The organism is Catellatospora chokoriensis (assembly GCF_011297315.1).
Lineage (GTDB): Bacteria > Actinomycetota > Actinomycetes > Mycobacteriales > Micromonosporaceae > Catellatospora > Catellatospora citrea.
This window is the reverse complement of record NZ_JAAOTI010000014.1, coordinates 230,687-272,054: the sequence shown is the minus strand read 5'-3', so window position 1 is coordinate 272,054 and position 41,368 is coordinate 230,687. Positions and strand designations below refer to the sequence as shown.

Sequence of the window (41,368 nt, the reverse complement as noted above, 5' to 3'; positions counted from 1 at the left end):
TGACGCCGTGGCTCATCTCGTGGCCCGCGACGTCCAGCGACACGAGCGGGCGGCTGTTGCCCGAGCCGTCGCCGTAGGTCATCTGCGCGCCGTCCCAGAACGCGTTGACGTACGCGTTGCCGTAGTGGACCCGGCTGGGCACGCCCGAGCCGTTGCCGAAGATGCCGTTGCGGCCGTGGATGTTCTTGAAGTAGTCGAACGTCTTGGCCGCGCCGAAGTGCGCGTCCACACCGGCGGACTGCCGGTTGGAGTTGGCCCCGGTGCCCCACGCGTTGTCCGCGTCGGTGAACGTCGTACAGGTCGACGTGCCGTTGTTCATGTCGCAGGTGCGGCCGTTGCCGCGCACCGGGTCGATCATCTGGTACGTCGAGCCCGACAGCGTCGTGTCGATGCTGACGTTGCCCGTGTAGATGCCGTTGCCGGTGCCGGTGACCGTCTCGATCTCGTCGAACGAGCCGATGAGCGCACCGGTCTGCGCGTCGGTGACGACGTGCAGCTTGGACGGGGTCTGGCCGTCGGCCAGCCACCCGTGCAGCGTGGTCTCCCAGGCCAGGCGGCCCTGACCGGTGCTGGCGTCGACGAACAGCTCCGAGCCGCGCTCGGCGGTGATGGTCCCGGAGAAGTTGGCCTTGGCCGTCTCCAGCGCCTTCGCCGCGGTGACCTTCGGGGTGGTCGCCACGGAGATGGGCGCGATCAGGCCGTTGGACACGCCGGCGTAGGCGCCGCCGGCCTTGGTGTGCACCACGAAGTCGCCGCCGTACACCCGCAGACCCTGGTAGGTGCGGACGTACTTGGTGTGGGTGGCGCCGCTGGCGTCCTGGCGGACGCGGTCGACGGTGTAACCGTCCGACGCCGACGAGCGGATGTCCGCGGCATTGGCGCCGACGGACGCGGCGCGCGCTGCCGCGGCCGTGTCGGGCGCTGCCGCGCCCGAGGTTGCTGACACTGCCACGAACGCGACCGCGGTGACGGCCACGCCGGCAGTGGCGAGGATCTTCCTCACGAGTCCTCCCCGACTCTCCACAAAGTTCTCGTGGCGGTAGCCACGAGTTCCCTATGGATACCCTGTTACCCCCTTACATAGAAAGACTTGAGTATGCGGATTCATGTGTGACATACTCGCGCGCGCTTGCCGCCCCAGCCGTCACACATTCGACCCGTCCGGTCACTCCGGAATGTTCTGTGTGCCGATGCGCTTGCGGAACACCCAGTAGGTCCAGCCCTGGTAGAGCACCACGATCGGCGCGAACACCACGGCCACCCAGGACATGATCTTCAGGGTGTACGCCGACGACGCCGCGTTGAGCACGGTCAGACTGTTGACGGCGGGCTCGACGGTCGACGGCAGCACGAACGGGTGCAACCCCGCGAAGAGCGACGCCACGGCCAGCGCGATCGCCGCCGCGGTGCCCGCGAACGCCCAGCCCTCGCGGCGGCCGTCCGGCTCGGTGCGCGACCGCATCCGGTTCGCGACCAGGCCTCCGACCAGGCACAGCGCCGCGAGCACGGACAGCGTCACCGCCGCCGTGCCGCCCCGGTGGGCCAGCGTCAGTCCGAGGAACAGCACCGCCAGCGCGGCCGCGCCCAGCCCGGCCCGGCCCGCCAGCCGGTTCGCCCGCTGCCGGATGTCACCGCTGGTCTTCAGCGCGATGAAGATCGCGCCGTGGGTGAGGAACAGGGCGACCATGGTCGCCCCGCCCAGCAGCGCGTACGGGTTCAGCAGGTCGAGCACGCTGCCGACGTGGTCGTGCCCGGCATTCAAGGGGATGCCGCGCACCACGTTGGCGAACACGAGACCCCACACGAACGCGGGCACCGCCGAGCCGAACACGATGCACCAGTCCCAGCGCCGCCGCCAGGCCGCCTCCGGGCGCTTGCCGCGGAAGTCGAAGGCCACCCCGCGCAGGATCAGCGCCAGCAGGATCAGCAGCAGCGGCAGGTAGAACCCGGAGAACAGGGTGGCGTACCACTCGGGGAAGGCGGCGAACATCGCCCCGCCCGCGGTGATCAGCCACACCTCGTTGCCGTCCCACAGGGGGCCGATCGTGTTGATCACCACGCGGCGCTCGCGGTCGTCGCGGCCGAGCACGGGCACCAGCATGCCGACGCCGAAGTCGAAGCCCTCCAGCACGAAGTAGCCGACGAACAGTCCCGCGATCAGCAGGAACCACAGGGTGGACAGTTCCATGGCGCACCTCTCCTAGTACGCGAAGGCCAGCGGGCGGTCCTCTTCGGACTCGCTCACGGGTGGCGGGGTCACGTCGGGCAGCCCGGCGCGGGCGTACTTCAGCAGCAGCCGCACCTCGATGAAGGCCAGCGCCCCGTAGAGCAGGGTGAAGACCGCCAGCGAGGTGATCAGCTCGGCCGCGCCGACGTTGGGCGAGTTGGCGGCGGCCGTCTTCATCTCGCCGAACACCACCCACGGCTGGCGGCCCATCTCGGTGAAGATCCAGCCCGTCGAGTTCGCCACCAGTGGCAGCAGCGGCAGCAGGGGCAGCGCCCGCACCAGCCACTTCGAGCTGGGCGTACGCCCGCGCCGGATGGCCCACAGCGCCCACAGCGCCAGCAGCGCGGCGGCCGAACCCAGGCCGATCATGAGGCGGAACGTCCAGTAGGTGAGCGGGATGTTCGGCTTGTAGTCACCCGGCCCGTACCTCTGCTCGTACTCGGCCTGCAGGTCGTTGATGCCCTCGACGCGGCCGTCGAAGCTGCCGGTGCCCAGGAACGACAGCAGGCCGGGGATCTCCACCGACCAGACCGGCCGGCTGCCGTCGAGCGTGCCGACGGTGAACGCGGAGAACGGCGCGGGCTGCTCGGATTCGTACAGCGCCTCGGCGGCGGCCATCTTCATCGGCTGCACCTCGGTCATGATCTTGCCCTGGATGTCGCCGGTGAGCAGCATCGCGCCCATCGCCACCAGGGTGGTCCACGCGCCGATCTTCACGGCGCTGCGGTACGCGCCGGTGTCGCTCCCCGGGCGGCGCACCAGGTGCCACACCGCGACCGCGGTGACCAGTCCGCCCGCGACCAGGAAGCAACCCGCGACGGTGTGCGGCACGGTGATCAGCGCGACCTTGTTGGTCAGCACGGCCACGATGTCGGTCAGCTCGGCGCGCCCGGTGTCCGGGTTGATCCGGTAGCCGACCGGGTTCTGCATCCAGGAGTTCGCGGCCAGGATGAAGTACGCGCTGAGCACGGTGCCGACCGCGACGACCCAGATGCAGGCGGCGTGGATGCGCTTCGGCAACCGGTCCCAGCCGAAGATCCACAGGCCGAGGAACGTCGACTCCAGGAAGAACGCGACCAGCGCCTCCATGGCCAGTGGCGCGCCGAACACGTCGCCGACGAACCGCGAGTACTCGCTCCAGTTCATGCCGAACTGGAATTCCTGCACGATGCCCGTGACGAGGCCCATCGCGAAATTGATCAGGAACAGCTTGCCGTAGAACTTGGTGAGCTTCAGCCACTTCTCGTTGCCGGTGCGTACCCAGGCCGTCTCGAAGGCGGCCACCATGAACACCAGGCCGATGGTGAGCGGCACGAAAAGGAAGTGGTAGACGGTGGTGACACCGAACTGCCAGCGGGCCAGATCAGTCACGTCCATGCCGGGACTCCTGCCTGTGCGAGGCTACTGACAGCAGCGTGCTCCCTGTATATGAGCTGAATGACGCCGTCTCCCCCCAATGCGAGCTGTGTCACGCTCGTACGTCACTGTCCGGCTCGCTCCGCCGGACAAGCCATTTCGAGACGTCTGTGCCGGAGCCGTCGGCCATTGATTCCCGGTGCTCTGAAAGCGGCCCTGCCGGCGCGCTCGCCGCGGCCTTCTCCTGGCTCCCCCATACGCTCCTGGGATGCGCGCAGTGTTGAAGGTGGGCGCCTGTCAGACGCCAGAACTGCTGGGCGACGTCGACGCCGCGATCGCCTGCATGGCCGGATTCGCCGCGCGGGACGAGGCCCACGACCTCGACCTGCTGCTGTTCCCCGAGGGCTTCCTGCAGGGCTACCTGGTGGAGCCCGCGCACCTGAACGCCCACGCGCTGAGCCTCGGCTCGGCCGGGTTCGCCGCGGTGCTGCGACGGCTGCGCCCTATCCGGCAGACACTGGTCTTCGGCATGATCGAGGCCGACGGCGACGACCTGTACAACTCGGCGGTCGTGGTCACCGGCGGCGAATTGACCGGGATCTACCGCAAGACGCACCTGACCGGCGGCGAGCATTACTTCACGTCCGGCGGCTCGTGTCCGACGTTCGTCCGCAACGGCGTCCGGTTCGGCATCAACATCTGCTACGACACCCGGTTCCCCGAGGCCGCCGCGGCGGTCGCCGGGCAGGGCGCGCGGGTGCTGCTGGTGCCCGCGCAGAACATGATGCGACGGCCCGCCGCCGACGAGTGGCGCGACCGCCACCACCGGATCAGGGCCGAGCGGGCGCGGGAGACGAGGATGTGGCTGGTCTCCGCCGACGTCACCGGCGAGCGCGACGAGCAGCGGGTCGGCTACGGCCCGACGAGCGTGCTGAGCCCGGCCGGCGAGGTGCTCGCGCAGGTCCCGCTCGGCACGACGGGCATGGTGACGGCCACGATCCGATGATCCGTCCGGCGTCGGTCAGCCGGTGCGGTCAGCGCGCGCAGCGCGCGGGTGATCGACATGCGCGAGAACGTACCAACGGGTGGCCGCGGTGAACAGGGGCGCACGACGGCTGTTGCGTTCGGACGGTCGGCGGTATTTCATGGCGTCGGCGATCGAAAGATCGGCATGGTCACCCCGGGAGGACGCGATGCTCGCACGGCTCGGTCGGATCGCCGCCCGGGGGCGGTACGCCGTCATCGCGGGCTGGGCCGGGATCGCCCTGTGCGGGGCGGTCTTCGGCGGCACGGTCTACGACCGGACCCAGCCCCTGGACGACCTGCGCCCGGACGCGCCGTCGACCGCCGCGCAGGCGCGCCTCGACGCGTTGACGCCGACCGGCGAGCAGCTGGTCGCGGTGCTGTCCGGGCGGAACTTCTTCGCCACCGACCTCGTCAACCAGGCCACCCAGATCATGTTCGAGATCCGGGCGATCCCCGGCGTCGTCAAGGTCACCGACCCGTGGACCGCGGGCTCGGCGCAGATCACGGCCGACAGCGAGAGCTCGCTGGTCGTCGTCGAGCTGTCACCGCGGTTGAGCGACGACGACGCGCTCGCCGTCGCCGACCGGGTCAGCGCGGCGCTGCACCGGGTGGCCGTGCCGCAGGTGCTGGTCGGCGGGAAACTGCTGGCCGAACGCGACTTCGGCGACCAGGCCGTCGCGGACGCCGCCCTCGGCGAGTCAGTCGCGCTGATCGTGCTGTGCGGTGCGCTGGTGGTGATGCTGGGCGGGCTGGCCGCGGGCAGCCTGCCGATCGGCGCGGCGCTGGCCACGGTCGCCGGCACCCTGCTGGCACTGACCGGACTGGCGGGCGCGATCGGCGTCAGCGACTACACCGTCAACGTGGTCACCCTGCTCGGTCTGGGCCTGGCCGTCGACTACAGCCTGCTGATCGTCGCCCGCTTCCGTGAGGAACGCGCCGCCGACCCCCGCGCGCCGATCCCGGACCTGCTGGCCCGGACGGTGGCCACCGCCGGGCGGGCGGTGCTGGTCTCCGGGCTGGCCGTGGGCGCCGCGCTGTCCGGCCTGTTCGTCTTCGCCGACCCGCTGCTGGCCGCGATGGCGCTGGGCGGCGCGCTGGTGGTCCTGCTGGCCACGGCGACCGGCCTGACCCTGGTGCCCGCGCTGATCGCGGTCGCGCACCGGCGCATCCCCGCGCCGGGGACCCGGACCTGGGTCTGGCGGCGTCCCGTGCGGCGCGGCCCCGGGATGCTGGCCCGGTCGGCGGCGTTCGCGCAGCGCCGACCCGCCGCGGTGGCGCTCGCGGTGACCGCGGCCCTGCTCACCCTGAGCGTGCCGCTGCTGCACGTCAACCTCGCCGACTCCGACGCCCGCGCGCTGCCCGCGAGCAGCGAGGCCCGGCAGGCGTACGAGGCGTACGAGCACCACTTCGCCGCGAAGTACCCGCAGCCGGTGCCCGTGGTGATCGAGGCGGCGGCCGGGGACGCGGCGGTGCAGTCGCTGTTGGCCAGGATTCGCGCCCTGCCGGGGGTGACCGATGTGGACCTGCGTGAGAACGTGCCGCCGCAGGCCGTCATCGCCGAGGTGGAGCGACCGGGCCCGGCCGCGGACGAGCACGCCCAGCAGTTCGTCCGCGACCTGCGTGCGCTGGAGACCTCGGTCCCGGTGCTGGTGGCGGGACCCGCCGCGCAGCTCGTCGACGCGAAGGACGCCACCGCCGACCGGCTGCCCGTCGCGCTGGCCGTCGTCGTGGTCGCGACGGCGCTGCTGCTGTTCCTGCTCACCGGCTCGCTGGTGGTGCCGGTGAAGGCGCTGCTGATGAACCTGCTGACCATGCTGGCCACGCTCGGCGTGCTGGTGGCGGTGTTCCAGTGGGGCTGGGGCTCGGGTCTGCTCGGCTTCACCCCGTGGGGCGCGCTGGACCTGACCACACCGCTGCTGCTGTTCGTGTTCGTCTTCGGCCTGTCCATGGACTACGAGGTGTTCCTGCTCGCCCGGATCCGGGAGGAGTGGGCCCGCCGCACCGGCGACGACCGCGCCGCCAACGACCGCGCCGTGCTGGCCGGGATCACCACCACCGGCCCGGTGGTCACCGCCGCGGCGGTGTCGATCGGCATCGTCTTCCTCGGCTTCGCGCTGGGTGAGCTGGTCGCGGTCAAGGAGATCGGCGTCGGCATGGCCGTCGCGGTCCTGCTCGACGTCACCGTGGTCCGCGGCCTGCTCCTGCCCGCCGCGATGTCCCTGCTCGGCCGCGCCAACTGGTGGCCCGCCCGAGGCACCGCGCTGCCGCCCGCACCCGCACCGGCCCCGCCGGACCTGCCACGCCCGCGCCGCGAACGCCCCGCGAAGGCGTCATCGGCCGCCGCCGTGCGCACACCACGCCCCTGATAGACGCTGGCCTATCTGATCGATTATTTATAGATCAAAGTCGACCAGATAGGCCAGCGTCTATGCAAATCGCCTCCGCCGGGGAGGCGCGAACGGGCGCGTTAGGGTGCCGTGTGCCGATCCCCCATCCCGATGCCGTGCTGCTGCGTGCCCTGCTGGTCCACCACGAGGACGCCTCGGGCAGCATGCCCGCGCTGCTGTGGCGGGCCGGTGACGGCTGGCAGATGATCTCCAGCGCCGTCCTCGGCGGCGGCCTGGGACCGCGGGCCTGGGTGCTCAATGCCCAGGTTGGACACGGGTACACCCGGCTGGACCCGGACCGGCACCTGGCCGAGATCGCACAGCGGCACGGCATGACCGGGCGCGGCGTCGGCCTGATGACCGCCGCCCGCGTGGCCGAGGGGGCCTTCGCCGTCGACGGCGGCGTCGAGGCGCTGGTCACGGCGGGAATCGGCGTGTGCGGCTGGGCCGCAGACCCCGCCGCACCCGCACGAGGCGCGGCCTGGACCACGGCGGCGGATACCGCGCTCGCGACCGACCCCGCGGCTGCGGTGACCGGGCCCGAGGCCGGTCCGGCGGCGGCGGTCCCTGCGAAAGCCGCGCCGGGACGGGCCGCCCCGGTGCCGGGCACGGTCAACATCGTCATCGCGTTGCCGGTGGCGCTGTCGCCCGGCGCGATGGTCAACGCGGTGGCCACCGCCACCGAGGCGAAGGTGCAGGCGCTGCTGGACGCCGGCTTCGACGCCTCGGGCACCCCCACCGACGCGGTGTGCGTCGCCGCCCGGGACGCGGGCCAGGAGGTCCTGTTCGCCGGGCCGCGTTCGGAATGGGGGTCGCGCCTGGCCCGAGCAGTGCATACGGCCACATGGGAGGCGGCGCTGCGCTACCGCGCCCGCCGACTTTCGTAGAGACGGCAAGAACTTTTGGAGCATTGATCGAAAGATATGGACAGCGCGATCGAAAGCGTCTAATGTCTCGATCCACCCTCCGATGTAACGGGCGTGTTAATCGTCGGCGTCGATGACCACCCGTGCACGGCCACCTCCCCTCTCCCAGGAGCAACGATGGGCAGACGACTGCTACGCCGAATGCGCGGTCCCGTGCTGGTCTCCCTGGCGCTCGCCCTCGCGGGCGGGGTGTGGGCCGCGCCCGCCGCCGCGATCCCCACCCAGGAACCCGGCGTCACCCTGCGCGTGTTCGACCTCCAGGTGCCGCTCAACGAGATCTGCGTCCTCAAGCCGGGCCAGACGCCCAACGTCGACAAGCTGATGCCGACGGTCAACTGGACCGCCGCCGCCGACTTCGGGTTCGAGGACCTGTTCCTCGCCCAGGTGCTCGGCAACGTCAACATCACCACCGCCGGCTCGTACACCTTCCGGCTCACCAGCGACGACGGCTCCGAGCTGATGATCGACGGCGCGATGGTGGTCAACCACGACGGCCTGCACGGCGCGACCGCCATGGAAGGCACGGTCAGCCTCACCACGGGCTACCACGCGCTGCGCATCGACTACTTCGAGCGCACCGGCGGCCAGCAGCTCACCCTGGAGTGGCGCACCCCCGGCTCGTCGGCGTTCACGCTGGTGCCGAACTCGGCGCTGAGCACCGACGCGGGCGTGGTGCGGGTGACCGCGCCGGGCCGCAAGGAGTGCGAGGGCGTGGCCGACTCCCCGGGCGACGGCCTGCCGCTGACCGGCGTGCACCCCGGATACACGCTGACCAACCTGCGGCCGGGCACGTTCCAGCCGAAGGTGACCGGCATGGACTGGCTGCCCGACGGCCGCCTGGTGATCTGCACCTGGGGCGGCGACGACCAGTCCGGCACGTCCCAGGCCGGTGAGGTCTACGTGCTGGGCAACACCGGCGGGGCGACCAGCCCCGGCAACGTGACCACGAAGAAGATCGCCGGCAATCTCAAGGAGCCGATGGGCCTCAAGGTGGTCGACGGGGTCGTCTACGTCACCGAGAAGCAGCGGCTGACGCAGCTGCTCGACACCAACGGCGACGACGTCGCCGACCAGTACAACACGATCGCGACCTGGCCCTGGGGCGGGAACTTCCACGAGTTCGCGTTCGGCCTGCTGTACCAGGACGGCTTCTTCTACCTGAACCTGTCGGTGTCCATCAACTACGGCGGCGCGACCACCGTCCCGCAGCCCGCGAGCAACCGGGGCACCGCGATCAAGGTGAACCGGACGACCGGTGCGGTGTCCTACATCGCCGGTGGTCTGCGCACCCCGCACGGCATCGGCTGGGGTCCGGAGAACGGCATCTTCGTCACCGACAACCAGGGCGGCTGGCTGCCCTCGTCGAAGCTGCTGCACATCAAGCAGGGCCGGTTCTTCAACCACTACACCACCCCGGCGGGCCCCTTCGACACCGCGCCGGTGACCCCGCCGGTGCTGTGGATGCCGCAGAACGAGATCGCCAACTCGCCGAGCACCCCGATCCTGCTGCCCAGCGGCACGTACGCCGGGCAGTTCGTGATCGGCGACGTGACCTACGGCGGTCTGCAGCGCGCGTTCGTGGAGAAGGTCAACGGGGAGTACCAGGGCGCGCTGTTCCGGATGACGCAGGGCCTGGAGGCGGGTGTCTCCGAGGTCAACATCGGGCCGGACGGGGCGATCTACCTCGGCGGGCTCGGCGCGGGCGGCAACTGGGGCCAGTCCGGCAAGCTGACCTACGGCCTGCAGAAGCTCACCCCGAACGGCACGTCGGTGTTCGACATCCTGGCCGTGCGGGCCACCGGGGCCGGATTCGAGATCGAGTACACCCAGCCCCTGTCGGCGGCGACGGCGGCGAGCCTGGCCTCGGCGTACAAGCTCAAGCAGTGGCGCTACCAGGCCACCGCCGACTACGGCGGCCCGAAGCTCGACGAGCAGAACCTGACCGTCACCTCGGCCACCATGTCCGCCGACGGCAGGAAGGTGACCCTGGCGGTCGACGGCCGGCTGGCCGGGCGCGTGGTGCACATCCGCTCGCCGCGCCCGTTCACCTCCAGCACCGGCGCGTCGCTGTGGAGCACCGAGGCCTGGTACACCCTCAACGCCATCCCCGGCCAGACCCCGCCCCCGTCGGACGGGATCTACCAGGCCGAGTCGGCGGCCCGCAGCGGCGGCGCGACGGTGGCCACCGACCACACCGGCTACACGGGCACCGGCTTCGTCGCCGGATACGACACGCTGGGCGCGGCCACCACCTTCACGGTCACCGCGGGCACGGCCGGGACCTACCAGGCGGCGCTGCGCTTCAGCAACGGCCCGAACCCGTTCGTGGGCCCGAAGACGGTCAGCCTGTATGTCAACGGCGTCAAGCAGCGGCAGGTCACCCTGGGCAACACCGGCAACTGGGACACCTGGTCGACGATCACCGAGAGCGTCGTGCTCAACGCGGGCGCCAACACCATCGCGTTCAAATACGACAGCGGCGACACCGGGCACGTCAACCTCGACGCGCTGACGCTGACCGGCGGGGCCGGGGCGATCGTCGGCATCGGCGGCAAGTGCGTCGACGTGGACAACGCGGGCACCGCCAACGGCACGAAGATCCAGCTGTGGACCTGCAACGGCAGCAACGCGCAGCGCTGGAGCCGGGTCGGCAGCACCTACCAGGCGCTCGGCAAGTGCCTGGACGTCGACAACGCGGGCACCGCCAACGGCACCAAGGTGCAGCTGTGGACCTGCAACGGCACCGGCTCGCAGGTCTGGCAGCCGCAGCCGGACGGCACGATCCTCAACCCGCAGTCGGGCAAGGTGCTCGACGCGCTGTCCGGCAGCTCCGCCGACGGCACCCAGCTGCACATCTGGCAGGCTGCCGGGGTGCTCAGCCAGCGCTGGGCGGCGGCCGGCAGCGGGCAGCGCATCCAGCTGTTCGACGGCGACGACGTGGCCTCGTGGCAGAACTCCAGCGGCGGCGCGGCGACGTGGCCGTTCTCCGGCGGCTCGCTGGAGTCGCTGGGCGGCGACATCCGCTCCCGGCAGGCGTTCGGCGACTTCAAGCTGCACGTGGAGTGGTACGAGCCGCTCTACCCGGCCGACGTCACCGGGCAGCAGCGCGGCAACAGCGGCATCTACCTGCAGGACCGGTACGAGCTCCAGGTGCTGGACTCCTACGGCGACACGGCGCTCGACAACACCGAGGCGGGCTCGATCTACACCAAGGCCGCCGCCACGGTGAACGCGGCGGGCGCGCCGGAGACCTGGCAGTCCTACGACGTGGTGTTCAAGGCGGCCCGTTTCGACGGTTCCGGCAACAAGACGGCCGACGCCCGGGTCACCATCGTGTGGAACGGGTTCGTGGTGCACAACGACATCACGATCAACGGGCCGACCGGGGCCGGTGCGCCGGAAGGCGCGGCGGGCGGACCGCTCCGGTTGCAGGACCACGGGGACGCGGGCGCGAACCCGCGGTTCCGCAACATCTGGCTCGAACCGCTGTAGCCACACCCCGCAAATCGAACGAATGCTGCGCCCCTGCTGCTACAACAGCAGGGGCGCAGCCTTGTGACCAGGCAGGAAATCTAATCTCGACTAATCCTACCGGTCTTGTATAGAATCGACGGCGTCGCCACCTCCCGCCCCGAAAGGCGTACGCCATGAGTGACCCGACCCCGCCGCCGACCGCCGCCGAACCCCCCACCGTCGCCCGCGCGCAGCGCTTCGCCCTGAACGAGGACTGGCTGGCCACCGCCGTCGGCCTGCTCCTGGTCGCCCTCGTGCTGACCGGCGTCATCCCGACGGGCCTGGTGCCGTGATGGTCGCCACCGAAGAGGACCTCGTCGCGCCGCCCGCGCAGCGCCCCGCCCGCACCTGGCCGTGGCTCGTGGCCGGCGTGCTCATCGTGCTCGTCCTCGGTTCCGTGGCCCGGTTCCTCGAGGACACCGTCCCCGCCGCGGCCAAGGGCACCAGCCTGGAGAAGTTCGCCGCCGCCGTCGAATACCCGATCTACGCGATCACGCTCGGCCTCATCGGCAACGTCATCGTCTACTACGCGGGCCTGCGCGAGCGCATCGCCGACGCGGTGCGCACCGAGTTCTTCATCAAGACCGGCCTGGTGCTGCTCGGCGCGTCCATCAACCTCAGCCTGATCGTCAAGGCCGCCGGGCCCGCGGTCCTGCAGGCCGTGCTGCTGATCAGCAGCGTCTTCCTGATCACGTGGTATCTCGGCGGCCTGCTCGGCCTCGACGAGAAACTGCGCGCCCTGCTGTCGGCCGCGGTCTCGATCTGCGGCGTCAGCGCCGCCATCGCCGCCGCCGGCGCCGTGCGGGCCAAACGCGAGCAGCTCGCGTACGCGGCCAGCCTGGTCATCATCTTCGCGCTGCCGTCGATCTTCCTGCTGCCGTGGCTCGCCGACGTGTTCGGGCTCAGCCCCGCCGTGGCCGGCGCCTGGATCGGCGGCAACATCGACACGACCGCCGCGGTCACCGCCGCCGGCGCGATCTCGGGCGAGCAGACCCTGCAGATCGCCACCATCGTCAAGGCCACCCAGAACGCGCTGATCGGCATCGTCGCGGTCGCGCTGACCGCGTACTTCGCGTTCAAGGTGGAGAAGGACGCCGACGCGCAGCGCCCCGGCCTGCGCCAGCTGTGGGACCGCTTCCCCAAGTTCGTGCTCGGCTTCATCGCCGCCTCCGCCATCGGCACCTGGTATGCCGGGACGGTCAGCGCCGCCGAGGCCAAGGCCCACATCGGCGTCGTCAACGACCTGCGCACCTGGTTCCTGATCCTCGCCTTCGTCAGCATCGGCCTGCAGTTGCGGGTCAGCGCTCTGCGCGAGGCGGGCTGGCGGCCGGTCGCCGTGTTCGGCGGCGCGACCCTGGCCAACCTCGCCATCGGCCTCGGGCTGGCCTCGATCCTGTTCGCGGGTTTCACCGCCTGACCGCATCGACTCCGCGCGCCGGTTCCGGGCCGACGGACCGGCGCGCGGCCCGTGTCCGGAACCCGGCACCGGCGCGCGGCTCGCCCTCACGCCCTCGATCCGCACCCGGCCCTATCGTCGAGGCATGGACACACCCGCGCTGGTCGACGCGTTCAACGGCGCCTGGAACGACCACGACCTCGAAGCCGCGCTCGACCTGTGTACGGCCGACGTGGTGTTCGAGAGCACCGACCCCGCCCCGGACGGACGGCGCCACGAGGGACGCGACGAGGTCCGGGAAGCGTGGCGTCCGGTGTTCGAGCAGCTCTCGGGCCGGTTCGACATCGAGGAGCTGACCATGGCCGGTGACCTGGTGGTGCAGCGGTGGCGCTACGACTGGGGCACGGGCCACGTCCGCGGCGTCGACGTCATCCGGGTCCGCGACGGCCGGATCGCCGAGAAGCTGTCCTACGTCAAGGGCTGACGGGCATCGGTGCAAAGCGGTCCCGCCGCGGGCGTCGACCCGCGGCGGGACCTGCCCGCTCAGCCCAGCGGCGCGTCCACCTGGGCGGGATCCATCGTCGCGGGCGGCGTACGCGGCTCCGGGTCCACGGCCCGCAGCAGCTTCGTCGGCTGCGGCACCGGCTCACGGACCGGTGGCGGCGGCAGCGCCACCGGCGGCTCGACCTGAGCCTGGCCCGCCGACGCGGCGTCCGGCACGGTCGCCGGGCCGAACGCCTGGGCAGTCAGGGACGGCGACGGACTGGCCGATGGCGACGGCGTGCCTGACGGCCACGGTGTGCCCGACGGCGAGGCCAGCGGCGCGGCCGACGGCGGCACCTGCGCCGAAGCGGACGGGCCTGGCTGAGCCGAGGCGGACGGACCGGGCGAGACCGACGGACCGACCGCCACCGCTGACGGAGACGGGCTCCCGGACCCCGACGGGCTGACCGACGGCGACACGCTCGCGGATGCCGACGGGCTCGTCGAAGGACTCGCGGACGAGCCGGTGGACGGCGGCGTGGAGACCGGCGGGCGGGCCGCCGACGGACCGGCCGAAGGCGTGGCCGGCGGGGAAGCGCTAGCCGAAGGCTTGGCCGACGACGCGCTCGGCGACGGTTTCGCAGACGGCGACGGGGACGGGGACGGCGTGAACGACGGCTCGTCGTCGTCGCCGGAGCAGCCGCCGCAGCTGTAGTACAGGATGTCCCAGTGGTTGCCCTCGTCGGTGTAGATGTTCCCGGACGGGGCCTTGTACTGGTATCCCCAGCCCTTGATGTAGCCGACGTAGCGGAAGTACCGCTTGATGTAGCGGCCGATGCAGTCGTACTTGCTGATGTCGAGCTTCCAGCCGTTCCAGTGGGTGTACGTGCCGGAGCCGTGGCCGGTCTCGGTGCCGCCGGTGACGCGCAGGTCGCACTTGCTGGCCTTGCGCAGCGTGAGCAGGCCGTCGACGGTGGACCGCCGGATGCGCTCGAACGACGTGCAGCTGGCGTTGTTGCGGTTGGAGCAGTTGCCGCTGGACCAGATCGAGATCCCGGCGTCGCGGAAGATGTCGACGGTGGTGCGGTGGCTCAGGTAGGCGGCGGCCTGCGCACTGGCGCCGGGCCAGCCGAGGACGAGGACGGTAGCCGTGGTCAGCAACAAGAGACCACGTCGCACAGGGCGGCGCATGGATTCTCTCCACTGCTCGGGGATGTTCGGTTGCCCTGACGCTACCGAGAACCGGCGTAAACCGGACAAGAATTCGCAAAATCGTCCAAATGCCCCATTACCTGCCAGTCGGGGCCGGTGGCACGGTCGTCCAGGCGCCGGCGCGGGAGGTGAGCACGGTGAGGGCGTCGGCGGCGAGGCCCGCGTGGTTGTCGGCGGTCATGTTGAACACGCCCGTGACGCCTACGCAGCAGGCGCGTTCGAGCTGATCGCGGGCGGCCATCTTGTCCCGGTGGCCGAGGAACGCCTGGTGCAGCAGGGTTGTCGCGTCGGCGGCGTACCCGGCGGACGGGGCGGGGGCGGTGCCCAGCTCGGCGGCGAACCGGCGCACGCTCGACCAGTTCGGCAGCGCCTCCGGGGCCTCGGCCGCCACCGGCAGCCACGGGCTCACGGCCCGTACGCCCGCTGCGGCCTCGCCCGCGAGCTGGTGGAACGTCGCCGTCGCCGCGTCCGGCGTGGACAGGACCGGGCCGGTCCAGGCGGCGGTCTTCGCTGCTGCGGCAGCCGCGGCGGCGAGCGGTGCCGGCAGGTCCAGCAGCAGCGCCTCGGGAGCGGCGGCGACCAGGGCCTTCACCTTGTCCACCAGGCCTGTGCCGTCGAGCGGCACCGTCTCGGTGGACACGATGCGCGCGGCCTGCCCGGCCGCCTCGGCGGCGAGCGCCTCGCGCAGGGCCGGGTTGTCGCGCGCGTCGAGGCGCAGCACCCCGGCGGTGCGCTGACCGGCGGCCGTCATCGCGGCCAGCAGCGCGCGGTGCACCTGCGCGTCGGTCGGCGCGCTGCGGAACGCGTACGGCGAGGCCGGGGCCGGGCCGGTGGACGGGAGCACGAGCGGGGTGCAGGCGGCCTGGGCGGTGCCGGTGACCGCGTCGTCGAGCCAGCCGGCGGGCGGTCCGACGAGGGCATGCACGCCCCGGTCGAGCAGCCGGGACACGGCTTCACGCGCGGTCGCGGCGGTGTCGCCGACGTCCTGGACCAGCAGTTCCAGCTGCGCGGCGGGGTGCGCGCCGCCGTGCCCGGCCGTGCCGTTGAGCGCGTCGGCCCGTCGCTGCACGCCCAGCAACTGCTGGCGGCCGTGGTCGACGAGGCCGCCGGTGCGCGCGACGAGCACGCCCACGCGCAGCGGCGGATCGGCGGCGGCGGACCGGCCCGCGGGCAGCAGGGGCGCCGTGGCGAGTCCCAGCCCGGCGGCGATCACGGACCTGCGGGTCAGCTGACGGAACATGGTCTACCTCCGCGTGCTCGATCGGTGCCGCGAATGATCCGCCCGGCATCGCATGCGTTACATCCGATTTGTCCGCTTAGCGACACCGCGATCACACCCACGAAGCAGCGGCACACTCGTCCGTGGCAGCCTGTACGGGTGATCAAAGCGGTGGTGTTCGACTGCGACGGCGTGCTGGTGGACTCGGAGATCATCAACAACGCGGTCTTCGCGGAGCTGGTCACCCGCGCCGGCCTGCCCACGACCCTCGCGCAGAGCATCGAGCGCTACATGGGCCGCGCCACGGTCGAGTGCGTCGCCGACGTCGAGCGCGAGCTGGGCCGCCCCGTCGGCTTCGACCTGCCCGCCGTGTACGAGCGCGAGGTGCTGGCCCGCCAGCGCGACGAGCTGGCAGCCGTCGACGGCGTACGGGAGCTGCTCGAACTGCTGCGCGACGCGGCGGTGCCGGTGTGCGTGGCGTCCAGCGGGACCCCGCAGGAGATCGCGTTCCGGCTGCGGGTGACCGGGCTGGCCGAGTACTTCGGCGAGCACTGCTACAGCGCGTCGATGGTGACCCGGGGCAAGCCCGAACCCGACCTTTTCCTGCTGGCCGCCGACCGCATCGGGGTGGACCCGGCGGACTGCGCCTTGATCGAGGACAGCCCGTTCGGGGTGCGCGGCGGCCGGGCCGCGGGCATGACCGTGCTCGGCTACGCCGCGCTGGCCTCGGCGGACACGCTGCGCGCCGCCGGGGCCGAGCACGTCGTCACCGCGATGGCCCAGGTCCCGCCGCTGCTCGGCTTCACAGCTGCTTGAGGCGCCCCACCACGTGCTCGCCGAGGCCGTTCAGGAAGGCCACCGGCTCGGCCGTGTACGGCATCAGGTGCACCTGGGTGACGCCCAGCTTCGCGTACGGCTCCAGTGACGCGGCGAGGTCGGCCCCACCGGCCGCGTCCGGGGTGATCGGGGCCGACCAGGCGATCGTCTTGCGGATGCGGTCGTAGTCGGTGCCCTCGCGCTCGCAGTGCCGCTTGAGCACGTCGAGCTTCGCCGCGATCTGGTCCGGGGCACTGTCCGGCCCGGCGAACAGGTTGCAGGCGTCGGCGTACTTGGCGACCAGGCGCAGCGTCTTCTTCTCGCCGCCGCCGCCGATCATGATGGGCGGGTGCGGGGCGGACAGCGCCTGCGGCGAGTTGACCGTCTCCGCCAGCTGATAGTGCCGCCCTTCGAAGGGGCCGTCGTCGTCGCTCCACATCTGGCGCACGATGCGCAGCGTCTCCTCCAGCCGCTCGAACCGCTCGGCGACCGGCGGGAACGGCACCCCGTACGCGGCGTGCTCGCGGTCGTACCAGGCCGCGCCGATGCCGAGCACGGCCCGGCCGCCGGACAGCACGTCCAGCGTGGTCACGATCTTCGCGAGCAGGCCCGGGTGCCGGTAGGTCACGCCGGTGACCAGCAGCTGCAGCGTGACGGTGCTGGTGCTCGCGGCCAGGAAGCCCAGCGTGGTGTAGCCCTCCAGCATGGGCATGAGCGGGCCGCCCAGGTCCATGCCGTCCATCTGGAGGTAGTGGTCCATCACCGACAGGTTGGCCACCCCGGCCTCCTCGGCCGCCCGCCCGGCCGCCGCGAGGGTCGGGCCGATCGCCGCCGTCCCGCCGGGGAACGTGAAGCTGACGAGGTGCACTCCGAGATCCATGCGAAGCTCCCTGCGGTCGGCCGCCCGGCCCGCCGCCACACCGCGGCACCCGACGATCCTGCACGAAAGCACCATCCTATGTCCCCGCTCGCCACCCGCCCGGACCACTTCCAAGATCATCCATAGCCGGTACGGCACGGGCGGTGACACAATCGCCCGGTGCATCTCGACGACGTGTGGCTGCGCTACCACCGCGGCACCCCGTGGGTCCTGCAAGCCGTCACGGCCCGGGTGGAACCCGGCGGCATCGTGGTGGTGCTGGGCCGCAACGGCGCCGGAAAGTCCACCCTGCTCCAGCTGATCGCAGGGGTGCTGCGCCCGACCCGGGGCCGGGTCACCGACCGCCCCGCCACCGTGGGCTGGGTCCCGGAACGCTTTCCCGCCGACCAGACCGGCACCGTCACCGGCTACCTGAGCGCCATGGCCGCGGTCCGCGGGCTCCGCCCCGCCGCCGCCACCCGGGCCGTCGACGAGTGGGTGCAGCGACTCGGCCTCGGCCGCTTCCGCGACGTCAAACTGCCCGAACTGTCCAAGGGCACCGCCCAGAAGGTCGGCCTGGCCCAGGCTCTGCTCGCCCCGCCGGACCTGCTGATCCTCGACGAGCCGTGGGAGGGCCTGGACGCCGCGACCCGCGAACTCGTCCCCGGGATCGTCCTGGAGGTCGTCGCGCGCGGCGGCTCGGTGCTGGTCAGCGACCATCGCGGGGAGACCGTGCGGCTGCCCGGCGCGGCGACGTGGACCGTCGCCGACGGCACGCTGACCACGGCCGCACCCGACACCGGGCAGCGCTGCGTCGTCGAGGTGGCGGTCGAGGCCGCCGACCTGGCCGGCGCCGTCGCGCGCCTGCGCGAGCAGGGGCATCAGGTGCTGCGGGTACGCGAAGAGGTGGGCTCGTGATCGCGTTGGCCAGGATGCGGCTGCACGGCTTCGTCCGCACCGGCCGGGCCGTCGCGCCCCTGATCGCCGCGCTCGCGGTGCTGTCGGTCCTCTACGGCGGCGGGCAGGCCGAGGCCCGTGAGGCATACGGCGTCTCCGCCCTGGTCGTCTTCCCCCTGCTGGCCTGGCAGACGAAGATCCTGCTGGACGTCGAGCCGGACGTGCAGCGCCGGCTGGCCCGCGTGGCGCTCGGCTCGGCCCGGCGCGAGATCGTCGCCGGGCTGCTGGCCGCCGCCGCTGCCGGGCTCGGCACCATCGCCGTCGCGCTGGCCGTGCCGTGGATCTCGGGCAGCGTCAAGACCGGGCCGGACAGCCTCCCGCGCATCCTCCTGATCGGACTGGGCGTGCACCTGCTGGCGCTGGGACCGGCCGTCGCCCTGGGCGCGCTGTCCAGCCGCGCGGTCACCCGCACGGCGGGCACGGGCGCGGCCGTCCTGGTCACCGGCTCCGTCCTCGCGATCGTGCTGGGCTTACAGGGCTCCCCCGCCCCCTGGCTGGTGCCGCCCCTGATGGCCGCCACCCGCTTCACCACCTCCGGCGGCTCCACCCTCACCGCCCTCACCCTGACCGCGCAAGCGGCCCTGTGGACTGCTGCCGCCGCCTACACCTACGCCCACCTCCGCCGCACCCGCACCTGACCCGCCCCACCACCCCACGGTGCCGCGGTCCCACCGCCCGCCAACCCACGCCGCCACCCCGCGGCCCGCCTCGCCCGCCGACCCGCGGTGCCCGCCCCGAGGCGCAACTCTTGAAGAGTTGCGCCCTCCGTGCGCCTCGAAGGGCGCGACTCTTCAAGAGTTGCGGCAGGAGGGTGGGCGCAACGCCTCAAGAGGTGCGGCAGGAGGTGCTGGCAGAATGGGGCGGGTGCCTAGCTTTCGATCATGGGATGGGACCGAGCTCGTCTACCGGGTCGTCGGGGACGGGCCGCCGCTCGTGTGTGTGCCGGGCGGGCCGGGGCAGGCGGTGCGATACCTCGGTGAGCTGGGTGGGCTGTCCGCGACCCGGACGCTGATCCTGCTCGACAACCGCGGCACGGGCGACTCCGCCGTGCCCGCCGACCCGGCCACCTACCGGGTGGACCGCATCGCCGACGACGTCGAGGCGCTGCGCGCCCACCTCGACTTGCACACCATGGACCTGTTCGGCCACTCGGCCAGCGGCGGCGTGTGCTTCCTGTACGCCGACCAGCACCCGCAGCGGCTGCGCCGCCTGGTCATCGTCGACCCGTCGCTGCGCGTGCTCGGCCTGCCGTCCGATCTGGACGTGGCGCACGTGCTGGCAGAGCGCTCGCACGAGCCGTGGATCGACGAGGCGGCCGCCGCGCTCACCGCCGAGGCCGCCGACGACGAGGACCTGGAACGTCTGCGCCGGCTGTCCGCCCCGCTGCTCTACGGGCAGTGGAACGACGCCGCGAAGGCGCAGGCCGCCGCCGAGCCGGCCGAGTTCGCCAAGCCCGCCACCGACGGCTTCTACGCCGGTTACGAGCCCGATCCGGCGCTGCCGGACAGGCTGGCCGAGTCGGCCGTGCCGACGCTGCTCGTGGTCGGCGAGCACGACATCTGGCCCACCCGCCACGCCGTACGCGCGCTGGCCGGGCGGCTCAGCTCGGCACGGCTGACGGTGCAGCCGGCGTCGGGTCACTTTCCGTGGGTGGACGATCCGCGGACGTTCGCGGCGACGGTGGAGTCGTTCCTGAGCGAGGCCGCAGCAGCAGCATGAGGCCGCCGGCCAGCAGGCCCCAGAAGGCCGCGCCGACCCCGAGCAGCGCCACGCCCGACGCGGTCACCACGAAGGTGACCACCGCCGCCTCCCGGCCCTGCGCCTCGGCGGTCGCCGACGCGATCGCCGCGCCGAGCGCGCCGAGCAGGGCCAGGCCCGCCACCGCCTCGATCAGCAGCGGCGGCGAGCTGAGCACGAACGCCGTCGCCGCGCTCGCGCCGAGCCCGAGCGTGATCATGCCGATGCCCGCGGTCACCGACGCGATCCAGCGCCGCCGCGGATCGGGGTGCGCGTCGGGACCGGCGGCCAGCGCGGCGGTGATGGCGGCCAGGTTCACGGCGTGCGAGCCGAACGGCGCGGCGACCGCCGTGGCCGCCCCCGTGCCGAGCAGCACGCCGCGCAGCGGCGGGGTGTAGCCGTACCCCTGCAGCACGGCCATACCCGGCACGTTCTGCGAGGCCATGGTGACCAGGAACAGTGGCACGGCCAGGCTCACCAGCGCCTGCCAGGTGAACACCGGCGCGGTGAGCACGACCTCCGGTGCGGCGGCGGCCCCGCGCAGCGCGGCCGGGGAGTCCAGCACGATCACGAGCACGGCCGCGGCCAGCGCGGCGGGCACCGCCCAGGCCCGCGCGAAGCGGTTCAGCACCAGCCACACCAACACGATCGGCGCGGCCAGCAGCGGCACGTCGACCAGCGCGCGGACCGGGGCGATGCACAGGTCGAGCAGCACACCCGCGAGCATCGCCGCCGCGATCGGCCGCGGGATCGCCGCGATCGCCCGGCCCAGCGCCGGGAACAGCCCCGACGCGACGATCAGCGCACCGGTGACCAGGAACGCGCCCACCGCCGCGGCGAACCCGCCGTCGACCGCGCCGGTCGCGGCCAGCAGCGCCGCGCCCGGCGTGGACCAGGCGATGCTGATCGGGATGCGGTGCCGCAGCCCCAGCACGATCGCCGTCGCGCCGGCGGCCAGGCATACCGCCAGCAGTCCTGACGCCGCCTGACGCGAGTCGGCCCCGACCGCCCGCAGCCCCGCCAGCACCACCGCGAACGTGCTCGCGAACCCGACCACGGCCGTGACCACCCCGGCCAGCACCGGCTGCAAGACTCCCCTACCCACACCCACCCCTCTCGGCCCGCACCCCACCCACACCACCCGCCGACACCCGCCCGCGCCGACCCACCCCGCTTTTTCATAGACGTTGGCCTATTACGTCGAGTTTGATCTCAAAATTTCCACGAGATAGGCCAGCGTCCATGAAAGTCGGGTGGGTTGCACAACGAGGCTGCGCGGAGTTGCCCTGAGGCATCGTTCCGCAAACGGAACGGGGCTCGTGGTGCACGATAGCTCCATGAGCGCGCGTCCGGCAACCGCCCGCAGCAGCCCGCCCCCGGCCCTGGAGCAGGGCGCCGAGGGCGTCGGCCCACGGCTGCGCCACCTGCGGGAGCAGGCCGGGATCTCGCTGTCGGAGCTGGCCCGCCGGGCGAACGTGGGCAAGGCGACGCTGTCGGGGCTGGAGAACGGCACCCGCAACCCGACCCTGGACACGCTGTGGTCGGTGACCGCCGCGCTCGGCGTGCCGATCACCGCGCTGCTGGCCGGGCAGCAGGCGGGCGTGATGCGCGGCACCGCCGTCGAAGCCACGCTGCTGCAGGTCTTCGAAGACGACACGGTCACCTACGAGCTGTACCGGATGGTCGTCCCGCCCGGGGCCGCACAGCACTCACCCGCGCACCACGCCGGGGTGACCGAGCACATCACCGTCTTCGACGGCGTCCTGCGGGCCGGCCCCGCCGACGCCCCGCTCACCGCCCACCCCGGCGAGCACATCCACTGGCAGTCCGACGTCCCCCACCTCTACGAAGCCGTCGGCGACCGTCCCGTCCACGCCAGCCTGCTCATCCGCTACCCCCGCCCCTGACGGTCAGAGCTTGCGGGCGGTGAGCAGGAAGCGCTGGGAGTGGGCGACGAAGCGGCCGTCGGCGCGGATCCGCTGGTCCATCGCGACCAGGCGGTCGTGGTGCTTCTCCACGGAGAAGCCCGGGACCGTCCAGATCACCTTGCGCAGGAACACGATCGCCGCGGCGACGTCGTAGAACTCGGTGCGCAGCGCCTGCGGCCGCAGGTCCGTGACGGTCAGCCCGGCGGCCCGCGCCTCGGCGGCCACGGTCTCCGGCAGGCGGCCCGTGCCCGGATCGACGGGGCCGAGGAAGAACTCGCTCAGCTCCCGCATCGACCCCGCGCCGATCTGCTGCGACAGGTAGCAGCCACCGGAGGTGAGCACGCGGGCCGTCTCGGCCCAGTTGGTGACGGTCGGATGGCGGCTGGCCACCAGGTCGAACGACGCGTCCGGGAACGGCAGCTCCGCCCCGTCGGCCGCCTCGGCGACGGCGACGCCCAGCGGGGCCAGGGTCCGGCGGGCCAGCGCGAGGTTCGGGGCCCAGGACTCCGTGGCGGCCACGGTCTCCGGGCGGTGCGGCGCGCGGTGCAGGACCTCGGCGTACACCTCGCCGCCGCCGGTCTGCACGTCGAGCACGGCGGTCGCGGTCCCGACGCGCTCGGCCAGCATCCGCGCGTAGCCCCAGGACGGGCGCTGCTCGGTGGCCCGCCCGGCGAACCAGCCGAAATCCCAGCCGTCCACGGACGCGTTCGCGCCCTCCGCCAGCAACTCCTCGAACGATCTCACCCGGCCAGTCCAGCGCAGAGCGCACGCCCGCGCAACGGGTTTACGACAGCTCGGCACCTTTGCGCGCCGTGCCGCGTTATGCCGAATGACGGCAGGAGAAGGCATATGGTACGGCCGCAGCCACGACCCAGATCCTCGAACGACGTCCGGCGCAACTCCCACGGCACGACCTATGTCGGCCGCACGGCGATCCAGAGCCGCGCCCTGACCATGGTCGCCGAGGGCCGCCAGCGCTGGAGCGAGCACCACATGCAGGTGCAGGGCATCTGCGACCGGTGCGGGCACACCTATCCGTGCGAGGACGCGCTCCAGGCGGCCTGGCAGATCGTCTACTGGGAGCCGTACCTGCCGGCCCCGGGCCTGGTCCGGCCGTACGTGGACTGAGCCATACTCCCTAGCCATCCTAGGCTGTTACCTAGTACCATTAGGTTCATGGCACGGGCAGGGCTCACGGCGCAGCGGGTGACGCTGGCGGCGGCCGACCTGGCGGACACCGCCGGGCTCGACCACGTCACGATCTCCGCGGTCGCGCGCGGGTTCGGCGTGAAGGATGCGAGCCTCTACTCCCATGTCCGCAGCCTGCAGGATCTGCGGCACCGCATCGCCCTGCTCGCGGCCGCCGAGCTGGTCGAGGCGATCGGCGCGGCCGTGGCGGGCCGGTCCGGCCGCGACGCGCTGATCGCGTTCGCGGACGCCTACCGGGCCTACGCCCTGGCCCACCCCGGCCGGTACGCGGCCACCCAGCTTCAGCTGCCGCCCGAACTCGTCACCGCCGACCCGGTCGCGTTCCGGCGCACCTACGAGCTGACCTACGGCATGCTGCGCGGCTACGGACTGTCCGAACCCGACCTCACCGACGCGGTGCGCCTGCTGCGCAGCACGTTCCACGGGTTCGTGAGCCTGGAGGCCACCGGCGGCTTCGGCCACCCGCGCGACGTCGCGCAGTCGTGGCGGCGGGCCGTCGAGGCGCTGCACGTGCTGCTCGCACACTGGCCCGCCATGCCCCCGGCGGGACCCACCCGAGAGGACACCACCGCACCATGACCTGGCACCACCTTCAGCAGCGCGTCCAGCAGCACGTCGACGACCTCGTCGGCGCCGGGCAGGAGACCGGCGTGCAGGTCGCCGCATACCTGCACGGCGAGCCGATCGTCGACGTCGCCGCCGGGCTGGCCGACCCCGCGACGGGACGGCCGGTCTCGCCGGGCACCCCGTTCTTCAGCTTCTCCACCGGCAAGGCGCTCACCTCGACCGTGGTGCACGTGCTGGCCGAGCAGGGCCGGCTCGACTACGACCTGCGCATCGCCGACGTCTGGCCGGAGTTCGCCCGGCACGGCAAGTCCGGCGTGACGCTGCGCCACGCGCTCACGCACACCGCGGGCCTGCCCGCGCTGCCGCCCGACGTGACCGCCGTGGACCTCGCCGACTGGGACCGCATGTGCGCGATCATGGCTGACGCGACGCCGGTGTGGGAGCCGGGCACGGCGCACGGCTACCACGTGTGGACGTACGGCTGGCTGGTCGGCGAGACGGTCCGCCGGGCCACCGGCCGCACGGTGTCGCAGGTGCTGGCCGCCGACGTCGCCGCGCCGCTGGGCGTGCCCGGTGAACTGCTGCTCGGCGTACCCGATGCCGATCTCGACCGGCTCGCGGTGCTGTCCGACCGGAGCTGGTCGGACGCGCTCAAGCAGCTCAGCGCGCAACTGCCGAACTTCGACCGGGCGGTGCCGCACGGCACGCGGCCCGACGCCGACCTCGGCAACGACCGCGCCTTCCTGCGCGCGGACGTCCCGGCGGTGGGCACGGTGAGCGCCCGCGCCGCGGCCCGGATGTACGCGGCGCTGCTCGGCGAGGTGGACGGGGTCCGCCTGATCTCCCCGGCGCGACTGCAAGCGGTCAGCACGCCGCTCACCAGGGGTCCGGAGTGGACGTTCGGCATGCCGGTGCGGTGGACGCTCGGCTACGCGGTCGACGGGCCGATGATCGGGGTGGGCGGGCTCGGCGGCAGCCTGGCCGGGGCGCTGCCCGAACTCGGGCTGGCCGTGGCGGCGACGAAGAACGCGCTGGCCGTCGGCGACGGCGACCCGATGGAGCGGCTACGCGAGATGATCGTCGAAGCGGTCCGCCGCGCCGCCTGACCCGAGCGGCGCGCGCTGCCGCAGAGCGCGGCGGCCCAGGCGGCGGCGGTTGTCAGCCGCGGGTGAAGGTGCCCCAGCCGTCGGCGTCCAGGTGCGCGACCCGCAGCTGTTCCGCCGGGCCGGAGCCGTCCACGGTGAAGGTGACCCCGTCCAGGCCGACCGCGTTCTCGCCGGTGGTCTGGTAGCTGAAGGTGTCCGCGTCGTAGTGCGTCAGCGGGAACGCCTGCCGCTTCGGCCCGAGCGTCATGGTCAGCCGGTCGCCCTGCGCGGTGACGGTCAGCGGGCCGTAGTACTCGTTGGCGTAGCTGCCGGCGTACGCCGACACCGGCCTGGCGGCCGCCGGGTTCGCGGGCGGCTTCGCGTAGTCGGTCCGGGACGTGTCGGCGCTCTCCATCTTCTGCAGCACGCCGAGCATGAACGGCAGCCAGTCGGTCCGCTGCCGGCCGTAGGAGGCGATGTCCATGAAGTTGTACGCGACGGCCTCGGCCACGCCGATCGGCTGCGCGTTGGTCAGCACCACGATGCCGAGCCCCTCGCCGGGCAGCATCGTCACGTTGGTGGCCGCGCCCAGGTCGAACGCCCCGGAGTGGCCCAGCCGCAGCCGCCCGAACTCGTCGTAGCCTACGTTGAGGCCCAGCCCGTAGAAGCCGACCGGGCCGTCCGGGGCGCGCGGCGGCGCGGCGACGCTGTGCGGCAGGTGCGTCTCCTGCAGCGCCATCGCGTCGACGACCTGCCTCCCGTCGACCTTGCCGCCGCCGAGCTGCAGCCGCATCCACTTGTTCAGGTCGTCGACGGTCGAGCTGACCCCGCCGGCCGGGCTCTGCGCCTGCGGGTCGCGCACGTACTTCGCCTGCCACGCGTCGCCGACCTTGACGTGCCCGACGGCCCGGTCCGGGGTCTGCTCGTAGTCGGCGAACTCGGAGCTGGTGTCGGTCATGCCCAGCGGCCGGTAGAGCGTCTGCGCGGACAGGTCCTCCCAGCTGCGCCCGGCCGCCTTCGCCACGGCCAGCGCGGCCGCGGTCAGCCCGAAGTTGGTGTAGAAGTAGCTCGCCCGGAACGGCGCGAGCGGCTCCAGCCGCAGCCGGGACAGGATGTACGCGCGGTCGAAGCCGAGGTCCTCCAGCAGGTCCCCGGCATGGTCGGGCAGGCCGCTGCGGTGCGCGAACAGATCCGCCACGGTCACGTTGCGGGTCACCCAGGGATCCTTGAGCGCGAACTCGGGATCGTGCTTGATCACCGGGTCGTCCCAGGCGACCTTGCCGCCGCCGACCACGCCCGCGACGACGGTGGAGGCCAGCGGCTTGGACAGCGAGGCGAGCTGGAACACCGTGTCGGGGGCGACCGCGCCGGGCTCGCCGACCTTGCGGACGCCGTACCCCTTGGCGAAGACGACCCTGTCCCGGTAGACGACGCCGACGGCCACCCCGGGCACGCCCGTCTGCGTCATCGCCGCCTGCACCAGCCCGTCCAGCTGGGCCACCGCGTGATCCACCTTGGCCTGGTCGAGCAGTGGCGGCTGCTGGGGAACCGGCGCGGCCGCCAGCGACGGGCTGGGCGCCGGCGTGGGTGCGGGCGTGGGCTGGGCTGCCGCGGACCGGGCGTCCGGCCGGGCCGAGGACGCGGCCAGGGCCAGCAGCACCGCGAGCACGGCCACCGCCGAAGTCCGGCGGCGGCGGATGGTGGTCACGTGCCCAGTCAAGCCAACTCTTGCCGGAACCGTCTTGAATATCCGGCTTTTTCATAGAATGGGCATCGACTTCGGGACCGACCCACACTACCATCCATAGAGTTGAATTCGTACGCACACGAGGGGGCGACGATGTCGACCGGCGAACTCATGGCGGCCCGCACTTACCCGTTCAGCGACCCCGACCGGCTCAACCTGAACCCGCTCTACGAGCAGCTGCGCCACAACGAACCGCTGAGCAGGGTGCGCCTGCCGTACGGCGAGGAGGCCTGGCTCGCCACCCGCTACGACGACGTGCGCCTCGTCCTCGGCGACGCCCGGTTCAGCCGCGCCGCCAGCGTCGGGCGCGACGAGCCGCGCACCCACCCGCACCAGGGCGAGATGGGCATGCTCGCGATGGACCCACCGGAGCACACCCGGCTGCGCAAGCTCATCGCCAAGGCGTTCACCGCCCGCCGCGTCGAGACGCTGCGCCCGCGCACCCAGGAGATCGCCGACGAGCTGATCGACGGCATGCAGGCGCTCGGCTCCCCCGCCGACCTGGTCGAGCACTTCGCCACCCCGCTGCCCGTCACCGTCATCTGCGAGCTGCTCGGCGTGCCCTTCGCCGACCGCGACCGGTTCCAGCTGTGGTCCGAGGCGATCATCTCGACCACCTCGCTCACCCCGCAGCAGATCATGGAATACCTCGGCAACCTGCACGCGTACATCGCCGGCCTGATCGCCCAGCGCCGCGAGCACGAGACCGACGACCTGCTCGGCGCGATGGTCAAGGCCCGCGACGAGGACAACGACCGGCTCACCGAGGCCGAGCTGGTGCAGCTGTCGGCCGGCCTGCTCGCCGCCGGGCACGAGACCACGGTCACCCAGCTGCCCAACTTCGTGTACGTGCTGCTCACCAACCCCGACCGGTTCGCCGAGCTGCGGGCGGACCCGTCGCTGGTCCCCGCCGCGGTCGACGAGCTGATGCGGTACGTGCCGCTGGGCACGGCCGCCGCGTTCGCCCGCTACGCCACCGAGGACGTCATGGTCGGCGACGTGCTGGTGCGCGCCGGTGAGCCCGTGCTCGGCGCGCTGGCCTCCGCCAACCGCGACGACAAGGTCTTCGAGCACCCCGACGAGCTGGACTTCCACCGCGAGAGCAACCCGCACCTCGGCTTCGGGCACGGCCCGCACCACTGCGTCGGCGCCCAGCTGGCCCGGATGGAGCTGCAGGTCGCGCTGCAATCCCTGATCACCCGTTTCCCGAACCTCGAACTGGCCGTTGCCGAAGAGGAACTTCCGTGGAAGAAGGGCATGCTGGTGCGGGGTCTCCAGGAACTGCCGGTGCGCTGGTGAGCGGGCAGTGGAAGGTCGCGGTCGACCGGGACCGCTGCATCGGGTCCGGCCTGTGCGCGGGCACCGCGCCCGACTATTTCGCCCTCGTCGACAAGAAGTCCACGCCCCTGCGTGACCTGGTCGACCCCGACGAGGCGGTCAGCGACGCCGCCGACTGCTGCCCCGTCGAAGCCATCCTCATCACCGACCCCACCACCGGCACCACCATCGCCCCCGCCTGACCCGCCCGTCCTCGGGCACAGCCGCCACCCCGTTTTCGATGGACGCTGGCCTATTACATCGAGTATTTCGAGATCAAACTCGATGTAATAGGCCAGCGTCCATTCAAGGCGGGACGCGGGCGGCGCGACACCGGCCGACTCGGCCCAGGCTGGATGGGGGCGGGGCGGGTGAGATGGGCGACAGTCGCGGGGTGGGTTCGGCGGCTGGTTCGGCCATCGTGCGTGCGCTTGCGTACAGTTTCCGGGCGAGGCAGCAGGCGAGCACGGGAACGGGCGACAGGGATGACGATCAGCGAGCAGGAGCGCACCGGGATCGACGCTGCGCGTCTCGAGGTGTGCCTGAGCGTGCTGGCCCAGGTCGAGAGCCTGCCGACCGAGCACCCCGACGCGGTCGCGGTGCGCCGCGCGGTCGGGCGGCTGTTCAAGACCGTCAAGCAGCAGCGCCGCCGGGACAAGCGCGAGGAGATCCTCGCCGCGGACGAGGCGGTGACCGCGGCGACCGCCACGGGCGCGCCGGGCCGCATCGACGACGAGACCGCGGGCGTCTTCGGGCTGACCTCCCCCACCAAGGGCGACGTCGCCGGGCACCTGCGCCAGGCGCGGGCCTGCTACATCTGCAAGGACCGCTACACCCAGGTGGACGCGTTCTACCACCAGCTGTGCCCGCCGTGCGCGGAGCTGAACCACGCCCGCCGTGACGCCCGCGCCGACCTGACCGGCCGCCGCGCGCTGCTCACCGGCGGCCGCGCCAAGATCGGCATGTACATCGCGCTGCGGCTGCTGCGCGACGGCGCGCACACCACGATCACCACCCGGTTCCCGTCGGACGCGGTGCGCCGCTTCCAGGCGATGCCGGACAGCGGCGAGTGGCTGCACCGGCTGCGCATCGTCGGCATCGACCTGCGCGACCCGGCCCAGGTCGTGGCGCTGGCCGATTCCGTCGCGGCGCAGGGCCCGCTGGACATCCTGATCAACAACGCGGCGCAGACCGTGCGCCGGTCGCCGCAGGCGTACGCGCAACTGCTGGCCGCCGAGTCGGCCCCGCTGCCGGACGGGCCGCTGCCCGAGCTGATCAGCTTCGGCCACTACACCGGGTCGAGCCCGGCCGCGGCGGCCATCCAGGCCATGCCGCACCAGCAGCTGAGCCCGGAGCTGGTCACCTCGCTGGCGCTGACCACCGGCGGGGCGAGCCTGGAGCGGATCGCCGACGGCTCGGCCATCGACGCCGGCGGCCTGGTGCCCGACCTCGACCCCAGCAACAGCTGGGTGCAGGTGGTGCAGGAGGTCGACCCGATCGAGCTGCTCGAAGTGCAGCTGTGCAACGTCACCGCCCCGTTCGTGCTGGTCGCCCGGCTGCGCGCGGCGATGGCCGCGTCCCCGGCGCGCCGCAAGTACGTGGTGAACGTGTCGGCGATGGAGGGGCAGTTCAGCCGCAAGTACAAGGGGCCGGGCCACCCGCACACGAACATGGCCAAGGCCGCGCTGAACATGCTGACCCGCACCAGCGCCGGGGAGATGCTCGACGACGGCATCCTGATGACCGCGGTCGACACCGGCTGGATCACCGACGAGCGCCCGCACCCGACCAAGATCCGCCTCGCGGACGCGGGCTTCCACGCCCCGCTGGACCTGGTCGACGGTGCGGCCCGGGTGTACGACCCGATCGTGCGCGGCGAACTCGGCGAGGACCTGTACGGCTGCTTCCTGAAGGACTACAAGCCCTCGGCCTGGTGACGCAGCAGCTCTGACGCCTCGTGCTCGGTGACCGCCGACGGCGTGCCGAGCACGGTCAGCGCACCCTGGTAGCCCGCCCCCGGCGTGATGGTGAACATGCTGGCCGCGGCGACCACGTCGGGCCGCCCGTCGAAGCGGTGCAGGCGCGGGGCCTGCGCCGGCGCCGACACCTCGATCTTGGTCATGGCCACCCGCAGCCCGTCGCCGGTGGCCTTGAGCACCGACTCCTTGCGCGTCCAGTACGTGTAGAAGCCGTCCCGGTCCAGCGGCGCGGAGGCGGCCAGCTCCGCCTCGGACAGCGCCAGCCGGGCCACCCCGAGGATGTCGCGCTGCGGCTGGGCCTGCTCCACGTCGACGCCGACCGGTCCGGCCAGGCTCAACACGACCGCGATCCGGTCGCCCGAGTGCGACACCGACACGTCCGGCCCGCCGGGCACGGTCGGGCGGCCGTGCGGGACCGCGCAGTCGGTGCAGGCACGCTCGACGCGTACCGCCGCGGGTTTCTCGCCCAGGAACCGCCCGGCCAGCAGGCGCAGCAGCGCCGCGGCCACGGTCTGCCGCGCGCGGTCCTCAGGCCTGCGCAGCGACTCGCGCCGCGCCCGCTCGCTCTCGCTCAGCAGCCGCTGGTGCCAGGGCTGCTCGTCGGCCGGATCGGCCCAGTACACGTGGCATTGACCGGGGCGCGGAATGCTCACAGCTTCGCCTCGAACTTCGCCACGCCCGCGCGGGTGCCGTCGGCCGACAGCCGCGCCTTGGCCGCGGCGTCGCCCCAGAGCGTCCAGCGCAGGAAATCGGTCATCGTCTTGATGGTCTGGTCGAAGCCCTTCGCGCCGGGCCCGAGGAACGCGCCGTGGTCACCGCCCAGCAGCGTCAGGAAGGCGCGCGGCCAGGACGTCGCGCCGTACGCGTTCCGCCCGGTCTGGTAGCTCACCACGGCGTCGGCGTCACCGTGCACGAACAGCACCGGGGTGCGCGTGCCGCGGAACGTCCCCATCGAGCCGCCCGAGATCACGATCGCCGCGTCGACGCGGGTGTCGCGGGTGTTGGCCAGCATGCCCGCCGAGGTGAACCCGCCGGCGGAGTGGCCCGCCACGCCGAGGTGGCCCCCGTCGAGGTGCCCGGCCAGCAGGTCGCCGGCCTTGCCGTCCAGCTTCAGCAGCGCCGTCAGCACCGCGGAGGCGTCGGCGGGCTGGTTCTCCATGTCGGTCGGCTTGAACGGGTTGGCGTCGCGGTTGGTGAACGGGTAGGCCGGGGCGGCCACGACGAAGCCCGCGGCGGCCAGCCGCGTGGTGATCTGCTGGTAGCTCGCGGGCAGCCCGTGCAGGCCGTGGCTGAACAGCACCACCGGGAAGCGCCCGGCGGCGGCCGCGGCGTCCTTGCGCGGCGATCCGCCCGCCTTGCCGGTGGCCGGATACCAGACGGTGGTCGGCAGGGCGCGGTCGCCGCGGGAGAACTTCAGCGTGCGCACCCCCACGGCCAGCGCGCTCTTCGGCGCGGACCGCACCACCGGCGATGCGGACGGGCGCACGCTCGCGCTCGGCGACGGCGCGGCGGACGGCGCGGCAGCGGTCGCGCCCGAGGCCGCGGCGGTGCCGCTGGGCTGGGCGAACACGGGTGTTTCGGGGGCCGGCGAGGAGCACGCGGCGACGCTGGCCACCAGGCACAGGGCGAGCAGGCGGAGGGGGGCACGACGGTCCGGCACGCCGCCGACTCTACCGGCGTGGGCGGTCCGTCGATGGCCGCCCATCCGGATGCCGTCCGGCCCCGAATCCCCGTGGAGACCAGGAGGTGGATCATGAAAGCAGGCAGGCGCGGCGGAGGCGGGATGCCCGTGACGGCCGCATCGATCCGGCTGCCGGGCGGCCGGGCCAGCAACGTGCTCGCCCGGCAGTTCGTCAGCACGCAGCTCGGCGCGTGGAAGCTGCGCGACCCGGCGGGGGACGCGCTCATCCTCGCCTGCGAGCTGGTGAGCAACGCCGTGCTGCACGGTGGCGGGGCGGTCGCGATCAGGCTGGCCCGCACCGGCGACGGGCTGCGCATCGAGGTGACCGACCGCAGCCCGCAGCCACCGTCGCCGCGTCCGGCGGATGTCGACGGCGGACTCGGCCTGGGCCTCGTCGACGACCTGTCGGCCCGGTGGGGCGTGGTGCCCGGCCGCACCGGGAAGGTCGTCTGGCTGGAATGCCGCCTGAGCTGACCGGGCGCGCGAGCGCCCGCTCGCGCGCCCGGCGGCCGGAACACCGCTCAGGACAGCAGCGAGGAGTCCCCCAGCAGGCGGGTCACCGCGATCTCGAGCGCGACCCGGTTCGGGTTGACGCGGGGCTCGCGGTAGCGGGTGGTGTACCGGGCGACGGCGTCGGCGACCCGATCCGGGTCGCCGGTGACCGTCGCCTCGCCCTGCAGGGTCAGCCAGAAGCGGCCCTCGAACTGGCACAGTGCCACGGCCGGGTTGCCGCGCGCGTTGGCGGCCTTGCGGCTGGCCCCGTCGCAGATGACCCGGGCCAGGCCGGTTGCCGGGTCGTAGGTGAAGCCGACCGGGGTGACGTGCGGGCTGCCGTCGGGCCGCAGGGTGGTCAGCGTCGCCAGCCGCCGTTCCGCGAGGAACAGCAGGCCCGCACCGGAGAGGTCCCGCCTGCCGCCGACCATGCGCACTCCCCCTGCCGAAGCTCCGTCCACACCGATCCAACAGCATGGACGGAGCTTCGAGCACGCCTACACGCGGGTGACCCGCACCGCGTCGGCGATGACGTAGCCGGCCGCGCTGGTCCACCGGCTGACGCCGACGGCGTTGTAGTCGCCCGCGGCGAGGTTGAAGGTGCCCAGCGAGCGCCACGCGCCGCCGCCGGTGCGCTGGTCGAGGTTGACGGTCTGGTTGCCGCCGGAGGTCACCACGACGTGCGGCGCGGAGGCGCTGTAGCCGGGGTCGGCGGCGTGCCAGACGTCGACGCGGTAGTTGGCGGTGGCCGGGATGTTCACCTTGAACCAGGCCGCGTCGCTGGCCAGCACCGGGTTGGCGAAGCGGTAGTCGGCGCCGTAGCGCTGGCCGGAGAACGTCGAGGTGCCCCAGTTGGCGCTGGCCGTGAACCGGCCCGCGGTGGTGTTGTCCACGATGGTGCTGAAACTCGGCGGCGGCGCGGACAGCCCCAGGTGCGCCGCGATGCCGTTGGCGTGGCCCTGCGCGGTGGCGGTGAGGAACGCCGCGCTCTTGAGCAGGTTGGCGTCGGCGACGGTGTCGATGAACAGGTTCTCGGTCAGCACCGCGGGCATGTTCGACTCGCGCAGCACGTGGAAGTTCGCGGTCTTCAGACCGCGGTCGGTGACCGAGCCGGCGGTGCGCATGCCCGAGAGCACCCGCGAGTGCAGTGCGTTGTGCAGGTTGACGGTGGCCGTGTCGGAGGTCAGGTAGCGGTAGCTCTCGAAACCGGTGCCGCCGCCGGAGTTGATGTGGACGCTGACGAAGATCGTGGCGCCCCAGGCGTTGGCGTCGTCGGTGCGCTGGGCGAGGCTGACGGTCGTGTCGGTGGTGCGCGACATCCGCACGTCGACGGCGTAGTTGGCCTGCAGGATGTTGCGGATCTGCAGGGCGATGTTCAGGGTGAGCGCCTTCTCCTGGAGCCCGTTGGCGACCGCGCCGGGGTCGGTGCCGCCGTGTCCGGGATCGAGGTAGACCTTCGGGTTGGCGGCGAAGGCGGGGCGCGCCGCGAACGGGGCCGCCGCGATGCCGGCGGCTGCGGCCAGCAGGGTGCGGCGGCGCACGGAGGGGTTACCGAGCATGAGCACCTCTCAGGGTGGTGGGGGTCGGCTCGGCGCGACTATAACGACCTTCGATAGATCAAAGAAAGATGTCTACGAAACTCGTTGAATCTCTGTAGTTTTCCTACCTAAGCGTCACTGCCGGTGACGACACGGCTGGGGAGCAGCACAGGGTGTCGTCACCGGCAGCGGGTCGGCGAGCCCGGCGCCACCGGTGACGACACAGCTGGGGAGCAGCGCAACGTGTCGTCACCGGCGGCTGGTCTGCGGGCCGGACGCGGGACGGGTCAGTCGACGGTCTTGAGGACGCGCTCGATCGAGTCCATCCGGTTCTTGATCTCGGCGAGCTGCGTGCCGAGCTGTTCCTGCTGCTGCTTGGCGATCACGTTGCGCCGGTTCATGGTGATGTAGACGATCGCCACGACGGCCTGGCTGACCACGAAGACGAGGCCGATGATCATGTAGTCCACGGGAGGCTCCTTGGGTGTTCCGGCCGCCTGCGGGCCGGAGGGCGGGTGGGTCAGTCGGTCGGGCTGAGGGTGCGGACGGCGCCGGCGATCGTTTCGGGGGACAGCAACACGCTGAAGTCCTCAAGCTCGTAGAACTTCATCGCCTTGCCGTCCTCCGACACCTCGATCGCCGATCGGACGAGCCTGGCTGCCTCCAGCTTCTGCAGGTGGACCTGCAGCAGCGGGCGGCTGATCTCCAACTGCCGGGCCAGCCGGCTCACGTAGTCGCGACCGCCGGCCAGCGCGGCCACCACTCGCATCCGGTGCGGGCTCGCCAGGGTGGCGAGCAGTCTGGCGAGCTCGTCACCCGTCAGTTCCGCGGATCTCACGTTTGCCCCTTGCACATGCCAATAGATGTTGGCAGGTGCAAGGCGCCGTGTCAAGCATCCACGGAAGAAGATCTCTCACCGTCGGGTGCGGCACCGTCCAGATGCGCCAGCGCCGCACTGACCAGGGCCCTTATCCCGGTCGGCAGGGCCAGGTCCACATCGGGGGCGTACCGCGGCGAGTGGTTGGCGGGCAGCGACTGCAGCTTCTCCGTCGCCGTGGCGCCCGGGGCCACCGCCCACTGCCGGGGGCCGACCGTGCCGAGCATCCAGTAGACGCCGGCCGCGCCGGACTCGGTGAAGTGCGGGAAGTCCTCGGTCGCCAGCGACGGCGGGAACCACGCCACCCGCTGCCCGCCCAGGCACTGCTCGTGCGCGGCCCGGGTGCGGGCCATCGCCGCCGGATCGTTGATGTTCACCGGCGAGCTCGACACCAGCGTGATCTCCGGATCGGACGGGCAGGCCGACGCCGCGCACTCGGCCGTCACCACCCGGCGCACCGCCTCGCTCACCCGGGCCAGCGCGTCGGGCGACACCGACCGCACGGTCAGACCCAGCGTCGCCCGGTCCGGCACCACGTTGGCCTGGGTGCCCGCGTGCAGCGTGCCCACCGTCAGCACGACCTGCTCCGCCGGGCCCACCTCACGCGACACGACCGTCTGCAGCCGCAGCACGATGGCCGCGGCGGTCACCACCGGGTCGACGGCCCGGTGCGGGCTGCCCGCGTGGCCGCCGCGCCCGTGCACCACCACCTCGAAGGTGGCACTGCCGGCGGTCATCGGGCCGCCGCCGTGCGCCACCATGCCCGCCGGCAGCGGCGCCGCGTGCTGCGCCAGCACGACGTCCGGCCGCCCGAAACGCTCGTAGAGCCCGTCGTCGAGCATGGCCCGGGCCCCGGTGAGGGTCTCCTCGGCGGGCTGCCCCACGGCCAGCACGGTGCCCGCCCAGTGCGCCCGCCCGGACCCGAGCAGCACGGCCGCCCCGGCGAGCGCCGCCACGTGCAGGTCGTGCCCGCAGGCGTGCATCACGGGCGCACCCTCGCCGGCGGCCCGGCTCGCGTACGGCAGGCCGGTCTGCTCGGCCACCGGCAGCGCGTCCAGTTCGGCCCGCAGCAGCACGGTCGGGCCGGGTCCGTTGCGCAGCACGCCGACCACCCCGGTGCCGCCCACCCCCTCGGTCACCGCGAACCCGGCGTCGCGCAGCCGCGCGGCCAGCGCGGCCGCGGTGCGGTGCTCGGCCCCCGACAGCTCGGGATGGGCGTGCAGGTCCCGGTAGAGCTCGCCGGCGGCCGCGGCCGCCTCCTCCACCCCGGACAGCACCGATTCCCCAGTGGACATCGTTCATCGCTCCTTTCGCTTTGCTGTCACCATTCGAAAGCGACGTGACAGCGGGACACCGGCCGATCGGTGAGTGCGGCCGGGTGAAATGGAGAAGCAAGAGAAAAGCGGGCCGGAACGGCCGGCCGGCACAACAAAGGGAGCAGATCATGCAGCACAAGAACGAGCTCGCGAACCTCGCCAACGAGATCCTCGCGCTCGAGTCGGAGACCTTCGCGATCTCGGACTACGCCGACGCCGCCGAGGCCATCCTGGCTTCCTGCTCGTCGTCCGCGACCACGTCGACCACCTCCAGCACCACCTCCACCACGAGCTGCAGCGCCTGACGAACCCGGCTTCGGCCGGCCCGGCGACCCCATGAGGCGGTCGCCCCCCACCCGGGGGGCGACCGCCTCAAACCGTTTCCGGGGCCCGGACACATCGGTGTCAGTGGACCCGTCGGCCACTATCCGACCGCCCTGTCCAATGGATGTCCGATTGCTGTCCGAACACTGTCGCGAGTGGTTAGCGAGGTGACAGCGGAACACCTGTCGATCGGAGAGCGGGGCCTTATTGAATAGACATGTAAGCGCGACCGGCCGGAAAAGCCGGCCGGTGCGGACACCAGGGAGCAGATCATGCAGAACAAGAACGAGCTCGCGAACCTCGCCAACGAGATCCTCGCGCTCGAGTCGGAGACCTTCGCGATCTCGGACTACGCCGACGCCGCCGAGGCCATCCTCGCGTCGTGCTCGTCGTCCGCGACCACGTCGACCACGTCCAGCACCACCTCCACCACGAGCTGCAGCGCCTGATCCCCGCGGCCCGCACGGGCCCCGCACCACCTGTGCGGCGGTCGCCCCGCTCCCCCGGGGCGATCGCCGCAGATCCGACTCCCGCCGGGCCGGCACGGCAGCCGGCGCAGCGGTCCGCGGCGCCGTCGTCGCTCGTCCCTGTCGAGCGAGCACGGTGCCCCTTTGTGCTGTCACCACGCTGTCACCCGCGGACAGCGCCCTGACAGGGTCATGCATGTCGATCGGTGAGCGGCCTCCGATGGAATGAAGAGGCAACAGAGACCGGGGCCGGACAGGCCGGCCGGGGTCACCGAGACAAGGGGAGTTGTCATGCAGGAGACCGCCACGATGGTGAAGCTGACCGACGAGATCCTGGCGCTGGAGACCGAGACGTTCGCGATCTCGGACTACGCCGACGCCGCCGAGTCGATCCTCGCCTCGTGCTCGTGCTCGTCGACCACCTCGACCACGAGCGCCACCACCTCCACCACGAGCTGCAGCGCCTGAGCCACCCCGCAAGGCCCATTGAGGCAGTCCGCCCCCACCGGGAGCGGCTGCCTCAAAAGCGTTTCCGGGCCCGGTCACCGGTGGACACGCCGACGGCCCCGGAGCGAGCCGGGGCCGGTGAAACGAGAGGCCCCGCCCGGCGCAGCGCCGGACGGGGCCGTGGACACGGTCACGGGAACGGATGCGGCACCACCCGGAGCTCCCCGTCGGCCAGGTCGGTGTCGCGCAGGCCGGCCCGGCGGAACGCGGTGCGCAGCCGCGGCATCCGCAGGGCCCGCTGGCGGGCCCAACCGAAGTCGATCGGCAGCAGCCCCGGCACGATGGTGCACACCGAACGCAGCCCCATCCGGGACTGCTCCGGCGTGGTCTGGTCCACCACGATCACGTCCGAGCCCGCGTCGACCAGCTCCTGCTGGCACAGCCGCAGGTCGTCGAGCAGGTGCCGGGACGCGCCGCGCCGGGCGTTCCAGGTCGCGTACAGGTCGGACATGGGGCGCTGCTCCGTGACCCGCAGGTAGGAGTCCGCGTGGTGGCGCATCTCCGGCAGGCCGAACAGCCCGGCATGGTCGGTGAGCTGGCGGACCAGCCGGTAGTCGTGCATCATCGCCCGCAGCTCGGGCTCGCGCCGGCGCACCGAGCGCGGCTGCTGCGGGATGTAGGTCAGCGCCTCCGACAGCGCGCCCTCCAGCGCCGCCTGCGGGTCGAAGCCCGCCGCGGCGGCGAAGGACAGCGTGCCCGGACCACCGTCGCGGCGCACCGCGAGGCTGGTGACCACGGGCACCGCGAGGTCGATGCGGTTGTCGAAGGCGAGGATGTCGTATCCCTGCAGCGCCGCCCGGTCCACCATGGCCCGGACCACGTCGTTGTCGCACGAGTCCAGGTCGATCCGGGGCAGGTCGGCGTTGCCGTACCAGCCGAGCAGGAACGAGTCCCGCTCGATGAGTTCCAGCAGCCCGAACAGCACGGCCTCTTCGAGGCAGCTGCCGGTCGCGGAGCCGTTGGAGGAGGAGAAGACGAAGTTGTCGCCGGGCGCCCCGGAGCTGAAGTGGCAGAACCGGCGCGGCACCAGGATCGGCCGCTCATCGCGCAGCGAGTAGCCCCAGATCCAGGGGATCGCGGCATCCGGTGAGTACGGCGCGGCCAGCGGGTCGGTCCGGTAGACGTCCGGGTCGTAGAGCCCGCAGTCCTCCGGGTTGAGCGCGTGGTCGGCGACGTTGGCGTAGGAGTCGACGACGAGCCGCTCCGCCCGGCGGCGGTGCGAGCCGGCGTACCGTTCCAGCCCCTCCAGGAAGGCCAGGCTGCGGCTGGTGGCGAACGAGTTGGCCTGCCCGCTCCAGCTCACGTCGAGCAGCCCGGCGTACCCGCGGATGAACACGCTGCCGGTCACCGGGGCGGTGGTCGGCGACGTGACGTTGATGAAGGTGCCCGCCCCCAGCGCCCCGCACACGGGGTTGGCCAGCGCCTGCACCGGCAGCGGGTAGCTGTCGGCCGAGCGCAGCCGGTAGCTGTCGGGGGTGCGCTTGCCGTGCGGGGTCAGCGTGAGCGGCCCGGCGACCGGGCTGTCCGTCCCGGACACCGCGCAGCCGGGGCAGAGCGGGTCGGCCAGGATCGGGACCGTGCGCACCTGCAGCGTGCGCAGGTCGAGCGCGCACACCCGGGGCAGCGCCGCGTCGGCGTCGCCGTCCCCGGTGGTGTGCGCCAGGGTCAGCGGCGTCTCCGCCCGGCCGAGCACGGTCGCCTCGTAGAGGCTCCAGGTCGCGTCGACGACGTACGCCGACAGCAGCGGCCAGCTGCCGGCCGGGGTCATCTCGGTGCCGATCTCGAGCGCGTCGCGCTCGGTGCGGAACCGCAGCCGCTGCCAGCGCACCCCCAGGCAGTGCCCGCAGGCGGGGACCGCGGGCGCGGCGCCCGGGGCGGACCAGGGTCCGACGAGCACCGCGCCCGAGGTCAGCGTGACGTTCGCGGCGGCCCGCCGCGGGTCGGCCGCGCCGAGCACGTCGGCGTCGCCCAGTGCCACCACACGCGGGGGCACGGCGCCGGGCACCCACGGGTAACCGGCGCGGTCATGGCGTTCGGTCAGCGCCGCCTGGAGGGCGAGCGCCGCCGGGGCGAGCGGCGCGCTGACGCGCGCCGCCGCTCCGGCTCCCGTGGGGGCGACGGGGGTCATGACTTGTTGCTCCAGCGGAACGTCTTGAGCGCGATCGCGCCGAAGCCCACCGTGTAGACCACCAGCGCGCCGAGTGCCACCAGGTAATCCGTCAGGTCGCCGCGCCCGTTGAGGGCGTACGACATGCCGTCGTTGACGTAGCGCAGCGGCAGCGCCCGCGACACCGCCTCGATCCAGCCCGGCATCATGTCGAGCGGGAAGAACGAGCCGGCGATGAAGGCCATCGGCACGATGATGCAGTTGGCGATGGCGGCGACGGCCTCCGGCGTTTTCGAGAAGTTGCCGACGATCACGCCGAGGGCGAGGAACGCCGACACCGCCACCACCAGCACCGGCAGCGACAGCAGCCAGTTGGCGTGCAGCTCCAGCCCGAAGAACGGCAGCAGCGCGACGCCGATGAACAGCACCGACTGCAGCACCGAGACCAGCAGCGAGACCACGGCGCGCGAGTTGAGCACCGACCAGATGCTGGCGGGGCTGAGCCGGATCAGCCGCAGCAGGTCGTCGTTGCGCCAGCTCATGAGGCTGAACGCGACGCCGAACAGCGCGGCGTTGGCGACGCCCCAGGACAGCACGCCGGGAGCGATGTAGTCGATGTAGTGGTAGCCGGTGTCGTCGACCTCGCGGCCCTGGAAGATCAGGCCGAACGTGATGAGGAACAGCAGCGGGAAGGCGAAGGTGAAGAAGACGGTGGCGGTGTCTCGGACCGAGGCCTTGAAGCTCGCCCTGGTCAGTGCTGCGTAGGCGCTCACTGCTGCTCCGATCCGGTCAGTTCGAGGTAGACGTCTTCCAGGGTGGCGGTGCGGGTCTGCACGCCGTCGAGGCCGGCGACCTCGGCGACGGCCGACAGCACCTTGGCGGCGTTGCGGCTGGAGATGACGACGGAGCCGCCCTCCACGGTCACGGAGTCCACGCCGTGGATGGCGCGGGCCTGCTCGACGGTGATCCGGTCGACCGCCACCAGCAGGCGGGTCGGCAGGCCGGAGTCGTTCACCAGCTGGTGCGGGCTGCCCAGCGAGACGACCTTGCCGGCGACCACGATCGCGACGCGGTCGCAGAGGGCCTCGGCCTCGTCCAGGTGGTGCGTGGTGTAGACGATGGTCTTGCCGGCCGCCTTCAGCTCGCGCAGCAGCTTCCACAGGTCGCGGCGGGCCTGCGGGTCGAGCGCCGCGGTGGGCTCGTCCAGGAAGATGACCTCCGGGTCGTGCACCAGCGCGGAGGCGATCGCCAGCCGCTGCCGCTGCCCGCCGGACACGTCGGTGACCCGCACGTTCGCCGAGCCGTCCAGGCCGACCACGGTCAGCGCGCGCTGCGCCGCCGCGGCGTCCTTGCCGTACAGGGCGGCCACCGTCTCCAGGTGCTCCCGCGCGGTGAGCCGGGTGAAGAACGCGGACTTCTGCGTCTGCACCCCCATCCGGGGCAGCAGTGCCAGGTTGCGCGGATGCGGCGACAACCCGAAGATCGACACACGGCCGGCGTCCGGATCGCGCAGACCCTCCACGATCTCGATCAGGGTGGTCTTGCCCGCGCCGTTGGGGCCGAGGATGCCGAAGAACTCGCCCTGCCCGATGGACAGGGACACGCCCTGCACCGCGTGCACGTCGCCGTAGCTCTTGGACACCCCGTCTATCACGATCGCAGGCGAGCCGCCCGCGTCGACCGCGTCTACGACGCTCAATTCCTCAACCTCACTCATCGGTCCTTTGCCTCTCCTCTGACACTTGCGGTCGTTTGTGGAGCCTGGATGCGTGATGGACGCGCCAGCCAGCCGGCGAGCGTCAGTACGACGATCAGTCCGGGGATGACGGCGGCCGATGTACCGAAATGATCTGCCAACGGGGCGTAGCAGATCAACGTCAATCCCGTACCGACCAGTAGGATGACGGCGGCGGACCAGAGCCCGTACGAGACATAGGTGACCTTCGCACGATACGGGTAGCCTGCGACACCCGGTCCGCGCCCGAACGGCCGCCACAGCGACAGCTGCAGGAAGCGGCGGCTCTCCCCGGACAGGTTCGTCACCCGCAGCGCGTAGCTGAGCATGCGGTAGCCGTCCAGCGGCGCGAGCGGGATCAGGTTCACCAGTGCCTGC

General features: G+C 72.3%; 42 protein-coding genes (1 of these 42 only partly in view). 22 read left to right on the top strand and 20 right to left on the bottom strand.

From position 1 onward, the window contains the following. The 3 genes from HAV39_RS22480 to HAV39_RS22470 form a co-directional block, all read right to left on the bottom strand. Positions 1–1,003, bottom strand: a 1,003-nt coding sequence (locus HAV39_RS22480; RefSeq protein ID WP_191841120.1) for a M4 family metallopeptidase, incomplete at its 3' end; no start/stop codon positions are given. Between the two features lie 162 nt (positions 1,004–1,165). Then, on the bottom strand, positions 1,166–2,188 hold the full coding sequence (gene cydB / locus HAV39_RS22475) for a cytochrome d ubiquinol oxidase subunit II (protein ID WP_191841119.1): 1,023 nt from the start codon (positions 2,186–2,188) through the stop codon (positions 1,166–1,168). Between the two features lie 12 nt (positions 2,189–2,200). Further along, on the bottom strand, positions 2,201–3,604 hold the full coding sequence (locus HAV39_RS22470) for a cytochrome ubiquinol oxidase subunit I (protein ID WP_191841118.1): 1,404 nt from the start codon (positions 3,602–3,604) through the stop codon (positions 2,201–2,203). A 247-nt stretch (positions 3,605–3,851) separates the two neighbouring features. Between HAV39_RS22470 and HAV39_RS22465 the strand changes: the two genes are divergently transcribed. The 7 genes from HAV39_RS22465 (at position 3,852) to HAV39_RS22435 (ending at position 13,315) form a co-directional block, all read left to right on the top strand. After that, complete coding sequence (locus HAV39_RS22465; protein WP_191841117.1) at positions 3,852–4,589, top strand: carbon-nitrogen hydrolase family protein; 738 nt, start codon at positions 3,852–3,854, stop codon at positions 4,587–4,589. 187 nt (positions 4,590–4,776) lie between these two features. Next, a complete protein-coding gene (locus tag HAV39_RS22460; RefSeq protein WP_191841116.1) occupies positions 4,777–6,975 on the top strand; it encodes an MMPL family transporter in 2,199 nt (732 codons plus the stop codon). A 113-nt stretch (positions 6,976–7,088) separates the two neighbouring features. Further along, positions 7,089–7,883 (top strand): adenosylcobinamide amidohydrolase, encoded by a 795-nt coding sequence (locus HAV39_RS22455; RefSeq protein ID WP_239121072.1) that lies wholly within the window; start codon positions 7,089–7,091, stop codon positions 7,881–7,883. A gap of 156 nt (positions 7,884–8,039) precedes the next feature. Beyond that, positions 8,040–11,414, top strand: coding sequence for a 3-keto-alpha-glucoside-1,2-lyase-like domain-containing protein (locus HAV39_RS22450; protein WP_191841114.1), 3,375 nt, complete (start codon positions 8,040–8,042; stop codon positions 11,412–11,414). A 155-nt stretch (positions 11,415–11,569) separates the two neighbouring features. Further along, entirely contained in the window at positions 11,570–11,728 is a 159-nt protein-coding gene (locus HAV39_RS22445) for a hypothetical protein (protein WP_191841150.1), read from the top strand. Next, entirely contained in the window at positions 11,728–12,852 is a 1,125-nt protein-coding gene (locus HAV39_RS22440; RefSeq protein ID WP_191841113.1) for a YeiH family protein, read from the top strand. Before HAV39_RS22445 ends, HAV39_RS22440 begins: the two co-directional genes overlap by 1 nt. A gap of 124 nt (positions 12,853–12,976) precedes the next feature. After that, on the top strand, positions 12,977–13,315 hold the full coding sequence (locus tag HAV39_RS22435) for a nuclear transport factor 2 family protein (protein WP_191841112.1): 339 nt from the start codon (positions 12,977–12,979) through the stop codon (positions 13,313–13,315). A 59-nt stretch (positions 13,316–13,374) separates the two neighbouring features. Here the strand turns inward: HAV39_RS22435 and HAV39_RS22430 are convergent, their stop codons facing one another. Together HAV39_RS22430 and HAV39_RS22425 are read right to left on the bottom strand one after the other, a co-directional pair. After that, the gene (locus HAV39_RS22430; RefSeq protein ID WP_191841111.1) at positions 13,375–14,505 is read right to left on the bottom strand and encodes a flagellar biosynthesis protein FlhF; all 1,131 of its coding nucleotides are present in this window, start codon (positions 14,503–14,505) and stop codon (positions 13,375–13,377) included. Between the two features lie 97 nt (positions 14,506–14,602). Continuing rightward, a complete protein-coding gene (locus HAV39_RS22425) occupies positions 14,603–15,766 on the bottom strand; it encodes an ABC transporter substrate-binding protein (protein WP_191841110.1) in 1,164 nt (387 codons plus the stop codon). A 138-nt stretch (positions 15,767–15,904) separates the two neighbouring features. Between HAV39_RS22425 and HAV39_RS22420 the strand changes: the two genes are divergently transcribed. Further along, positions 15,905–16,561: an HAD family hydrolase gene (locus HAV39_RS22420; protein ID WP_239120084.1), complete on the top strand. Its 657-nt coding sequence runs from the start codon at positions 15,905–15,907 to the stop codon at positions 16,559–16,561. Here HAV39_RS22420 and HAV39_RS22415 read toward each other — a convergent pair. Next, positions 16,548–17,441 carry an LLM class F420-dependent oxidoreductase gene (locus HAV39_RS22415; RefSeq protein WP_191841108.1) on the bottom strand — a complete coding sequence of 298 codons (894 nt, stop codon included), beginning with the start codon at positions 17,439–17,441 and terminating at the stop codon, positions 16,548–16,550. The genes HAV39_RS22420 and HAV39_RS22415 overlap by 14 nt on opposite strands. 159 nt (positions 17,442–17,600) lie before the next feature. Here HAV39_RS22415 and HAV39_RS22410 point away from each other — a divergent pair, with 159 nt between their 5' ends. The 3 genes from HAV39_RS22410 to HAV39_RS22400 all read left to right on the top strand — a co-directional run bounded on the left by HAV39_RS22410 (position 17,601) and on the right by HAV39_RS22400 (position 20,096). Beyond that, positions 17,601–18,338, top strand: coding sequence for an ATP-binding cassette domain-containing protein (locus HAV39_RS22410; RefSeq protein ID WP_191841107.1), 738 nt, complete (start codon positions 17,601–17,603; stop codon positions 18,336–18,338). Continuing rightward, positions 18,335–19,015 (top strand): hypothetical protein, encoded by a 681-nt coding sequence (locus HAV39_RS22405; protein WP_191841106.1) that lies wholly within the window; start codon positions 18,335–18,337, stop codon positions 19,013–19,015. The genes HAV39_RS22410 and HAV39_RS22405 overlap by 4 nt, the downstream gene beginning before the upstream one ends. Before the next feature lie 325 nt (positions 19,016–19,340). After that, the gene (locus tag HAV39_RS22400) at positions 19,341–20,096 is read left to right on the top strand and encodes an alpha/beta fold hydrolase (protein WP_308440847.1); all 756 of its coding nucleotides are present in this window, start codon (positions 19,341–19,343) and stop codon (positions 20,094–20,096) included. Here the strand turns inward: HAV39_RS22400 and HAV39_RS22395 are convergent. Continuing rightward, positions 19,978–21,219 carry a benzoate/H(+) symporter BenE family transporter gene (locus HAV39_RS22395; protein ID WP_191841104.1) on the bottom strand — a complete coding sequence of 414 codons (1,242 nt, stop codon included), beginning with the start codon at positions 21,217–21,219 and terminating at the stop codon, positions 19,978–19,980. The genes HAV39_RS22400 and HAV39_RS22395 overlap by 119 nt on opposite strands. Before the next feature lie 232 nt (positions 21,220–21,451). On the opposite strand from HAV39_RS22395, the gene HAV39_RS22390 reads away from it, so the two are divergent. Next, positions 21,452–22,021, top strand: a complete 570-nt coding sequence (locus HAV39_RS22390; protein ID WP_191841103.1) for a helix-turn-helix domain-containing protein — start codon at positions 21,452–21,454, stop codon at positions 22,019–22,021. A gap of 3 nt (positions 22,022–22,024) precedes the next feature. Here HAV39_RS22390 and HAV39_RS22385 read toward each other — a convergent pair whose 3' ends face one another. Further along, complete coding sequence (locus tag HAV39_RS22385; protein ID WP_203736059.1) at positions 22,025–22,786, bottom strand: class I SAM-dependent methyltransferase; 762 nt, start codon at positions 22,784–22,786, stop codon at positions 22,025–22,027. Between the two features lie 105 nt (positions 22,787–22,891). Here HAV39_RS22385 and HAV39_RS22380 point away from each other — a divergent pair, with 105 nt between their 5' ends. From HAV39_RS22380 to HAV39_RS22370, 3 genes are read left to right on the top strand one after another with little or no spacing between them, the layout of a single operon-like run. Then, positions 22,892–23,170: a hypothetical protein gene (locus HAV39_RS22380; RefSeq protein WP_191841101.1), complete on the top strand. Its 279-nt coding sequence runs from the start codon at positions 22,892–22,894 to the stop codon at positions 23,168–23,170. Positions 23,171–23,218: 48 nt separating this feature from the next. Continuing rightward, positions 23,219–23,830 carry a TetR/AcrR family transcriptional regulator gene (locus tag HAV39_RS22375; RefSeq protein WP_191841100.1) on the top strand — a complete coding sequence of 204 codons (612 nt, stop codon included), beginning with the start codon at positions 23,219–23,221 and terminating at the stop codon, positions 23,828–23,830. Continuing rightward, on the top strand, positions 23,827–24,924 hold the full coding sequence (locus HAV39_RS22370; RefSeq protein WP_191841099.1) for a serine hydrolase domain-containing protein: 1,098 nt from the start codon (positions 23,827–23,829) through the stop codon (positions 24,922–24,924). The genes HAV39_RS22375 and HAV39_RS22370 overlap by 4 nt, the downstream gene beginning before the upstream one ends. A 52-nt stretch (positions 24,925–24,976) precedes the next feature. Here the strand turns inward: HAV39_RS22370 and HAV39_RS22365 are convergent, their stop codons facing one another. Further along, entirely contained in the window at positions 24,977–26,611 is a 1,635-nt protein-coding gene (locus tag HAV39_RS22365) for a serine hydrolase (protein ID WP_203736060.1), read from the bottom strand. Between the two features lie 102 nt (positions 26,612–26,713). Between HAV39_RS22365 and HAV39_RS22360 the strand changes: the two genes are divergently transcribed. From HAV39_RS22360 to HAV39_RS22350, 3 genes are all read left to right on the top strand, one after another. Continuing rightward, on the top strand, positions 26,714–27,949 hold the full coding sequence (locus HAV39_RS22360) for a cytochrome P450 (RefSeq protein WP_308440837.1): 1,236 nt from the start codon (positions 26,714–26,716) through the stop codon (positions 27,947–27,949). Next, a complete protein-coding gene (locus HAV39_RS22355; RefSeq protein WP_191841097.1) occupies positions 27,946–28,170 on the top strand; it encodes a ferredoxin in 225 nt (74 codons plus the stop codon). The genes HAV39_RS22360 and HAV39_RS22355 overlap by 4 nt, the downstream gene beginning before the upstream one ends. Before the next feature lie 282 nt (positions 28,171–28,452). Then, a complete protein-coding gene (locus HAV39_RS22350; RefSeq protein WP_191841096.1) occupies positions 28,453–29,904 on the top strand; it encodes an SDR family oxidoreductase in 1,452 nt (483 codons plus the stop codon). Here HAV39_RS22350 and HAV39_RS22345 read toward each other — a convergent pair. Together HAV39_RS22345 and HAV39_RS22340 are read right to left on the bottom strand one after the other, a co-directional pair. Continuing rightward, positions 29,883–30,599, bottom strand: coding sequence for a 4'-phosphopantetheinyl transferase family protein (locus HAV39_RS22345; protein WP_191841095.1), 717 nt, complete (start codon positions 30,597–30,599; stop codon positions 29,883–29,885). The genes HAV39_RS22350 and HAV39_RS22345 overlap by 22 nt on opposite strands. Further along, on the bottom strand, positions 30,596–31,606 hold the full coding sequence (locus tag HAV39_RS22340) for an alpha/beta hydrolase family protein (protein ID WP_191841094.1): 1,011 nt from the start codon (positions 31,604–31,606) through the stop codon (positions 30,596–30,598). The genes HAV39_RS22345 and HAV39_RS22340 overlap by 4 nt, the downstream gene beginning before the upstream one ends. A 93-nt stretch (positions 31,607–31,699) precedes the next feature. Between HAV39_RS22340 and HAV39_RS22335 the strand changes: the two genes are divergently transcribed. After that, complete coding sequence (locus HAV39_RS22335) at positions 31,700–32,101, top strand: ATP-binding protein (protein WP_191841093.1); 402 nt, start codon at positions 31,700–31,702, stop codon at positions 32,099–32,101. Between the two features lie 47 nt (positions 32,102–32,148). Here the strand turns inward: HAV39_RS22335 and HAV39_RS22330 are convergent, their stop codons facing one another. The 5 genes from HAV39_RS22330 to HAV39_RS22305 all read right to left on the bottom strand — a co-directional run bounded on the left by HAV39_RS22330 (position 32,149) and on the right by HAV39_RS22305 (position 35,829). After that, a complete protein-coding gene (locus HAV39_RS22330) occupies positions 32,149–32,550 on the bottom strand; it encodes a PPOX class F420-dependent oxidoreductase (RefSeq protein ID WP_191841092.1) in 402 nt (133 codons plus the stop codon). Between the two features lie 66 nt (positions 32,551–32,616). Continuing rightward, positions 32,617–33,678, bottom strand: coding sequence for an N-acetylmuramoyl-L-alanine amidase (locus HAV39_RS42790; protein WP_239120088.1), 1,062 nt, complete (start codon positions 33,676–33,678; stop codon positions 32,617–32,619). Positions 33,679–33,944: 266 nt separating this feature from the next. Then, on the bottom strand, positions 33,945–34,127 hold the full coding sequence (locus HAV39_RS22315; RefSeq protein ID WP_120315853.1) for a hypothetical protein: 183 nt from the start codon (positions 34,125–34,127) through the stop codon (positions 33,945–33,947). Positions 34,128–34,177: 50 nt separating this feature from the next. Then, on the bottom strand, positions 34,178–34,495 hold the full coding sequence (locus tag HAV39_RS22310; protein ID WP_120315854.1) for an ArsR/SmtB family transcription factor: 318 nt from the start codon (positions 34,493–34,495) through the stop codon (positions 34,178–34,180). A 50-nt stretch (positions 34,496–34,545) separates the two neighbouring features. Continuing rightward, positions 34,546–35,829, bottom strand: coding sequence for an amidohydrolase (locus HAV39_RS22305; RefSeq protein WP_191841091.1), 1,284 nt, complete (start codon positions 35,827–35,829; stop codon positions 34,546–34,548). Between the two features lie 149 nt (positions 35,830–35,978). On the opposite strand from HAV39_RS22305, the gene HAV39_RS22300 reads away from it, so the two are divergent. The 3 genes from HAV39_RS22300 to HAV39_RS22290 all read left to right on the top strand — a co-directional run bounded on the left by HAV39_RS22300 (position 35,979) and on the right by HAV39_RS22290 (position 37,109). After that, positions 35,979–36,155 carry a thiazolylpeptide-type bacteriocin gene (locus tag HAV39_RS22300; RefSeq protein ID WP_120315856.1) on the top strand — a complete coding sequence of 59 codons (177 nt, stop codon included), beginning with the start codon at positions 35,979–35,981 and terminating at the stop codon, positions 36,153–36,155. 291 nt (positions 36,156–36,446) lie between these two features. Beyond that, complete coding sequence (locus HAV39_RS22295) at positions 36,447–36,623, top strand: thiazolylpeptide-type bacteriocin (RefSeq protein ID WP_120315857.1); 177 nt, start codon at positions 36,447–36,449, stop codon at positions 36,621–36,623. A 309-nt stretch (positions 36,624–36,932) separates the two neighbouring features. Further along, positions 36,933–37,109, top strand: coding sequence for a thiazolylpeptide-type bacteriocin (locus tag HAV39_RS22290; protein WP_120315858.1), 177 nt, complete (start codon positions 36,933–36,935; stop codon positions 37,107–37,109). A 169-nt stretch (positions 37,110–37,278) separates the two neighbouring features. Here HAV39_RS22290 and HAV39_RS22285 read toward each other — a convergent pair whose 3' ends face one another. The 4 genes in view from HAV39_RS22285 to HAV39_RS22270 are tightly spaced (at most 14 nt apart) and all read right to left on the bottom strand, a layout consistent with a single transcriptional unit that may run on beyond the window. After that, positions 37,279–39,276, bottom strand: a complete 1,998-nt coding sequence (locus tag HAV39_RS22285; RefSeq protein ID WP_191841090.1) for a TOMM precursor leader peptide-binding protein — start codon at positions 39,274–39,276, stop codon at positions 37,279–37,281. Continuing rightward, complete coding sequence (locus HAV39_RS22280; RefSeq protein ID WP_120315860.1) at positions 39,273–40,028, bottom strand: ABC transporter permease; 756 nt, start codon at positions 40,026–40,028, stop codon at positions 39,273–39,275. The genes HAV39_RS22285 and HAV39_RS22280 overlap by 4 nt, the downstream gene beginning before the upstream one ends. Next, positions 40,025–40,954: an ABC transporter ATP-binding protein gene (locus tag HAV39_RS22275; protein WP_239120090.1), complete on the bottom strand. Its 930-nt coding sequence runs from the start codon at positions 40,952–40,954 to the stop codon at positions 40,025–40,027. Before HAV39_RS22275 ends, HAV39_RS22280 begins: the two co-directional genes overlap by 4 nt. 14 nt (positions 40,955–40,968) lie before the next feature. Then, positions 40,969–41,368: the 3' portion of a metalloprotease gene (locus HAV39_RS22270; RefSeq protein WP_191841088.1), read on the bottom strand. Its footprint extends 812 nt past the window's final position; only the last 400 of its 1,212 coding nucleotides appear in the window; the start codon falls outside the window, past its right edge — the gene reads right to left on this strand; the stop codon is at positions 40,969–40,971.

Excerpts from the sequence above, each read along its gene's own strand:
- cydB (WP_191841119.1), bottom strand. The coding sequence starts at position 2,188 with ATGGAACTGTCCACCCTGTGGTTCCTGCTGATCGCGGGACTGTTCGTC.
- HAV39_RS22470 (WP_191841118.1), bottom strand. The coding sequence starts at position 3,604 with ATGGACGTGACTGATCTGGCCCGCTGGCAGTTCGGTGTCACCACCGTC.
- HAV39_RS22465 (WP_191841117.1), top strand. The coding sequence starts at position 3,852 with ATGCGCGCAGTGTTGAAGGTGGGCGCCTGTCAGACGCCAGAACTGCTG.
- HAV39_RS22460 (WP_191841116.1), top strand. The coding sequence starts at position 4,777 with ATGCTCGCACGGCTCGGTCGGATCGCCGCCCGGGGGCGGTACGCCGTC.
- HAV39_RS22450 (WP_191841114.1), top strand. The coding sequence starts at position 8,040 with ATGGGCAGACGACTGCTACGCCGAATGCGCGGTCCCGTGCTGGTCTCC.
- HAV39_RS22445 (WP_191841150.1), top strand. The coding sequence starts at position 11,570 with ATGAGTGACCCGACCCCGCCGCCGACCGCCGCCGAACCCCCCACCGTC.
- HAV39_RS22440 (WP_191841113.1), top strand. The coding sequence starts at position 11,728 with ATGGTCGCCACCGAAGAGGACCTCGTCGCGCCGCCCGCGCAGCGCCCC.
- HAV39_RS22435 (WP_191841112.1), top strand. The coding sequence starts at position 12,977 with ATGGACACACCCGCGCTGGTCGACGCGTTCAACGGCGCCTGGAACGAC.
- HAV39_RS22430 (WP_191841111.1), bottom strand. The coding sequence starts at position 14,505 with ATGCGCCGCCCTGTGCGACGTGGTCTCTTGTTGCTGACCACGGCTACC.
- HAV39_RS22425 (WP_191841110.1), bottom strand. The coding sequence starts at position 15,766 with ATGTTCCGTCAGCTGACCCGCAGGTCCGTGATCGCCGCCGGGCTGGGA.
- HAV39_RS22415 (WP_191841108.1), bottom strand. The coding sequence starts at position 17,441 with ATGGATCTCGGAGTGCACCTCGTCAGCTTCACGTTCCCCGGCGGGACG.
- HAV39_RS22390 (WP_191841103.1), top strand. The coding sequence starts at position 21,452 with ATGAGCGCGCGTCCGGCAACCGCCCGCAGCAGCCCGCCCCCGGCCCTG.
- HAV39_RS22380 (WP_191841101.1), top strand. The coding sequence starts at position 22,892 with ATGGTACGGCCGCAGCCACGACCCAGATCCTCGAACGACGTCCGGCGC.
- HAV39_RS22375 (WP_191841100.1), top strand. The coding sequence starts at position 23,219 with ATGGCACGGGCAGGGCTCACGGCGCAGCGGGTGACGCTGGCGGCGGCC.
- HAV39_RS22370 (WP_191841099.1), top strand. The coding sequence starts at position 23,827 with ATGACCTGGCACCACCTTCAGCAGCGCGTCCAGCAGCACGTCGACGAC.
- HAV39_RS22350 (WP_191841096.1), top strand. The coding sequence starts at position 28,453 with ATGACGATCAGCGAGCAGGAGCGCACCGGGATCGACGCTGCGCGTCTC.
- HAV39_RS22335 (WP_191841093.1), top strand. The coding sequence starts at position 31,700 with ATGAAAGCAGGCAGGCGCGGCGGAGGCGGGATGCCCGTGACGGCCGCA.
- HAV39_RS22330 (WP_191841092.1), bottom strand. The coding sequence starts at position 32,550 with ATGGTCGGCGGCAGGCGGGACCTCTCCGGTGCGGGCCTGCTGTTCCTC.
- HAV39_RS42790 (WP_239120088.1), bottom strand. The coding sequence starts at position 33,678 with ATGCTCGGTAACCCCTCCGTGCGCCGCCGCACCCTGCTGGCCGCAGCC.
- HAV39_RS22305 (WP_191841091.1), bottom strand. The coding sequence starts at position 35,829 with ATGTCCACTGGGGAATCGGTGCTGTCCGGGGTGGAGGAGGCGGCCGCG.
- HAV39_RS22300 (WP_120315856.1), top strand. The coding sequence starts at position 35,979 with ATGCAGCACAAGAACGAGCTCGCGAACCTCGCCAACGAGATCCTCGCG.
- HAV39_RS22295 (WP_120315857.1), top strand. The coding sequence starts at position 36,447 with ATGCAGAACAAGAACGAGCTCGCGAACCTCGCCAACGAGATCCTCGCG.
- HAV39_RS22290 (WP_120315858.1), top strand. The coding sequence starts at position 36,933 with ATGCAGGAGACCGCCACGATGGTGAAGCTGACCGACGAGATCCTGGCG.
- HAV39_RS22285 (WP_191841090.1), bottom strand. The coding sequence starts at position 39,276 with ATGACCCCCGTCGCCCCCACGGGAGCCGGAGCGGCGGCGCGCGTCAGC.